Source organism: Flavobacterium azizsancarii (genome assembly GCF_027980145.1).
Classification (GTDB): domain Bacteria; phylum Bacteroidota; class Bacteroidia; order Flavobacteriales; family Flavobacteriaceae; genus Flavobacterium; species Flavobacterium azizsancarii.
On record NZ_JAMZNK010000018.1, the window covers coordinates 1 to 57671 of the forward strand.

Annotated in this window: 42 protein-coding genes and 1 other RNA gene (1 of these 43 running past the window's edge); 32 read left to right on the plus strand and 11 right to left on the minus strand. The window is 33.8% G+C overall.

All coding sequences use genetic code 11. The annotated features are described in order from the left end of the window. Positions 1-197 (plus strand): hypothetical protein (locus NJT12_RS12320; RefSeq protein WP_271336217.1); only part of this gene is annotated, 197 nt, incomplete at its 5' end. An 83-nt stretch (positions 198-280) separates the two neighbouring features. Here the strand turns inward: NJT12_RS12320 and NJT12_RS12325 are convergent. After that, the gene (locus NJT12_RS12325; RefSeq protein WP_271336218.1) at positions 281-1483 is read right to left on the minus strand and encodes an NAD(P)-dependent oxidoreductase; all 1203 of its coding nucleotides are present in this window, start codon (positions 1481-1483) and stop codon (positions 281-283) included. Between the two features lie 240 nt (positions 1484-1723). Between NJT12_RS12325 and NJT12_RS12330 the strand changes: the two genes are divergently transcribed. Continuing rightward, complete coding sequence (locus NJT12_RS12330; protein ID WP_271336282.1) at positions 1724-2926, plus strand: serine hydrolase domain-containing protein; 1203 nt, start codon at positions 1724-1726, stop codon at positions 2924-2926. 67 nt (positions 2927-2993) lie between these two features. Then, positions 2994-3390: a transfer-messenger RNA gene (ssrA, locus tag NJT12_RS12335) on the plus strand. A 142-nt stretch (positions 3391-3532) separates the two neighbouring features. On the opposite strand, the gene NJT12_RS12340 is transcribed toward ssrA, so the two are convergent. The 3 genes from NJT12_RS12340 to NJT12_RS12350 all read right to left on the minus strand — a co-directional run bounded on the left by NJT12_RS12340 (position 3533) and on the right by NJT12_RS12350 (position 12376). Continuing rightward, the gene (locus tag NJT12_RS12340) at positions 3533-4174 is read right to left on the minus strand and encodes a porin family protein (RefSeq protein WP_271336219.1); all 642 of its coding nucleotides are present in this window, start codon (positions 4172-4174) and stop codon (positions 3533-3535) included. A gap of 64 nt (positions 4175-4238) precedes the next feature. Then, the gene (locus tag NJT12_RS12345) at positions 4239-10370 is read right to left on the minus strand and encodes a M4 family metallopeptidase (RefSeq protein WP_271336220.1); all 6132 of its coding nucleotides are present in this window, start codon (positions 10368-10370) and stop codon (positions 4239-4241) included. A 386-nt stretch (positions 10371-10756) separates the two neighbouring features. Next, positions 10757-12376 (minus strand): tetratricopeptide repeat protein, encoded by a 1620-nt coding sequence (locus NJT12_RS12350; protein ID WP_271336221.1) that lies wholly within the window; start codon positions 12374-12376, stop codon positions 10757-10759. Positions 12377-13021: 645 nt separating this feature from the next. Here NJT12_RS12350 and NJT12_RS12355 point away from each other — a divergent pair. Both NJT12_RS12355 and NJT12_RS12360 read left to right on the plus strand, forming a co-directional pair. Further along, a complete protein-coding gene (locus NJT12_RS12355) occupies positions 13022-14386 on the plus strand; it encodes a rhamnogalacturonan acetylesterase (protein ID WP_271336222.1) in 1365 nt (454 codons plus the stop codon). A gap of 21 nt (positions 14387-14407) precedes the next feature. Continuing rightward, the gene (locus NJT12_RS12360; protein ID WP_271336223.1) at positions 14408-17266 is read left to right on the plus strand and encodes a glycoside hydrolase family 2 protein; all 2859 of its coding nucleotides are present in this window, start codon (positions 14408-14410) and stop codon (positions 17264-17266) included. 597 nt (positions 17267-17863) lie between these two features. Here NJT12_RS12360 and NJT12_RS12365 read toward each other — a convergent pair. The 4 genes from NJT12_RS12365 to NJT12_RS12380 form a co-directional block, all read right to left on the minus strand. Next, complete coding sequence (locus tag NJT12_RS12365) at positions 17864-19204, minus strand: glycoside hydrolase family 88/105 protein (RefSeq protein ID WP_271336224.1); 1341 nt, start codon at positions 19202-19204, stop codon at positions 17864-17866. Positions 19205-19254: 50 nt separating this feature from the next. Then, positions 19255-19584, minus strand: coding sequence for an L-rhamnose mutarotase (gene rhaM / locus NJT12_RS12370; RefSeq protein WP_271336225.1), 330 nt, complete (start codon positions 19582-19584; stop codon positions 19255-19257). Between the two features lie 384 nt (positions 19585-19968). Beyond that, positions 19969-21915: a RagB/SusD family nutrient uptake outer membrane protein gene (locus tag NJT12_RS12375; protein ID WP_271336226.1), complete on the minus strand. Its 1947-nt coding sequence runs from the start codon at positions 21913-21915 to the stop codon at positions 19969-19971. Between the two features lie 21 nt (positions 21916-21936). After that, a complete protein-coding gene (locus tag NJT12_RS12380; RefSeq protein ID WP_271336227.1) occupies positions 21937-25074 on the minus strand; it encodes a SusC/RagA family TonB-linked outer membrane protein in 3138 nt (1045 codons plus the stop codon). Positions 25075-25544: 470 nt separating this feature from the next. Between NJT12_RS12380 and NJT12_RS12385 the strand changes: the two genes are divergently transcribed. After that, complete coding sequence (locus NJT12_RS12385) at positions 25545-26531, plus strand: glycoside hydrolase family 43 protein (RefSeq protein WP_271336228.1); 987 nt, start codon at positions 25545-25547, stop codon at positions 26529-26531. A 196-nt stretch (positions 26532-26727) separates the two neighbouring features. Here the strand turns inward: NJT12_RS12385 and NJT12_RS12390 are convergent, their stop codons facing one another. Next, on the minus strand, positions 26728-27735 hold the full coding sequence (locus NJT12_RS12390) for a toxin-antitoxin system YwqK family antitoxin (RefSeq protein ID WP_271336229.1): 1008 nt from the start codon (positions 27733-27735) through the stop codon (positions 26728-26730). Between the two features lie 30 nt (positions 27736-27765). Further along, positions 27766-30840 carry a hypothetical protein gene (locus tag NJT12_RS12395; RefSeq protein ID WP_271336230.1) on the minus strand — a complete coding sequence of 1025 codons (3075 nt, stop codon included), beginning with the start codon at positions 30838-30840 and terminating at the stop codon, positions 27766-27768. Between the two features lie 512 nt (positions 30841-31352). On the opposite strand from NJT12_RS12395, the gene NJT12_RS12400 reads away from it, so the two are divergent. From NJT12_RS12400 to NJT12_RS12445, 10 genes are all read left to right on the plus strand, one after another. Next, positions 31353-34934: a hypothetical protein gene (locus NJT12_RS12400; RefSeq protein ID WP_271336231.1), complete on the plus strand. Its 3582-nt coding sequence runs from the start codon at positions 31353-31355 to the stop codon at positions 34932-34934. Positions 34935-35049: 115 nt separating this feature from the next. Continuing rightward, positions 35050-35406, plus strand: coding sequence for a hypothetical protein (locus NJT12_RS12405; RefSeq protein ID WP_271336232.1), 357 nt, complete (start codon positions 35050-35052; stop codon positions 35404-35406). After that, entirely contained in the window at positions 35399-35590 is a 192-nt protein-coding gene (locus NJT12_RS12410; protein WP_271336233.1) for a hypothetical protein, read from the plus strand. The genes NJT12_RS12405 and NJT12_RS12410 overlap by 8 nt, the downstream gene beginning before the upstream one ends. Before the next feature lie 498 nt (positions 35591-36088). Next, positions 36089-39274: a hypothetical protein gene (locus tag NJT12_RS12415; protein WP_271336234.1), complete on the plus strand. Its 3186-nt coding sequence runs from the start codon at positions 36089-36091 to the stop codon at positions 39272-39274. 469 nt (positions 39275-39743) lie between these two features. Next, positions 39744-39938 (plus strand): hypothetical protein, encoded by a 195-nt coding sequence (locus NJT12_RS12420; protein WP_271336236.1) that lies wholly within the window; start codon positions 39744-39746, stop codon positions 39936-39938. A 27-nt stretch (positions 39939-39965) separates the two neighbouring features. Next, positions 39966-40436, plus strand: a complete 471-nt coding sequence (locus NJT12_RS12425; protein WP_271336237.1) for a hypothetical protein — start codon at positions 39966-39968, stop codon at positions 40434-40436. Between the two features lie 19 nt (positions 40437-40455). Continuing rightward, positions 40456-41013, plus strand: coding sequence for a DUF6046 domain-containing protein (locus NJT12_RS12430; RefSeq protein ID WP_271336238.1), 558 nt, complete (start codon positions 40456-40458; stop codon positions 41011-41013). Next, entirely contained in the window at positions 41006-42307 is a 1302-nt protein-coding gene (locus tag NJT12_RS12435) for a hypothetical protein (RefSeq protein WP_271336239.1), read from the plus strand. The genes NJT12_RS12430 and NJT12_RS12435 overlap by 8 nt, the downstream gene beginning before the upstream one ends. Before the next feature lie 9 nt (positions 42308-42316). After that, complete coding sequence (locus tag NJT12_RS12440; protein ID WP_271336240.1) at positions 42317-43324, plus strand: hypothetical protein; 1008 nt, start codon at positions 42317-42319, stop codon at positions 43322-43324. Between the two features lie 7 nt (positions 43325-43331). After that, on the plus strand, positions 43332-43547 hold the full coding sequence (locus tag NJT12_RS12445; RefSeq protein ID WP_271336241.1) for a hypothetical protein: 216 nt from the start codon (positions 43332-43334) through the stop codon (positions 43545-43547). 118 nt (positions 43548-43665) lie between these two features. On the opposite strand, the gene NJT12_RS12450 is transcribed toward NJT12_RS12445, so the two are convergent. Further along, complete coding sequence (locus NJT12_RS12450; protein ID WP_271336242.1) at positions 43666-44466, minus strand: XRE family transcriptional regulator; 801 nt, start codon at positions 44464-44466, stop codon at positions 43666-43668. A gap of 281 nt (positions 44467-44747) precedes the next feature. Between NJT12_RS12450 and NJT12_RS12455 the strand changes: the two genes are divergently transcribed. From NJT12_RS12455 to NJT12_RS12530, 16 genes are all read left to right on the plus strand, one after another. Then, entirely contained in the window at positions 44748-45323 is a 576-nt protein-coding gene (locus NJT12_RS12455; protein ID WP_271336243.1) for a hypothetical protein, read from the plus strand. A gap of 99 nt (positions 45324-45422) precedes the next feature. Next, complete coding sequence (locus tag NJT12_RS12460; protein WP_271336244.1) at positions 45423-45602, plus strand: hypothetical protein; 180 nt, start codon at positions 45423-45425, stop codon at positions 45600-45602. Between the two features lie 306 nt (positions 45603-45908). After that, positions 45909-47084: a DUF2586 domain-containing protein gene (locus NJT12_RS12465; protein WP_271336245.1), complete on the plus strand. Its 1176-nt coding sequence runs from the start codon at positions 45909-45911 to the stop codon at positions 47082-47084. A 140-nt stretch (positions 47085-47224) separates the two neighbouring features. Continuing rightward, complete coding sequence (locus tag NJT12_RS12470; RefSeq protein WP_035684757.1) at positions 47225-47650, plus strand: hypothetical protein; 426 nt, start codon at positions 47225-47227, stop codon at positions 47648-47650. A gap of 423 nt (positions 47651-48073) precedes the next feature. Next, positions 48074-48418: a hypothetical protein gene (locus NJT12_RS12475; protein ID WP_271336246.1), complete on the plus strand. Its 345-nt coding sequence runs from the start codon at positions 48074-48076 to the stop codon at positions 48416-48418. A 38-nt stretch (positions 48419-48456) separates the two neighbouring features. Further along, positions 48457-50769 (plus strand): hypothetical protein, encoded by a 2313-nt coding sequence (locus NJT12_RS12480; RefSeq protein ID WP_271336247.1) that lies wholly within the window; start codon positions 48457-48459, stop codon positions 50767-50769. A 2-nt stretch (positions 50770-50771) separates the two neighbouring features. Next, complete coding sequence (locus NJT12_RS12485) at positions 50772-51230, plus strand: hypothetical protein (RefSeq protein ID WP_271336248.1); 459 nt, start codon at positions 50772-50774, stop codon at positions 51228-51230. A gap of 385 nt (positions 51231-51615) precedes the next feature. Beyond that, on the plus strand, positions 51616-52098 hold the full coding sequence (locus NJT12_RS12490) for a M15 family metallopeptidase (protein WP_271336249.1): 483 nt from the start codon (positions 51616-51618) through the stop codon (positions 52096-52098). A gap of 4 nt (positions 52099-52102) precedes the next feature. Next, positions 52103-52573 (plus strand): hypothetical protein, encoded by a 471-nt coding sequence (locus NJT12_RS12495; protein WP_271336250.1) that lies wholly within the window; start codon positions 52103-52105, stop codon positions 52571-52573. Positions 52574-52577: 4 nt separating this feature from the next. After that, complete coding sequence (locus tag NJT12_RS12500; protein WP_271336251.1) at positions 52578-52910, plus strand: hypothetical protein; 333 nt, start codon at positions 52578-52580, stop codon at positions 52908-52910. Between the two features lie 225 nt (positions 52911-53135). Further along, positions 53136-53423, plus strand: a complete 288-nt coding sequence (locus tag NJT12_RS12505; protein WP_271336252.1) for a hypothetical protein — start codon at positions 53136-53138, stop codon at positions 53421-53423. Then, positions 53410-53712, plus strand: coding sequence for a hypothetical protein (locus NJT12_RS12510; RefSeq protein ID WP_271336253.1), 303 nt, complete (start codon positions 53410-53412; stop codon positions 53710-53712). The genes NJT12_RS12505 and NJT12_RS12510 overlap by 14 nt, the downstream gene beginning before the upstream one ends. 193 nt (positions 53713-53905) lie before the next feature. Further along, entirely contained in the window at positions 53906-54991 is a 1086-nt protein-coding gene (locus NJT12_RS12515) for a hypothetical protein (RefSeq protein WP_271336254.1), read from the plus strand. Positions 54992-55006: 15 nt separating this feature from the next. Further along, a complete protein-coding gene (locus tag NJT12_RS12520; protein WP_271336255.1) occupies positions 55007-55663 on the plus strand; it encodes a hypothetical protein in 657 nt (218 codons plus the stop codon). Between the two features lie 77 nt (positions 55664-55740). Further along, positions 55741-57366, plus strand: coding sequence for a fibronectin type III domain-containing protein (locus NJT12_RS12525; RefSeq protein ID WP_271336256.1), 1626 nt, complete (start codon positions 55741-55743; stop codon positions 57364-57366). Between the two features lie 105 nt (positions 57367-57471). Continuing rightward, positions 57472-57671, plus strand: the start of a protein-coding gene (locus NJT12_RS12530; RefSeq protein WP_271336257.1) for a phage holin family protein. It continues 268 nt past the right edge of the window; only the first 200 of its 468 coding nucleotides appear in the window; it begins with the start codon at positions 57472-57474; its stop codon lies off the right edge, out of view.

Here is a 57671-nt window from a genome sequence, read left to right on the forward strand (position 1 = left end):
CGCAGTCGCAGTCGCAGTCGCAGTCGCAGTCGCAGTCGCAGTCGCAGTCGCAGTCGCAGTCGCAGTCGCAGTCGCAGTCGCAGTCGCAGTCGCAGTCGCAGTCGCAGTCGCAGTCGCAGTCGCAGTCGCAGTCGCAGTCGCAGTCGCCACTAATAAAAAAGGCAGAAAACTATTTAGTTTTCTGCCTTTTTTATTAACCTTATTAAAACCTACAGCTTTGACAAAATTTACCCGCCCTCAAAAATGAAAACTAAAAACTGAGACCGCGACTGAAACCTCCTTATTTCCCGTCTACATAATCCTGTAAATAGCTAAATCTTTCGGTTAATTTTCCTTTCTCCGTTATTTTTGCACGCTGCAGTATTCCGTCTTTATCTCCATTAAAAAAGGCAGGAATTACGTGTTCCATAAATTGTTCGCCAAAACCTTCGCTGGCGTCTTTTGGAATTTCGCATGGCAAATTATCAACTGCCATAACGACAACAGCTGCAGGATGAAACACCTCTACTTCTCTATCTTCTAAAGGAAAGTATCCATAAATAGGTTCTTCGATTGTAGACGAACGCAAAGTACATGCAATTGGTCCTTTTACATCACAAGATATATCAGCAACAACTTTTAATTTGCAGTCACTCGCATTCAGCATTTCTTTCGTTAAAATCATCGGAGCACCAGCCCCATAAAAATGTCCTGCGAAATAGATATCCGAAACTTTAGTAAACTTTTCAAAATCTGAAACATATTCATCAGGATGCGCAACGAAATCCTGAAAATCCAAAACCTTTCCATCAGTGCGTTTATTATACTCTAAAACATCTAACTGAATGTAAACTGGTTGTGTATAATTTTTAGTTAAGTAATTCTCAACTGTAATTTCTTTTACTTTAATAGCGTCCAAAATTTCTTTTGCTCCGTTCCCCACTTTTCCGGTTCCGGTAAGCACAAATTTTAATGCGGGTAAATTAATACGTTTCAAATGCATGATAAGTGCATCTTTTCCTGAAAGAGTTTCTGCTTTTGGTAATTTAAATAATTCAAATTTTATTCCAAAAGCGCGAATTCCGTTATAAACACCAACCATTCCGGCATACCTTCCAAAACCAATTAAACGGCGATTTTGATCATCAACAATAGTTTCATGATCATATAGATCAATGTTTTTCTCTAAAATTGCTTTTAACAATTTCTGATTATAAGGCTGCTTCTTTATTGTATGAGAAAAAAAGAAATATGCTTTTTCCGGGATTAAATTTTCAACAGGAACTTCTTTTACTCCAAATAAAACATCACAATTAGAAACATCATCCGTAACAGTAATTCCCATACTTTGATATTGAACATCCGTAAAAATCCTAATATCTGAACTTTCTACCTCAACGATAGCTTCATTATAAGTTTGTTTCAGTTTTACGAGTTCGCTTGGCGAAAATACAACACGTCTGTCAGGCGGATTTTTTCTTTCCTTAATAATTCCAAATTTCATTTATAGCAGATTAAAATAATTATTAATATAACTTTTTGAACTCATTTTGTTTCAAATATAACAAATTTAGTTAAAGTTTTGTTGTTAAAAATCAATTTAGAATGTTCGCAAACTGTTAAAAGCTGACTAACAAACAACTAATTAAACAAAATCTTAATTTTTTGTTAAAACTACCTTTTTGGTTACACAAAATTGGCAAAACATAAATATTGAATTCTATATATTTGTTTTTAAAGAATGATGAAAATGAGCTTCCTTAAAAAGACAAATATACCACAAATACTTTTCCTAATTTTAGTTTTAGGGTCATGTGGGAAAGATAAAAACACAACAAATAAAGAAGAGGTTACAATAGAAGACACCTTACCTAAGATGAAGTCTTTAGGTCCTGAAAAACGACTTACGCAAGCTTATATAAATTCAGTAACCGGAAGGATAAATCACTTTTATAATAAAAACTGGCCAAACAATTCTATGAATGGCGGATTTTTGGTAGCCAGAAATGGTCAAATTATTTTTGAAAGATATAATGGTTATGCCAACAAAAATGAAGGCACAACAATTACAGCCGATACTCCGTTGCATATTGCATCAGTAAGTAAAGTTTTAACAGCAACTGCTGTTTTGAAATTGGTAAATGCAGGTAAACTTGATTTGGATCAAAAAGTAAATACGATACTAAAGACTTTCCCGTACCCGGATTGTACAATACGAATGCTGCTTAGCCATCGTAGTGGAATGCGTAATTATGCTTATTTTACAGATCGCGATAAATCAGTTTGGGACAGACATAATCAATTAACGAATAAAGATATTCTTAATATTCTGGCAACTAAAGATATTGGCCTGGAATCAAAAACAGGAACACGTTTTAGTTACTGTAATACGAATTATGCAATGCTTGCTCTTATCATAGAGAAAATAACCGGACTGACTTACAAAGAAGCCATGACTCAAATGGTTTTTAAACCTTTAGGAATGTCCAATACTTTTGTTTTAGATAATGAAAAAGACAGAAAAACAATTGTTCCTTCTTATAAAGGTAATGGTGTAGAAATTGGTTTTGATTATCTGGATTGTGTTTATGGTGATAAAAACATCTACTCTACTCCACGTGATTTACTAAAGTTTGACAGAGCGAGAAATGCTCCGGATTTTCTGAAACCAGAACTTTTAAAACAAGTTTATACGGGTTATAGTAATGAGAGAAAAGGCACAAAAAATTACGGTTTAGGAATTAGAATGATCAATTGGGATTCAGGACAGAATTATTACTTTCATAACGGTTGGTGGCACGGAAATACCTCATCATATATTCCGTTACAAAAAGAAAATGTTACCATAATTGCTTTATCAAATAAAATGACGAGAAACACTTATGCAGTTCGTAAACTGGCTCCAATTTTTGGTGATTATCCGTTTAATTTTAAAGATGAAGAATAATATTATTTTTCTGCAAAATTTATTACAAAACTAACTTCAAATAGTATAAATTTGCAAACTAATTTTTGGGGTCGACTGGTTTTGACAGCAAGTCGAATTGGAAAGTAAGCACGTCGAGCATTGAGACCTTGCTCGTAAATATAAGATCTTACAATTTTACACGGCGAAAATAACTACGCTTTAGCTGCATAATCCGAATTATAGTAAGATTAAGCCACGTCCCTATCAGATAGGGAAGCTGGATTCTCCTTGAAAGCCTTGGTTTGTGGCGGTCAGTCCAGGAGAACCGTAAAAATAAACCTAGATTTCCATGAGCTTCGGGTGGAGATCGAAATTAAGAAGATAAGTGTTGAGTGGTTGTTCCTGACCTAGCTCAACAACGAAAATCCAATCAGGAAATAAACGTGTAGAAAGCTCTTTAGTTGCTTGTTTGGACCCGGGTTCGATTCCCGGCGACTCCACAAAAAAGCCTGTAAACTTATTGTTTACAGGCTTTTTTTTATTTATAATAACATTATTATAAATAAACTCTTAGCAGAAACTGAAATCAAAAAAAACCACTCTTTTTAAGAGTGGCTTTTTAGAAAGGCTTAAATAACACTAACTCTATTTAAAAAAATAGCCAATCGTAATTTGAAAAGTTCTATTCTTCATGTCATTATCAATGAAATAATTGGCATCGCCATCTTTAAAAACATTAGAATATGAGATATTATACCTTACATCTGTATAAAATTTATCTTTAAACTGATATCCCAATCCAAAATTTACAGAAGTATCTATATCGGATGAATACTTTTTTAAATTAAAACTTTCATGATTTTCATATCCCAAAAAATTATCCTGATATTTATTGTCAGCCTTAAGAAGTATTCCTATTTGAGGTCCAGCCTGCACACTTAATCCTTTCATAACATAATATTTCAACATTACCGGAATATTTAAGTAGTTCAGCTTAATAGTGCTTTTGTAACTCGAATTTGTTACATCCTGATCAGAAAAGGACACTTTTCCCCCTTGTTGGCTGTACAATAACTCCGGTTGAAGCGAAAAATTTTTCGCCATCGGAATTTCAACCATAATTCCGGCGGTAAATCCCGTTTTGCCTGATGAATCCAATTCACTTTCGTCAAAAGCAAGGCTGGAAATATTTAAACCTGCTTTTACACCTAATCTAACTTTTTGAGATTGTGCCATCACAGGCAATCCTAAAAAGAGTGTGCATAACATTAGCATATATTTTTTCATATCATTTTTGTTTTAAGAATGGCAGCTCTCAATTTTTGAAAGCGACCATTCTTCTTTTATATTATTATTTTTTAATAATCTTGGCAGTATATTTCTTGCCTTGAACATTACACTCCAAAACATAAACTCCGGGACTTAATCCGCTGACATTTAAGCCGGATGGCATAGTTGCATAAGTTTTACTCGATATTGCTTTACCATCTATTGCGTATATATTGATTTTTGCCTGTCCTTCTCCTTTATCTGCCAGGAAAATATTTACATTATCAACCGCCGGATTTGGGAATACCCTAAAAGGATTTGTTATTTTTCCAACAAGCATACCTTTTGAATCAAATGGTGCAGAAATACTATTACATCCATTATTATTAATTACCTGAAGACTATAATTTCCTTCCCAAATTGTCATTATAGATTTTTCAGTTGCATTTTGTATAGGTCTTTCATTTAGGAACCATTGGTACGAAATAGCATCTGCCGATGCTGTTAATTTTTTATCGCCAATAACCTGAATTTCCGGTATGATATTATTTTCAAGAATTGAAATTGTAGTGTTTAAAATCTTACCAATACCATTTTCATTATAAACAGTTACATAATAATCTCCACTTTCTGTTGTAGTGTAAATTGGTTCTGTTGAATTATCAAACCATTCGTAATATTTATAGTTTCCGGGAGACAAAACAACCTCGGGACCGCAAATTACGCCACTTGCCAATTCAGATTCAAAAGTATCAAATGTTACAGTTATCGTTTCCGTAAGTATGCATCCATTTCTCATCACGATTGTTACTGTATAATCGCCAGCTTTATTAATCGAAATACCATTGGCAGTATCTCCTGTACTCCATTTATATGACAGAACTTCTAATTTATTCACATTAAAATTAGTTTCAGCATTTATATACAAATCTTTACCTGCATATCCATGAATTACTGGACTGTCAAATATTTTAAAATCTGATGATACTTCGTGATATATATAGTTTTTTATCTCATTGTTTTGCGGAATAACATCATTTTCCAATTTTGCAATTACACTAAAAACATGAGAGTCACCGCTTGTATCAAGTTTTGGCTGTTTTTTGAAAGTATACTCTATGCTTTCGCCAACGGGAATTTCTGCTTCAACTAGTTCTGAAATAGCCTCATGAGTGTTGATATATTCTAAATCTAATTGAATTGCATTTGCCTTAATCGCAACTTGTCCTTCATTAGTCAATTTAACTTTTACTCCAGATCCGCCACAAACATCTTTTGGTGACAATATTTGTAGTGATACATCTACAATAGGATCGGTAATTGCTTTTAAATCGTCTACTACCATATAAGAATAGCCTGTTGTCAATGAATGTCTAAATCGCAACATTATCGATTGTCCTTTGTATTTACTTACGTTAATTACTCCTCTTTGCCATTCTTTGTTTATATAACTTCCCTGTTTACTAATTTTCCATATTTCAGTCCATTCCCCTCCTATGGTTTTAATATCTACAGTAAAATCGCTATTGACATTACTTTCAATTGCATAATAAAACTCCATAGCGGTTGCATTTTCAGATAATTTATATACAGGAAAGATTAATTGTCCATATGTAGAACCATTTTCCAGTGAATGGTAAAGCATCGTTGCAGCACTATCTCCCGTATGATCCGTAACTGGAATAAATAAGTATTTATTATCAGGTTTAACAACAGCTTTCCATGGAAAATCTCTGTCACTTTGAGTTGAAACAAATCCTTTTGCTCCAAATAATGAACCCTGAGCTACATTTGAAAAGGTTTCAATACCTAAGTTTGGTGCTTTTGCAATAACCTGAAAAGTTCCTGTCAGGCTTTCTGCCAGTTCTTTTGGTTGTCCGTCTGCAATTAGTTTTACATTAATTTCGTACTTTCCTGCTGCTAATTGTGGAATACCATCAATTTTATAAACAATGGTTTGATATTGCAATAACTGACCTATTCTTTCTAGTGCAATTGGTTCACCCACGGCTGTGCCATTTTGGGTAATTTGATACTCGATCGTAACTTTATTAATGTTATTATAAGATGAATTCTTTGCACTTACAAAAAATTCGTGCGAAGGTGCATCTTCATAAACATTTTCGGCAACACTTATATTAGATAGTTTTAAATAATCTGCTGTCTCCTTAATCCTAATATTATCTACTGCAAAACCATTGGCAAACAAACCATTATCATCATGTTGAAAAGCCACAAGAACACAAGATTTCCCTGCATAAGAACTTAAATTTACATGATATTCTATCCAATTTGTGATATAAGGCATTTTAAACACTGTTTCCCAGGTTTTCCCTTCATCTGTGCTTACTTTTACGTATCCATCTGAAAGTCTTTTTCCATCTCCAAAACCATCAAATGATAAATGTGCTTCTTTATAATTAGTCAAATCAAATACAGGAGAGATCAACATATCATTTGATGAGTCACAATTGCATTTATCATCATTACTTGCCATAAAATGTGTATGTTCTGTAACATACCAGCCTGGAGAACGTAAATCTGTATTTAATCCGTGTTTCCAACCTGCAGCATCTTTATTTTCTGAAGTTCTCCATCCTTTAAATTTACTTACATCTTCAAAATCCATTAAGTATGGAAGTACAGAAACTTTCATGTCTTCATTGTTCCAGTTATCGTAACTAAATGTGAATGAATTATTTTCTGGTTTAATATCCTGAGTCATATCATCAGGAAAAACAGAAACCGTAATTGTATTCTCTCCTATACTTTTTAAATTAATATTTGGAATAGAATATGTTATGGTATCTCTATATTTAGTAAATACTAATGCTACTTTTTCAGTTTTTGAAAAGACTTCATTTTTTGCATTATCAAGAATCTTTACTGTAACATTAACCTGCTCTCCTGTGGTTGAGAAATTATTGATGATCTTAGTCTTTATTGTTACATTATCATTATTAATAGTACACCCCCCAGCATCTAATTCGGCAGTTACAATTCCTAAATCATAAGGCGCATTACTAACGCGAATATTGTCTACAAAGGCTCCTAAAAAATTACTGGTATTGTTATTCTTAACTACTCTGAAACGAATAGCCGCTTTTTTACCCGCAAGTTCATTTAAAAGCATTCCCATTGGTTTTTTCTTTAGATCATTACTGATACCTGTAAACCATGGTCCTGAAACTAAATTATTATAATGTATTGTTTCAGGATAATCAATACCTGTAACTTTTTTCCAGTTTTGTCCTTTATCTTCAGAATATTCGACAATAACCCCATCATAACCTCTAGTAAACATGTAAATCATATCGAACTCTACATATGGAAATGCAATGTTTGTAAAATCGAATATTGGTGATTCTAATGTAAAATCAGCATTTGGAACTATTCTTTCAGTAGTACCCAGATTTATACTCGCCCATAAGTATTTTGATTTAGTATCTCTAAATGAATAAGTAGAAAGCTGCCATATAAATTTTTGATTGGTAATTAATGACTCTGAAAACCAGCCACCAGGTGTACCTTCAAAATCCATTGTGTACGGAAATTGATCTACAACCCCATTGTATACAGCATTTACGGTAGTGTTATTACTTATTACCGGATCCTGACTGTAGGTTACAAAAGATTGATAGGTATGCAGGCCAGCTCCGGATAAATCTATAGTACTATCAAAAGGAATGGTCATTTCTGAACTCATTTTAAAAGTAGTATTCAGCGTAATGTCTTTCCAGACAGTTTGATTTCCGGGAAGCATATTTAGATATCCTATTTTTAACTGAGCCCCAACCGGAATATCCTGACAGCCTAAATTATAGAGCGTAACTGCTAATGGATGATTTGCTGATAATGCTTCGCCCGTATACGCCGGAAGATTCAATTCTACAAGTTTAATATCAAAATCTTGTTGCCCTGGGGAAACAATTAAATCTGAAACAAAAGAAACTCCATCTTTTGCGCCAAACTCTTTAACAGGCTCGAAATCGAGTTTTACTTCTACATAATTTACTGTAGTTAAACTTATTAAATAAGGAAGTGTTTCCTGAATTTTTATAGTCGTTTCTTCCCCTACTCTCAAATCATTAGCAAAACTAATAGTACCATCATTAGTATAAAGAGAAGTAAACTTACCACCCGGAGCTGGCACCATTAATCTCAATTTATAATTTAAAGCTCCTTTTGCTGTAATTACAGTTGATCCTGTATTTTTAATTTTAACCAAAAAAGGTTCATCCCCTTTTAATGGTCCACAAATAACAGAAGGTTTTTCAATCGAAACAATTGATATTTGTTTATCTGCATACGCAAGTCCTACACCAATAGCATACCAGGCATTTGTAACTTGTTTATATTCCTCAGATCCTAATCCGTATAAATCTTCTGTCACCATTAAAGTTGCCTGACGCATATCACTAAAATTTGAAGAAGGAGATAAATATTCCGTAAGGGTTATATAGGCAATTTTTTCAGCTTTGGCCATACCAATAGCCTTAATATCATAACTGTTATTAAGGTCATTTACGCCCTGACCACCTTCACTCAAAAGGTAAAACCAGTAATTTGTAATTCCGCTGTTATAATGTACACCTCCGTTATCATAACTAATATCTGCGGGATTTACCCAATTTTTTCCTCCGTAGGTATCTGGCTGACTTTGAGCTTTTGGGTTAGCCATATTTCGCATACTCCCATGCGGATACAATTCACTGCCCAGCATCCAGATGTCTTCTTTTTTATTTTTTCCAACATAAAATTCTACTGACACCCCAAAGATATCACTGAAAGATTCATTCATAGCACCAGATTCTCCACGATAAATTAGCCCTGCTGAAAATTGCGTTACGGCATGAGTTAGTTCATGTGCTGTAATTCCTAAACCAACATAAGGAGTACCATTACCATCTCCAAATTGTGCCCATCCTCCTGTCCACGAAGCGTTTTCGACATTTGTTCCTAAATGTGCCAGACCAATAATTTCCATTCCTTTATTATCGACACTATTTCGGTTAAATTTTTCCGCAAAATAGTCTATTGTTTTTTGCATGCCCCAATGAATATCAATGGCCACTTCATCATGATCTTTATTATACAATTCATTCCAAATATTATCTTCATCAATAAAATCCGTCACCACCTCATCTGAAGCATTATTTGCGTGATTCATATTCCAGGTATAAATTGGCACATTGTATTTTCCTTGCAGTGCTTCTAATCTGTATCCGTCAGCATATTGTTTGGTATTAAAAACTACTTCTCCGGAATATCTTGATTTACCTCTACCCTGACTTTGTCCCGCATAGCTGGCATCACGGTTTAGATCGATGGTAAGTACAATTTTACCTGTATTTGCATCGACGTAGATTGTCTGACTGGATTGCGGATTCGTGGCAAAAATATCGTATTTCCAGGCGAGGTAATATTCCTTAAGCTCAGAAGAGAAATTAGGTCCAACATATACCAATTCGCCTTTTGGTTTTGTACTGAGACTTTTATTAACCACAGCGCCTAATTTTTTACTTTCCCAAATATATTGGGTAGCAATTACTGTTTTAAGCGCATACTCTAAAGCTGTGGCTGCATTTATTTTATAATTGCTGCTTACTGCTAATTTCTTAGCCGTAGACCCAAATGCATCAATCTTAGTTTTATTTTCTCTAACCTTATAAATGGCGCCTTCAACAGGAACAGAGTTATGCATTTGCTGATAAGTGGCCAACGTTCTGCCATGATTATCAGAAATTGATTTTAACTGCATTTTATCTGATGCAGATAAATCGAAATCACCTTTTTTAACTTCAAATATATTTTTTGCAGTCAAACTCGAAGATTTAGAAAACGATCTTACCTTTGTACTTACGGAATCCTGCGAGCTTGTTTTCTCAATAGTATTCGTTCCTTTTTGTACAAACAATTTTTGACTTTCTTCTATTTGTTTCTTAATAGCTTCACTTTCTTCGGCAGAAAGTTCTTTACCTTTTATAATCTCTTCTTTTTGAATAAAGGGATCATTGGTATCATTAGCTTTTGCAGCATCTGATTCATTATTTTTTTTATAGACTTGTTCTTTTGCTGCGTCAGGAGATTCTACTGCCGTTTTTACACCATCTTTTTTTATGTTTTGATAAGGAGACTGAGCCATTCCTACGGAACAGGCAAAGAGACTTAACAAAACAAACAAATACTTGGTTTTTAAGTAAATTTGATTCATTTCTTTAAATTTAAATTAATACTATAGTTAATCTGGTCAATAATCATTGCGCTTAAAAGGATGCATAACAGACCCATAAAAGCATTTTCGGAAAATCAATTTGGGTTTGATTTTCTGAATTTCTTTTTTGTTGTTTTTTCAGGATTTTAAAAAAGGGGTTTCTCTTTATTTGTTTTTTCGGAAAGTTGCTTTAAACTTTGATGAGATTTTTTTTCATCATCGTAATTTATTTGAACCAGTTAAGTAAATGTAGAAAGGAAGGATCTGTTTTTGAAAAAAAGGACTATTACAAAAACACTCTCCCGCAGAAAAATATCACCCCAAAAACACTCAAAAAAACATAAGCAAAACGAAACCAAACCATTACACTAAAAGATGTATTATTTTTAATCAGGTCGAAACGTATTTAGATAAGTAGAGAGATTTACTTTTTCATTTGTCAGATCAAACTTTTTACGAAGTCTTGTTCGGGCATTTTCGATTGCTTTAAAGGATTGTCCTGTAATTTGACAAATTTCTTTTGTCGTTAAATCCAAATATAAAAGAGCACATAATCTGCGGTCTTTTGGAGTCAGAGAAGGATGATCTGCCTTTAATTTGTCGAAAAAAGATTTATGAACCTGTTCAAAACTTATTTCAAATTCTTTCCAGATATCAGTATTCAAATTCTTTTCGAGACGTTTTAAAACAATATCAATAGCTTGTTGTAATTCTTTGTTAACGGTTTTGAGTTTTATCTTTTTAAGATCTGTCAAAATTTCATTAATACCATCTGTACGATGTATTTCCGACATTGCTTTTCCTACCAGAACCATATTCTTAGCTTTCAGGTCTTGCTTTAATACCTGCATCTTAGTTTTTGATTTCTCTTTTTTTAGTTGATTTCTACTATTCTCGTTTCGGTATCTGATTAGTAAAATAATTAGAATCAGCATGACAACAACTAATATCAATCCAATCAAAAAATACTTAAATAGTTTCTTTTGTTCAAGAAGGCTTTTTATTTGTGTGTGAACTTTGTAATCCTGCTCTAACTTTATTCTTTCAAGATTTACAGCCTTTTCCTCGACATTTATACTATCACCAATTGCATTGTATTTCTGAAAGTAATGAACTGCATTTTTGTAATCTGCTTTACTTATGTATACCTGATAAAGCATTTTATTAAGATTTAAACCTGAAAAAGTATATTCATTGTCGTCACATAATTCTAATGCCTTTTTTGCATTTACAATAACGGCATCATAGTCTTTTTCTTTTAACTTATATTCAGAAAAAGACTCATAGACAAAGGCTTGTATCGAATTGCTAACTGGTTTACTCAATAAAATAAAAGCTTTATCATAATAATAATCAGCTTGTGTATTATCTTTTTTCAAGGCATAAGTACGTGCCAAATTTGTAAAAACGTATACTTTTAAAGCATCATCTTTTAGGGTCTTATTTATTAAATGTGCTTTCTGATAATAATACAGCGATGAGTCCAGATTTTTATCCAGATAAATGGTTCCAATATTGTTTAAAATCTTTACAAGCTTAACAGGATCTTTTTTAGACTTTTGATAGCGATATACATTAAAAAAATATTGCAGTACCTTTTCTTTGTTTTTTCCCTGCGCATAAATAATAGCGAGGTTGTTTTCTAATTTTGCAACTTCCTCAATATTATCGCTGTTTTTATAGATTTCATAGGCTTGCAAATAATATTGCAATGCAATATCCAAAACATCTTTCGAAGCATACATTTTTCCTGCCGTAATATATACATAAGCCAGATTTTGTTCTGGTTCTTTTGTTTTTTTTGCCTCAGCTTCAGCTAATTCTATGTATTTTATAGCGCGATCCCAATCTGAATTTTGTAATTCCAACGCAATTTTTCGGCACATTGCTACTTTTTTCTGATGATCATTAATACCATTTAAACGATCGATCAATTCCTCTGTCGAAGATTGAGAATAAATATTAAAAGAAAGAATAAGAAAGAATGAGAAAAATAATCGTGTCATCATATTGAAATTCTAAATGAGAATTTCAAATTTAAACAAATAAATAAGAATAATAATACAAAATATTAATTATAAAGTCAATATTTTATGATATTTTTTAAATTATTAATTATGATAAAAAAAAGTACTCGTTGAAGAATTCTAAAAAAAAATCTAACGCTTGAAAACTATCAAACGTTAGATTACAAAAAACCACTTTTGTTTTAAACAAACTTATAAAAACTTAAACAACTTATTTTTAAAAGCCTTTTGATATTCAGAAATTTATAATATCATCAGGCAATATAATTTCATTTTAATAATTCGGACAATTTTAATACCGAATCACTCTTTAAATAATTTCAGACTATTTCGAATCATTTATTTTTGTAAAATAATCGAATGTAAGAAAGAAAACTGTCCTGTACTATCCTTTATAATTCTCATTATTTCATCAAAAGACAAAGATTATTGCAACAAAGCAAGTTCAAAAACAAAAATAAACCCCTAAAACACATCATATAAAAACACATTTAACAATTATTAAATCCATAATAAATATTAACCTTAAAAAATAAAAATTACTTTTTTAACATCATAGTACAGGATACTATATCAAGATTGATGCTTTAGATTTGAAAATAAAATCAATTAAATCTCACTAAATTGGTAAAAATCAGAACATTATTATTTTTTGTGTTTATGCCGGCTTTTCTATTTGCTGTACATTCAAGTGAGCATTTAAAGCAGCTAAAAAAAGTATTAAAAGTAAATGCAGCTGATAGCATTAAAAACACAAAATCAGTACAGTTCCAGTTTGGTTCTTTGCAAAAATCTTCCAAAGGAACGATAATCAAAAATGCTTTGATTTATGATTCAAAACTAGGATATGGTTTTGATTTTAATACTTCTTCGAATGTAAAAATTAATTCAACCTCTTTTTCCATAGCTAGACCAACATATTTTTCAGTTCAACTTCCTGAAGGAAATTATCAAATTGAGGTCGTTATAGGAAATGCTGACAAACCCTCGAATGTTACTATAAAAGCAGAATCCCGACGATTAATGATTGATCAGCTTTCTATACAAAAAGGGAAACAGGTGACAAAAACGTTTAATGTTAATATCAGAAATCCTAAAATAAGTGATAATCTCAATGTTATACTCAAAGACAGGGAAAAAGATATTTTTGATTGGGATGACAAACTCACTCTTGAATTTTTAGGAGAAGTTGCTGTTCAAAGTATCAAAATCACTCTAAAAAATAACTTAACAGTTGTTTATCTGGCCGGAGATTCAACGGTTACGGATCAGGATGTAGAACCTTGGGCTTCGTGGGGACAATTTATTACGAACTATTTTGATGATAGTGTTGTTGTTGCCAATTATGCTTATTCAGGTGCAGCGTTGAGTTCGTTTAAAGCGGGTAATCGTTTAAAAAAGATACTTTCGAAAATCAAAAAAGGGGATTATTTGTTTGTGGAATTTGGACATAATGACGAAAAAATAAAAGGTCCAGGAAATGGTCCTTGGGAATCCTATTCGGTTCTATTGACAGAATTTGCGCAATCTGCAAGGGACAAAGGGGCAATTGCTATTTTGGTAACGCCCACACAACGCCGGTTCTTTAATGAAAATGGTACTTTGAAAGAAACACACGGCGAGTTTCCTGACGCGATGAGGACTGTAGCACAAAAAAATAATATTGCTCTTATCGATATTACAAAAATGACAACGGAATTATATGAAGCCTGGGGCGATGAAACTTCGCGAAAAGCTTTTGTGCAATATCCTGCCCACGCTTTTCCGGGACAGGAAAAGGCGCTGGATGACAATACGCATTTTAATAGTTTTGGTGCCAACGAAATTGCACTTTGCGTTCTTAAAGGCATTCGTGAACTTGACATTCCGGTAAAAAAACAAATCAAAGAAGAAATACCAAAATACAATCCAAAGCAACCCAATTTTATTTCGAGCTGGACACTTCCTATGAGTGACCGTTTTGAAATTAGTAAACCAGATGGCAACTAACCATCAAAGAATTCTATCTCTATGATGCTCAAAAACACAATTCAAAATCTAACTATTGCCGCGTTTACCATTTTTATAATACAAAACGGCACGGCGCAGCAAACGGACAAAATCTATCTTTCAGGAAAAGATTTTGAACATCCTGTACAATGGGATTTTTATTGCACAGGCGGAAATAACAGTAAAATCTGGTCTAAAATAAATGTTCCGTCGCAATGGGAACTCGAAGGTTTTGGCGAATATACGTATGGACGCTGGTACAAAGAACTCAATCAGAAAGAACCAAGCAAGGAAGAGGGTTTGTATAAATATGAATTTGAAGTTCCGGCATCTTATAAAGACAAAGACGTTCTGATTGCTTTTGGCGGTGCGATGACGGATACTGAGGTAAAAATAAACGGAAAACTAGCCGGAACAATTCATCAGGGGGGTTTTTATGAGTTTAAATATGATATTTCGTCTTTATTAAAATTTGGTGCTAAAAATATTCTGGAGGTTCATGTCTGGAAACATTCTGCCAATAAATCTGTAAATGCTGCTGAAAGAAGGGCTGACTGGTGGCTTTTTGGTGGTATTTACCGTCCGGTCTGGCTGGAGGTGGCTCCTAAAACCCATATCCGGAATATTGCTGTAAATCCTAAAATGGACGGATCTATTACGGTTGATATGAATTTAAAAAACATTCAAAAGAATACTACTTTAGAAGCTTCTCTAAAAGGTTTGAATGGAGAAAATTTTCAAACTTTTACTTTTCCAATTAAAGCAAAAAGTACCTCAGCAGCTATTGCAGCACAATGGAAAAATATTAAACCGTGGAATCCGGAGACGCCTAATTTATATGAACTGGAATTGGTTTTGAAACAAAACGGAACTGTAATTCATGAATATAATAAAAGAATTGGTTTTAGAACTTTAGAGTTCAAAAAGCAAGATGGAATCTACGTAAATGGTACGAAAATCATAATGAAGGGTATTAATCGCCATTCGTTCTGGCCTGAAGGCGGCAGAAGTACAAGTAAACGTATCAGCGAATTAGATGGTAAATTATTAAAGGATATGAATATGAATGCGGTTCGAGGGCATTATCCTCCGGACGATCACTTTCTGGCAGTTTGTGATTCATTGGGTCTTTTTGTTTTAAATGAATTGGCGGGCTGGCAAAATTCTTATGATACTGAAACGGGAACAAAATTAGTAACAGAAATGGTGACGCGTGATGTTAACCATCCCTCGGTCATTATTTGGGATAATGGTAATGAAGGCGGGTGGAATTATGATGTTGATAAAGTTTTTGAAGCCAATGATCCTCAAAAAAGGATTGTGATTCATCCCTGGGCAGATTTTAATGGCTGGGACACGCATCATTATCCTACTTACTTAACGGGAATGCACCGTTTTAATGCGGGAGAAAATGTGTTTTTCCCAACTGAATTTATGCACGGAACTTATGATAACGGACACGGTGCGGCGCTGGAAGATTTCTGGAATCGCTATAAAGAAAGTCCCTTGTTTGCCGGAGGATTTATGTGGGCAATGCTGGACGAGGCCGTAAAACGCTCTGATTGGACGGGGGATGTGAAATTTGACTCGAAAGGTTCGCTTGCTGCTGATGGAATTCTGGGACCTCATCGGGAGAGGGAAGGAAGTTATTATACGGTAAAAGAGGTTTGGGCGCCCATTCAGTTTCAGCCTAAACAGGTCACTCCTGCTTTTGACGGATCTTTTTTAATTAAAAACGATTATCTCTTTAGCAATTTGAATTCCTGCAAAATGGAATTTAAAGTATTAAAATCTCATAATGATGTGCTTTATACGAATGGAATTCCTAAAGAAATAAGTTCCGGAAAAATTGAAATTCCGAGTATTGATCCGGGAGAAACACGCAAAATTCAGTTTGCAGTTCCTACTAATTTTGCAGAAGGTGATATTTTATCGATCTCTGCTTTTGACCCGTTTAATAAAGAAATTTATACCTGGACATGGCCTATTCATAAAGCTAAATTTTATGCTGAAAAGTTTTTAGCGGTTCAAAACACAAAAGCAAAAGCATCGGGAACAAAAATGGAAAATGAAATTACCCTAAAAGGAAATGATGTTACAGTTACTTTTGATGCTGCAACGGGGGAAATTTCGTCTGTTAAAAATGCGAAAAATGTAATTCCGATTACTAATGGTCCCCGCCCTATTGGAATGAAAGCCAAACTAAAGGATATCCAGCTTTCGCAAGAAGGTGATAAAGCGGTTTGTAACGTCAATTATTCTGGCGGATTATCTTCTATAAAATGGGTTATGGAACCGGATGGAAGATTTAAAATGGAATTAATTGCTTTGAAAAATGCTTCGGGCGGTGAAGGTTTTGACGGTGCTTTTTTTGAAGATAAAATCAACTCGTTTGGTATCACCTTTAGTTTTCCTGAAAAAGAAGTTACAGGTATCAAATGGTTTGGAAGAGGTCCGTACCATGTTTGGAAAAACAGAATCAAAGGGACTACTTATGGTGTTTGGGAAAAAGAGTATAACAATACGATTACAGGCGAAAGTTTCGAAAATTTGATTTATCCTGAATTCAAAGGATATCACGCCAATTTATTGGGAGCAAATCTAAAAGCCGGCGCTTCATCGTTTAAAGTATTCAGCGAATCTGATAATTTATTCCTGAGATTATTTACACCGGATTTACCTAAAAACAGTTTCCCCGGAAGTTATCCGCAGCCTGCATTTCCGGAAGGTGATATCTCTTTTATGTATGAAATTCCGGCTATGAGGGATTTTAAACCTCTGGAACAGCAAGGACCGCAAAGTCAGCCAACGAATATTCGAATCAAAAGCGGAGATGACGGCATTAAAATGAATTTGTGGTTTGATTTTAGAAACAACTAAAAAAGTTTCAAGTTTTTCTTGTTTCAGGTTGAAATGAGAGTTTAACCGCAGAGAACACAAAGATTTTTCGCAGAAAGCACTAAGTTAAAAAAAATATCTCTTTGATGTGAAAGATCACAAAGCTGGATTTTATTTTGGTTGTTGATTTCGAAAAGACGCAAAGTTTTTTTTATATACTTTATCAATTAATCACGCAAAGGCGCAAAGACGCAAAGTTTTTAATGAATAGCCTGCTTTAGCTGGAGAAAAAACAATCTAATGATTTGCTTTAACCAAATTTTAAGTTCAACGTTAAAAAAAAACTTTGCGCCTTCGTGTCTTTGCGTGAAATAAAAATCACTAAAATTGCCGCTAAGATACTAAGGCACAAAGTTTTTAAATAAATAGCCTGCCTTAGCTGGAGAAAATAGTTTAATGATTGGCTGTAGCCAAATTTTAAATTCAACTTAAAAAAAACTTTGTGCCTTTGTGTCTCTGCGTGAAATAAAAATTACTAAAATTGCCACTAAGGTGCTAAGGCACAAAGTTTTTTATATTACCTGTTTTTTCAATTAATCAGGTGAAGTCACAGATTATCTTTGTTTTTATTTAAGCAGATTATTTTTTCCTTTTACTTTTTAATTGTATCGAGCTGTCGTTTATTTCGAATTGACTTTCATTGAGAAGCAAGATTACTTCTGATCCGGCCAATAAAACGGGACCGTAACCGTGAGCTGCGAAAACATTTACGGGACGATGGTAATAAAATGCGGGATCAAATGCCATTCCGGTTCCAACGCAGGTTCCTTCTACCTGGCCTTTTTCATTTACTTTTGAAGCCACAGCATTCCAAGCCAACAGTACAGCGGGAGCATAAGTCATTTTATCGACATAACCGCGATTAATGGCTCTGGCAATTGAATAGGTATAAATAGCTGTTGCCGAGGTTTCTAAATAAGAATCATTTCGATCTAATAACTGGTGCCAAAAACCTGTTCCGTCCTGATACTGCATTAATCCGGCAATATGCTTTTGCAGTTGTGATAAAACCTGAGGATACCCGGGATGATTTTTAGGCAAAACTTCTAATAATTCGACCATTGTCATGACCGCCCAGCCATTTGCCCTTGCCCAATGAAATTGAGGATGAATTTGCATAGACTCGACCCAGCCGTGCATATAAATCCCTTTCTGGTTATTAAACATTCGCTCAGAAAACTGATTGGCTTGTTTTACAGCATCGTCAAAGTATTTTACATTTCCGGTGTAACTTCCCATTTGTGCCAGTGCAGGAACACTCATAAACATATCGTCTAACCAAAGCGTATTATCCTGCGGTCTGTTTCTTGCTAATGTTCCGTCTTTTAGTCGGAACTGTTTATTACTGATAAAGTCGATATAATTGTAGACCAAGGGATCTATATTTGCTTTTAGTCCTTCTTTTTTGGCTTTGATAAATGCAGCACAAAGGGCACCTGCATCATCTAAAGCTTCAGGATGCAGGGTTTTAACCATACCGGCATCTTTGATATTTTTTGCACTATAATTAGCGACGACATCTGCTATTAGCTGTATTCTTTTGTTGGAGTAATCTGCAAAATATTTTTCGCCTGTAGCTTTTGCTGCCAAAAGCATTCCTGCATAGGTTACTCCCCATTCGTAACTGGTCAATCTAAAAGCGCCGGGTTCGAAAATGATATCCTGATTGCTTTTTTTATAATCCGTAATTACGGCTTTAGTGTTTGCATCTACGATCACAGAAGCTGAATTTTTATCTAAAAAATGATAAACCTTGTCTAAAACTACTTTTATATTTTCTTTTTGAGGAATGACATACGGCGTTGGATAATCCGGCTGCAATAAATGAAGTGGTGCAGTGGCATCGGTTTTCTGGGCATTTACCATAGTGCATAATCCTAAGGTAACTAATGTTATGATTTTGGTTGGTTTATAATTCATTGTTAGTTGGTTTTAGTAAAGTGAAATTGAATCTTCAATCATTTTTATTATTACTCTAAATGAAAAACTTCTTTCAATACAATGGCAACTGGCGAATTATCAGGATTTGTTTCCATTATATCTCTCATATAAGCCCACCATTTTTTTACAACAGGATGATTTGGCAGCAATTTTTCATCAAAATCAGCACTTGTTTTTTGTACAGCAAAAAGCGTCAGTGTTTCTTCGTCCAGAAAAATACTGTAATCCTGTACTCCTGTGTCTGAAAGCAAGGTTGCTAATTCTGGCCAGATTTCATCGTGCCTTTTTTTATATTCTGCTTCAAAACCTGGTTTTAGTTTCATTTTGAAAGCATTCCGAAGGATTGTATTATTTTGCATCTTTTACTGTTTTAGATTGGTGTGCTATTTCTTTTTCTACATTACTTTGTACTAAAACAGGCAGCCAGAAAAGCAAACTGTACGATTAACACGAAGTATTGTAGGTTGCTTTTGGTATTCAATTTTGTTTGTTTTTTCAAATTGATTAGGTCGCTTTATTTATTTTATTCAATATTAATGAATCGATTATTTATTTAGTTCCTTTTTTGTAACTATTACAAATCAATATGTTACACTTAAAAAAATCAGTTAATCAAATTTTAAATTTAAAACACTAATTCCTTATTCGCATCCTGTGCTTTCTTATTTATTAAAGAATTCTGGCAATTAAAAAAGAATCCGTCTCAAAACGATTGAGACGGTTTCTAATAAAAAAACATACTGTTAATAGCCTGGATTTTGCATTGCGCCTTTTTCCTCTGGTGTTAATGGTTTCCCACTAGAATAAACACCATCCAGAAACGTTTGCGGAATTGGTCTCAGGAGATGAAAATCCTGAATATTAGCCGCCGCTTCAATATTATAAGCTCTTGCTCTCGCTATTAAAGTTTTGGTTCTGCTCAAATCTTCCCAACGATGAAACTCTCCAACAAGTTCTCTTGTGCGTTCATTTAGAATTAAACACAACATTCGGTCATAATCACTTCCATACCCTAATTTTGCAATTACAGCCATATCTTCTAAAGGCAAAGCTCCAATACTATTAATTGCTAAGCTTGTTGCTGTGGTTGAAACGGCAATATTATTAGATTCATAATAAGAATTTTCAGGAATATATGAAATTGGGATTCCAGCCTGACCTGAAACCGTCCATGCGGCACAACCATCAACATACGCTGCACGATTTTCTCCTGTTTTATATGAAGCACGAGTACGAACTGTGTTAATGTATGGCAGCGCATCAGCAAATGATGCAGATCCTATTTTTGCCAATTTTACTTTTGCTTCAGCAGCCATCAAATAGGTTTCGGCAGAACGTGCCAATATCATGTCACGTGATCCTTTTGTGTTACTCAAATCTATTCTGTTACCATCAAGATGTTTACTTAAAGACGGAAATCTTACATCTGCCATTAAGCCAACTTTGTCTGCTGCGTAAGCTACATATACGCTTGGAATTGTTTTTCCAGTTTTTGAATATACTATTGCATCATTATTTTTAGTTTTGGCAAATCGTGTATCACTTGCCTTGTTGACAATGTACATTATCCCAAGATCTCCATTGACATAATAATTTCCTGACTTATTATTGATAATACTTTTTGTTTGAAAACTTTTCCAAAAACGGGAATCGTTTACCTGATCAAAAACATCATAAACAAAATAAGTGGGTGCCAAACGACTGAAAGGTCTTCCTCCTGCAAGGTTACGTTTCATTTGAGGTAGTTGATCGTAAGTAGATAAAAAATGTATATGCTGTTGATTTCCTCCTGTAGTTAAAGTACTTGCATTAAACTGAGCTGATAAAATTAATTCAGGAAGTTTTTCATTTACACCATCAGCAACTGTATAATTCCATAAATTATCAAAATTTGCAGCCAATGGGTGACGTGAAATTACCTCATCAGACAAGGCAACTACCTGCTGTAAATCAGTCAATTTTGTAGCTGAATTCCAATTGTCATTAATTTCGCTGGCACGAGCTAAATAGGCTTTGGCTAAATAATGTGCTGCAGCATCTTTTGTAATTTTAGCCGGAGCACCTGCATTGCTTAATAAATTATAGGCTTGGGTAAAATCAGCAATTACCTGTGTTAAAATTTCTTGCGGTGTGGCTCTTTTAAATTCTAATTGAACGGTAGAACTGGTTTTTAAATTTAACGGAACACCACCATACTGACTTACCAGTTTTAAATAATTAAAAGCTCTCAAAAAATATCCTTCTCCTAGTGCTGTTTTTTTTATGGCATCGTTGGTAGAAACAATCTCTGTAGCTGCTTCAACTAATTGATTTGCATTTCCGATTCCAATGTACAAATTGTCCCAATTGGTATTTGCTGCCACCGTATTTGCATTCGAAACGGTTACAAAAGCCTTAAAACCCGATGAATAAGAATTCCAAATCCAGTTGGATGGATCTCCTCCCGCATGAAATTCATCTGTCCCTGATTCCGTTGCTGTTAATGGCACTTCACTTGAAAATTCTGCGGCAAAAACCTGATAGTAAGTACCATTGGCCAGGGCCTGAATTCCGGCTTCGGTTTTGTAATATTCTTTACTGTAAGCTGTTGTCAATTCTTCGTCCAGAAAATCTTTACTACATGAGGTACTGTCTAAAGCCAATGCAACAATCAACATCAAACTGATATATCGTTTTTTATAATTTTTCATAATGATTTTTTTTAATTTAATTTAGAATTCTACATTTAAACCTAAGGTCAAACCTCTGTTTGAGGCTGTGGTCTGTGTATCCAAATCAGTCCATTTCACTTTAGTGAAAATCATACCCGGATTCGTTGCCTGACAATAGAGTCTCAGCTTAGTAAGCCCCAGTTTTTGTGCAAATTCTTTATCAAAACGATATCCTAAAGAAATGTTTCTCATTTTCAAAAATGAACCATTACGATATCCTAATACAGGAAAATAAGGATCTCCGGTACCGGCAGAATAGATTGGTTTTTGATATTCGGCATTTATATTATTATCGGTGTAATAATCAATTGCTCTCTGGCTTGCTTTTGCCCCTTCATTTTCTCCTAAAGTATCATATAAATATCCCATACGACCATAAATAAAGAAAGACAATTCTACATTTTTGTAAGTAAAAGTATTGGTTAATCCTACGATATATTTTGGGTCTTTAGAACCTATAATCACACGATCATTGTTGGCATCAATTTTATAATCCCCATTTTGATCTACTGGTCTTGCATTACCAAATGAAAAGATATTAGAACCGGCAGCAGCATTGAATTTAGCCATTTCTGCCGCATCTTCAGGTTTCCAAATTCCGTTTGATGCAAAACCATAAATTACATTTTGAGATTCACCAATAAATAAATTGTTGTTGATGTCATCAAATTTTCCGTTTTGCAACGATACAATTTTGCTTTGTTGATAGGAACCACTAAAACTGGAAGTCCATTCAAAATTTTTAGTCGTTATGTTTACTGTATTTAAGGTAAGCTCTACTCCGCTTCCCTCTGTTTCACCAATATTTTGATAGGTATCTTTAACACCAAGAACGGTAGGAACGCTGCTTTTTAATAATAAATCAGTTGTTTTACTGGTATAATAATCTAAAGCTCCTGAAATTCTATTGTTAAACATTGAGAAATCAATACCATAGTTAAGTTGTGTCGTTTGCTCCCATCCTAAATCTAAATTCCCTAAAGAGGTATTATTTACCACACCTGATCCGTTTGGATAAACGATTCCAATTAGCGGTGGCTGAGTAGCGTAAGCTGGTACCGCAGCGTTTCCTGTGACACCGTAACCTACCCTGACTTTTAACTGGTTGAGCCAGGATACATTTTCAAGAAACTTTTCTTTGTTCACTACCCATGCTAAAGAAGTACTTGGAAAAAATGCCCATCTTTTCTCTGATGCTAATTGAGAAGCGCCATCAAAACGACCTGATGCTGTCAATAAATATTTGTCAACAAAACTGTAATTTACTCTTCCCATGTAGGACAATAAACCTGTATTTGTTAAACCTGACGAATATCCTGCAAGAGTAACATTAGCAGGATTTAGAGCATTCCATTTGTTTGCCGGATTTTTTATATCATTGGCAGACATTGAACTATTTTCGTTGTGATATTCTGTCTGGCTCATCAATAAGGTTGCCCCAAAATTATGTCTTCCGTAAGTTTTATTATAAAAAATCAAGTTATCTAGTGTATATGAGATTGATTTTTCATTGGCTAAAGATGCAAAACTGGTTCCGGAGCGAATTGCTGATTTACCATCTAAATAAACACCATCACGATACGAAGTGATATCGGGACCAAAATTAATACGGTATTTTAAACCTGTCAGTTTAGAAGATATTCCTCCCAAATCAAACTGCGCATATAAACTACCAAAAGCACGCAATGTTACCCGTTGATCCTGAGACAATTTGTACTCATCAACCGGAGTCCTGATTGTAGAATCCCCACCCGGATTATCAATTCTGTTTCCGTTAGCATCATAAGGAACGGCATACGGAAGATTGGTTCTGGATGTTTCATATATTCCACCAGAACTTGTTACTGCAGTTCTTCCTATGTTTGATTGTCCGTATTCATTTACACCATAACTTGTATTAAGACTAACCCCCATCTGAAACCATTTTGTTGGTGTGATATCAACATTGGCAGTTCCGCTGTAGCGCACATAGCTCTGTCCAAATAAAGTTCCGGTATTGTTTAAATATCCAAATGAACCGTAGGCTTTCATTTTTTCAGTACCACCACTCACAGCTATAGTATGCTGTTGGGTAATTCCGGTACGGGTAACAAATTTGCTCCAATCTGTGGTAGCTACTTTAGAACCATCAAAAGTGGCTGATATATTTCCGTTTGCATCTGTCCAGCCTTTTTCAATATTTGCCCAGGCAGAAGGATCTGCTGAAGCCAGGAAAATTAATTTATCATTTTCAATCGTTGGAGCATCTCCTTTTGGAAACGCGCCAGGATTAGAATAATATCTTCCCCAACGGCGGAAATCGATATATTCTGCCGAGTTCATCATTCGGGCATTTTCATGAATGGTTTCTGTTACTATTGAAGTATCATAATTCAAAGTAAACCTTCCGTTTTTACCTTTTTTTGTTGTTATAATAATAACCCCATTGGCACCACGAGAACCGTATATTGCGGTAGCCGAAGCATCTTTTAGTACATCGATTGTTTCGATATCAGTAGGATTTAAAAAATCTATTCCGCCTGAATTGGCATCAACGCTAATTTTTCCTGTCGATGCATCTGTTACTAATCTTGAGTTTAATGGAATACCATCAACTACATAAAGAGGCGCATTTGATGCCGAAATAGAACGCGCTCCACGAATGGTTATACTCCCAACAGTTCCTGGTCGTTCTGTTGACGACACATCTACACCTGCAGCTTTACCCTGCATGGCCTGAACTGCGTTTACTACAGGTCTGGAAGCAATTTCTTCTGCAGTTACACTTACAATGGATCCGGTAAGGTCTTTTTTCTTTTTTGTACCATATCCAACAACGACCACTTCCTCAAGAGAATTATCATCTTCTTTTAAAACAATATTATAAACGCTTGAATTTCCAACGGTAATTTCTTGTTTTTTAAAGCCAATAAAACTATAAACAAGAACATTTCCCGGAGAAGCATTGAGAGAATAACTTCCGTCCAGATCAGTACTAACACCATTCTGACTTCCTTTAATAAGTACATTGACACCCGGAATTGGTAGTCCGGAAGCATCTTTAATAGTACCTTTAACTACTTTGCTCTGCGCATAACCTGATGCATGAAAAAATGCTATCATAGCCAACAAAAACAGAACGCGAAATTTGTTTTTCATAAAAGTTAAAATTTGGTTAATTAATTAGTTAACTCAAATTTATACAGAAGTTAATTCCGTACCGTCCTGTAGTATCCTGTGAAATCATCAGTAAAATTCTAACATACAGAGTTTTACAAATTTTTGTCAGCTGTTTTTTAACCAAAAAATTCTTTAACCAACTGATTTACAACCAATAGATGATTACTCAATCATAAAAATATCATATTAAAAACTTTATTTACTTACTACTAAACTATTAATATTAATTTTCACAAAAAATAACGAATTAAAAACAAAACAACTAAATTCCTTACTGATCTATTTTTGAACCAAACAGGATGCTACAGGATAGCAATCTGATATAATATTTTTACTTTATTAAAATGGTCGGTTTTTTATAGTTGCATTTCAACAAAAGAACCGGGCTTACACCAGATAAAATACGAGTAATACAATTGGGCAATTACGGATTATTGAAATAGAACTTTATGAATAAATTAAATTATTTGAGACTGCTAAAAACCGTATTTCTTATACTATTTTTTTTAATGAGCATTCTTGCTTTTCCACAAAAAAGGGAAATACCAAACGAAACATTGGTTAGTATTTATCCGGATGGCTATCTATTTTCTTATTTTAAAGGAAACGGTGAAGATGGATTGCATTTTGCCTACAGCGAAGATGGCTATAAATGGAATGCTTTAAAAAACGATACTTCTTTTCTAACTCCCGAAGTAGGAAAAGACAAACTTATGAGGGATCCCTGTATTATAAAAGGCGGCGACGGTTTATATCATATGGTCTGGACGGTGAGCTGGACGGATAAAGGAATTGGTTATGCCTCGTCTCAAGATTTGATTCATTGGTCGAAACAGGAATTTATTCCGGTGATGGCTCACGAAGAAAAAGCACGAAATACCTGGGCTCCGGAAATTACCTATGATGATAAATCGAAAACCTATATGATTTATTGGGCGTCGACAATTGACGGAAAATTTCCTGAAACCAAATCAGATGATGAAAAAGGGTATAACCATAGGATTTATTACACCACTACAAAAGATTTTAAAAAATTTGCCAAAACAAAATTACTTTATGAACCTGGTTTTAATGTCATAGACGCTTCGATTGTAAAGCAAGATGAGGGGTATGTTATGTATCTAAAAGATGAAACGCGTAATCCTGTTCAGAAAAATTTAAAGACTGCATTCAGCAAAAAACTAACAGGTCCGTATAGCAAAGCCAGCAAACCCATCACGGGAAATTATTGGGCAGAAGGCCCAACAGCACTCGAAATTGACAACAATTGGATTGTCTATTTTGATAAATACACCATGAAGAAATATGGTGCAGTAAAAGAAACGGCTAATGGCTGGGAAGACATTTCGGAACAAGTTAGTTTTCCTGCCGGAACTCGCCATGGCACGGTGATAAAAGTTAGTGCCGGGGAAATTGCTGATTTGAAGAAGGAGTGAAATTTGTATTTTAAATTACTCTTTAAGATCTCTATTTTTAATAATATCTTTTACGTTCTTGTTTTTTGCTGCGCTATCATTTTTCAAATTACAAGAAGTAATTACCAGACATATAATAGTACTATTTTTGATTTCATTTGGTATAAATTACATGAAATCAAAAGATCCATTTGGAGTACAAATGGATCTTTTTACATTATTTTTTATTAGTTAGCGAAGCTTTGTAGTCACTATAATCTTTTTCATCTTCTTTAATACGTTCTTCTCGTTGAGAAACAACACTCGCTTTATCCTTATGATCACTCCAGGAAAGATATAAACTGTCATAAGCCTTTCCTCTTGAGAGAAATTCCTTAGTTCGTATAAGTTTGCCATCAGTATCGTAATACTTCCATGGCCCTCGCTTTTTTGTTAAATAATATTTTGAACTTGAGTTTTCAGAAATTTTATCAATACTACCTTTTTTTACGTAGATATAAACCCCACTTTCTTTTAATTTTCCGTTATCATAAAAATAATCCCAAGTGCCAACTTTCAAACTATCCTGAAATGCTCCTAATTCTTTCAGTTGACCATTCTTATAATAATATTTCCAAAGCCCTTTTTTCCTGTCTGATGAATACCCTCCTTCTGACTCTAATTCTCCAGTGATATAAAAATGTTTCCAATCATAATTTTTAGCCTTACCTTCAGAATCACTTTCTTCTATCCCAATAGCTCTAATATTTTTTGTGTGAGGATAATAAAAAGTATCTTTATTTTTTAAATAAGCTTCCCTATCCTCTTCTCTTTTCTTCCTTCTTATTCTTACCTCCGATACATCTTCTTCTTTTATGTAACTTCCTGGGCTACTTCCATCAGGAGTATTATTTAGAAAATAACCTCTTATCCAAAAAATTTGATTGCCAAGAGTAATCCCAAATTCTGCTTTACCCATTCCTGATATAATTTCTAAATACTCAGAACTATATTCTTCCCAATTGAGAATATTTATTTTGTTATTTTCCTGAGTCCATTTACCAGAATGACTACGTTTAATCGAACCTTTTTTGTAATAATGAAAAAAAGTACCGTCTTCTTTAAAATCGATATAATGCAGAGCCTTTTCGTCTTCGATGTTATAGTATTTTCCTAAAACTTCTTTCTGGCAGGAGGTTAATCCGCTGATAATTACGAAAAATAATGCAGTGATTTTTAATCTCATTTGGTTTAAATTTCCTGCAATTTACTATTTTTATGGTAATTTAAAAGTGAAATAAATTCTTTGTACTATAGTTGATAATTGTTTCTCTTTCTCTCCATCATTTTTTCTATTTCTATTTCCAACATTCAAATGAATCATTAATGATTCTCTTGATGTTTTATTATAAATATATCCTTCTAATTTTTTATTTTTCACACGTACTAATGCAAAAGCACCACCTATAAATATTTGGGCCAGATTAGAATCTAAATGTTTGTCAAAACTTTCAATATCATAAATTGAAGTTGGACTAAGTTCTAAATCAAGTTTTAAATCTTTACTATCAGGCTTACTTACAAAATCATAATTAGTTTGTCTTAATAATTTTAAAGTTTCCTCCATGATTTCATCAATCATTCGGCCTTTTAAGAGAGCTTGTGCAAATTTATGTTCATAATAATCAAAACTGCGAGTTTCAAGTCCTTTACCTGTTGCAAATTCATAAATTAAAATAGCAACTGTTGCTTCATAACTTTTTTTAAATAATATTTTCTTTTCCTGTTCTCCCAGTTTCTCCACTCCTGGATAGATACGTTTTGCCGTTTTAACTAATGCATTTACCGCTATTTCGTCAGGCAGTTTTTTTACTTCTTCTGTGAGGGTATTTACTATTTTCTCTAATTCTTTTGGTATCTTTACTCTTAATTTTTCACTTATCTCATTAATTTCACTCATATCAGCATATAATTGTTCAATTAAATTAGCATATTCTTTATTGTCAAACCCCGTTATTCTTGTTGCTTTAAATTCTTTTTTAATCTCAGCGTAGAGTTCTTTCAAATCATCATAAATTATTTTCTCGATAGCTAATGCTGAATTTGAAACTTCATTACCAATATTTGTTAACGAATTCTTGATTTCTTTTTTAATATTAGCTAATGAATTTTTAATTTCTTCAACAGTAGCATTTTGTACATCATCTCTAACTTTAGCAACCTCATCTAAGCCAGAGGAAATATTGTCAAAATTTTTATTTATTCGCTCTAATCGCTCTAATAATTTATATTCTTTTAAATATTTTGGTTTTTCTTTTACTGCATTTTTTTGATCAATTATAAAATGATCGCTTGTCCTGATGTTGCTTTGTTTAGGATTTTCAAGTATTTTGTCAATAGTATTAACTTTAAAAGTATCACTCAATCTTAAATAATACAATTCTTTTACCATTACCTGTCCCAGTTTTACCCTATCCTCATATTTTGCAAAATTGAAAATTACTTTACCATCTTTTGTAAAATGATTTTCCATAATATCTTGCATAATATCGGGAGCCATCCAATGGGTAAAATTCTCATTGATCTCTTTAATAATACTATCAAATTCTTTATTTCCACTAGATGATCCTTCTTCTAATGCTTTTTTTAGTAAACTATTATTTAAATCCTTGAAAGAAGAATTTATATAATCCTGAACGAGAGACTGTTCAAATTCTACCAATTTTAAATCTAACTCTTGTTTAGATAAATTTTTAAAGCTTTGTTTATTTCCTAAGGCATCCACAAATTCACCACTTAATTTTCCTTTGCCCTCTAAAAGTAGTTTTACATTATTCATATTATCAGAAAACAAATACTTGTTTCCCTCTTTTAAGAACTCATCTGTGTTATCAGACAAATACCAAAGGTTAATCATTTCAGCGGATCCTAGTGCAATTTCGCCATCTATCGCTTCTTTTATTGAACCTACCGTTACTCTGGCCGCAGCATCAAACCATTCAGATATTATACCTCTCGTCTTTAGATAAGTATCTACGAATTGATAATAAGCGTGACGCTGTCCAATCGTGTTGTAGAAATAATGCTGCTCGTTTATAGTATTATACAATGAAGCTTTCCAGAAAGTAGACCCTTCTTTGGTTGGATTATTGATTCTGTCAAAATCATACCATTGCCCTTCTTTTAAAGCAGGATATTTACCTTTTTTATCTATAACTATTTCGCCTTTACCATATTTAACCTCTATATTATCTAATAAACTTCCTGACCAAACAAAATACATCTGCTCTACTCCAATGTCAGGATACATTTTCTGAGGACTCAAGTTTAGATATATTTTTTTACTGGTTTGAATTGTTATCCTATCTGGTAAATTAGGAAAGACTGACTTTAATAATAAAAATAACTCATCGTGTTCTGAAAATAATTTTTGAATATTTACATCAGGATTTCTTATTTCTTTGATCATTCTTTTGTTATATCCTTTCAAATTTTTATTTTTTACATCATCAGATAATTGCAATAACTTCAAAACCATCAACTCACTTGCATCTCCCCAATTTATGTTATTAATTGTAATCTCATCAATTGTCGCGAGACGCCACTTTTGCAAATCAAAATACATTTTTCCAAAACGATCGTGATCTTTTTTACCAACAAAATTTTTGGCAGTCGCTCCTTCATCAAAAGCTTTAGAAATGTTTTTCCAATACGCTGTTTCGACAGTATTATTTGCTACGATCGCAGCCTCTAATCTCTTTTTTATTTCCGTTTTAACGACTTCTGTTTTTGGCTCGTTGTTATTTGTCTGAAGTGTCTGAGGAACTGTTAACATCTCTTGCGCGGCAACACTTGCATAAGTTTGCGTCGTTATTCCGGTGCTAAAATTGAGCGTATTATTTTCTGACCCTGATGTCGGAGAATTAGTGTTGTCTGAAACGGCAGAACTCTTTGTTGTTCTGTCAGTGGTATCATCAGTAACGCCTCCTCCGATTAGAGCGTTTGAAATGGATGTTGTTGCCGAAGGAATAATACCCGATGAAACACTCAGATTTGACATTGTTTCCCCGGTAACCAAAGGAGTATTGCCAATCGACAGTGCTGTTTCTTTGATTTCAGCAGTGGTATCGGTGGCGCCTCCTTCGGTAGAGGAAATAGAATTGTTGGCAACAGCAGCAGCATTTTGTTTTTTTTGCTCCTGCCATTCCTGTACTATATCTTTTTGCTGGCTCATTTCTTTCGAAACTTTGGCCAGTTCTTTTATGATGGTTTTGGTTAAATCTTCTGAGCTTTTTATATCAGCACTATTTTGTATGGAAAGATTGAAATTATGGATTGCATTTTTACTCATCGCTTGGTGTTTTTCTGGGTGTAAAAATAGTATCAATGTTTGCGATTTTTAAATTTCAAGACACGTGTATTCAGTAGTTTCAGCAAGTTATCGTTTTACTGAAACTACCGAATTCACCAGACTTTTTTTAGTTTATTTTGTATTCTTCTGTCCTACTTTTACACCCTCAAAAAACAAATACTGATGTTGTTTTTATCGAAAAATAACTCGAAAAGACTTTGCTTCTTTTCCAAAAAAAATAATCAGCACACTATATATTAATCACCCTAAAACAGCAGCCATTATGGATTATGTATTATCAACAGGCATGGCAAAAATGCCCAAAATCCCAGACAAGAATAATTCACGACTTTTCTTAATCACACATTTAGAAAAAAGATTTGAGACAGGGAATTTAATCCTACCCTAGATTGACGGGTTAACAAAACCAAAATATCTATTATTCGTCTCCATACTTAAGAAGGTTCAATTTATCAAAATCAAATAATTACATCATTTTAAAAGAAAAAAATATGGCTTTACAAACATTAAATACCATAAAACAATGGTTCAAAACGGGTTTAAAACCAACACAAGCTCAATTCTGGGATACCTGGGATTCGTTCCGACATAAATTTGACAAAATCCCTGTAAAAGAGGTTGAGGGACTAGACGAATTACTCTTATCCAAAGCTGACAAAACTGTTCTAGATCATCACCTTGCTGATAAAAATGCTCACGCACCACAAGTAAATACGGATTGGAATAGTGAGTTCGGTTTTAGTCAATTACTTAACAAACCTGAATTTAAAACGATCAATGGAGAGCCATTGACAGGTGATGGAGATATAATTATTGAAGCAGGCGGATCCCAGGATTTACAAACCACTTTAGCCAATGGTAATGAAACCACAAACGGCATAATGTTTAACGATGACTATTATAATTGGTTAAAAACAAGCATAGATTCGAGATCTATACGTTTAACAGATAGTAATTCAGATATGTTAGTAGCTATTGATTCTGCCGGTGTTGTTACACGAGATGATAGTCAGCATGTTTCACTAAATCCTCAAGGTATATTTTTTAACAGAGACACTGCTGAATCCTATTTACGAATTAATACATCTTCTACAGGCGTTAGCACAGTAAATTTACCTGCAACTGAAGGTGCAGAAATTACATTAACTGCTACAGACGATTTTAAAACAATCAACGGAGAATCTATTATTGGAAAAGGCAATTTAAACATTGAACCTCAAGGTCTAAAATCCGTTTTAGATGCAGATCCTACTGCTTCTTATGGCCAAAGTAAAGCAACCCTAATGGGTGATTACGGTACTTCGAAATATAACGAGATTATCGTTTCTGATGAAACCGAAAAAACAGGTATCTATCAGTTAAAAAATCAATTATCATTTGACCATACTGTATTAGATTCTAATGACATAGGAAATATAACGCTTTCAGAAGGCAATGTTATATTGACCAGATATAAATCTGATAATCAGACTATTGTCGATATATCTGATCCCGTTGCTAATACTCAATTAAGATTTCCGGCAAAATCAGAGGAAGGTAAAACATACACGATAGCTACTACAGAAGATTTTAAAACTATTAATGGAGAATCTATTGTAGGTTCAGGTGATATCCTTATCAGTGGAGGTGACGGAAATATTCCTACCCTGCAAGAAGTATTAGACAAAGACAGAAATGCTACAAATGCAAGTATAAATTTACTATCAGAGGAGGGAGAATCACAAACCACTGTACATGAAGGAGGTCTTAACATATCTGAAAAAACAGAAACAGGTTTCCTGATTACAGATATCAATAAACTGGGAGTTTCAGTAAGTAAAGATGAAGAAACTACTTTCGCAAATATATCAGCTGATGAACTATCTTTAAATAAAAATCTATCCGGAAATCCGGTTAAGCAAGGCATTGTATTAAATGAGGATAGTGCCGGAACGTCTACTATTAAACTGCCTCTGACTTCAGATGGGGATGTAAAAACCTTGGCTACAACAGAAGATTTTAAAACAATTAATGGAGAATCTATTGTAGGAGAAGGAGATATTATTTTGAGTGAGGGGAGTCAAGATTTACAACAAACCATAGACAATGGATCACTCGCCGTATTTAATGATAGTAAGCAATACGTAGCAATGTTTAATGAAGGAGCTCCTACTTCTTTTGGTATAGGATCATCAGATGGTACTTATCATTCAACTTTAATCATAAATCCAGATCTTCCATCTATACAACAATCCTCTAATAATGGAGATATAGCTTATGTGGGGATATCCAAAAACAAAATTATATTATCAGAGAGTCTATCAGCTGGTATTACTAAAATAAAATTTAATCCCCCTACAAGTATTTCAACTTTAAATTTTCCTGCTCCATCTGAAGATGGAGAATACACACTTCCTCTAAGGATTAATGGACAAGTTGCAGATAAGTATGGTGATGTAACGATTCCTACAGGTGGTGGATCACAAACATTAGATCAAGTTTTGGCTGCTGGAGACGAAGCAATTGGAAAAAGTTTTGTTATTAAAGATCAAAACATATCTGTAAATAATAATGTTTTTGTAAGTCCACAGTCTATTCATCTGTTTAGTGAGGATAAAGATTTTTTTATGACTTTAAATAATTTTGGTATAAGTTCATTATATGGAGATCAATCAAAAGGGCTAAGGTTAAAGAAAACAGGTCTTAACTTTTTTGAGTATGCTGATGGAGGAGTAGATTGTACTTTGATTCAAAATACAGAATCAAGCGGTTTGTCGTCAGTAGTAATGCCTTTAATGCTTGATGGAGAAACAAAAACCTTAGCTACTACAGATGATTTCAAAACTATCAATGGACAATCTATTATAGGAGTTGGTAATATCGCTGTAGGAGGAGCCACTCTAGATGCAACTACTGCGGTGAAAGGTATTGTGAAACTTACCGGAGATTTAGGAGGTACAGCAGATAATCCTACAACGCCTACAGCGGTTCACAAAACTGGAGGTTTAGCTGAATCAATAAACGGATCAAAAACATTTACTAACATACTTGGCATATCCAGTAATACTTCGGGAATAGACTTCGCAAGTCCTTCATCCTATACAGGTAGTTCTACGCCATTTTTAAATAATAGGGGTGGATATTTACAGCTTGTGGGGTCTACAGGAGGAACGGGTGGAGGAGGTTTAGGTTTAATGTTAGATACATCATTAATAGGAACTACAGCAAAAAAAGTACAATTCCCTAATAAAAATGGAGTTTTGGCGATGGTTTCCGATTTGCCAGTTGACCCAATTACAGGAATGGGAAACCCGAACTCTATTCCGAAATTTACAGTGGCCGGAGTTTTAGGTAATAGCACTTTTTCTGAGGTAGCCGGGTCAGGTTTTATAAATGGTGACTTTTACATAAATCCTTCTTCTGGTGGTAAATTAACATTTCAAAAATCATCGACACCTTTTGGAGCAATAGGCAATTCCTTAAAAGTTGTATCAGGTGGTGTTTCTGATACTGATTTAAACGCATACGTCTACGGAAATAATCCTTTTGGAATATGGACGAACGGAGTAAAAAGAATGACAGTTGACGGAAATGGAAATGTAAGTATCGGAAATTTTAATCCTACAAATTACTCAGGATATAAGACTTTAACAATAGGAGACAATGATAACGCAAGAAGTGGGTTGTTGAAATTTAAAGGTGGCTATAACTTAGGGGATGGAGCAGAGATTACACAAACGAATGGCGGAGATTTTTTATTTAGCCTTAATAGCAATAATACACCTTTTTCAATTAGGTCAAACGGCAATGCTCAGTTTACAGGAACTATTTCCACAACAGGTATCGTATCTGCTACTATATCTGGAGATGATTTAGATACTATATTCTCTGGGATGCCTGACAATTCTACAAAAACACTTTCCGTAAGTTTTGGCTCATCGACTTTAAATACTCCGTCAGGAACTAACGCTTCGTCTGTAATTATTACAAAATCAGATTCAGGTAGCGGATCAATGCTTCTTACTGACTATCAAACAAATAAAATGTATTCAAGGGCTAGATGGGGTACTTGGTCTACGTGGGTTGAAAAATAATAATAATAATAATAATGATTAAATAAATATAAACAATGAACACATTAAAGCAAGTAGTAGTAAATCTACTAGGAGATTTTACAGCAGACTTTTACATAACATCTTCATCTTTGTCATGTTTGGTATTATTCTTAGTTTAAGAATACAAGCTCCAAAAAGAGATAAATTATCAGATAGTACTCCTATCAAATTCAGCTGGAGATTCTTACTGCAAGATAATTTAAAGAAATGGATAGAATCTTTAGTATTTGTGTTCTTATCTATCAGAATAGGAGCAGATGCTTGGGGTGTAGTACCTACTTATGTAAGTGCAGTAATTATGGGATTAAGTTTTGATTATTCATTAAACCTAATTGCGAAGCGAATAGAGAAAACTCACCGTAAAACTAGAGAAAATATTGAACTTTTAAATTCAGCTCCGACTGAATACTTACAACAAAAAAACAACCTCAAATTAATATCATATGAATAAACCAAAAATTACAGTAATCGTAAGCCTTTTAATTGTTTTGACAGGCTTAGTTGACACTAAATTCGATCTTTTGCAAGATGCAGGATTATCATTGGTAACTATCAACAGAATCAAATTAATCGGTTTAATTTTGTCGGCAGCATTACCAAGCATTACTTCTTTATTTTCGACAGAAGAAAGGTAGAAAACTCCAAGGGAAGGAATAAAAAATGCCGTACAATCAGCAATAACCCTTTGCCTTTATTTTAAACTGAAACATCCAGGATAAGAAGAAAAAATAAACGCTTTGATAATCCTGGATGTTTTCTTAACGACTTAAAATCGTTCTTTTTTTCTACTGAAACTAAAGAAAACGCCGATCTCATTTTTCTTTTTATGCGTTTTTCCATATTACTTTTACACGCTCAAAAGTCGAATAATGACATTAATCTATATACATTAATTCGCAAACTTTCAGGATATTTTTATAAAAACATCCTCCTCTCCTACTCAGAGAAAATAATTCTACCTGAATGAAATATTAATAGCAATAAATAACAAATCAAACACAAAAATCATGAGAGAGATGCCTGAAAATAACCAATAAAACAATCTAAAAAAACAGATTAATCTGTGATTAAAAAAATTAATCCAAGAACTGAATTCATCACAATCTAAAACTACATAATTTAAAAGAAAAAACATGGCTTTACAAACATTAAACACCATAAAACAATGGTTCAGAACGGGTTTAAAACCAACACAAACTCAATTCTGGGATACCTGGGATTCCTTCCGACATAAATTTGAAAAAATTCCTGTAAAAGATATCGACGGAATTGACGAATTGCTTTTATCCAAAGCTGACAAAACCGTTCTAGATAATCACCTCGCCGATAAAAGTGCTCATGCACCACAAGTAAATACAGACTGGAATAGTGAATCGGGTTTTAGTCAATTGCTTAATAAACCTGAATTTAGAACTGTTAATGGGGAAACTATTGTTGGAACCGGGGATATAGCTATCACTACTGAACCTGCAGATTTACAATCCGTTTTAGATAATGGGTCATATGCTAAGTTAGAAAATAAGACTGTACAAATATACAATCATGGAGCAAATCCACTTGATTATAGTCAATCAACCTCACACCCTAACTTTATTCAAATTACCAATATGAAAGATCATAATTCTGGTAGATTTGAAGTTGGTAGAGGTTTTGCTAATATTGTACAATCTACTGCAGATGGTAATACAACAACAGTAGAGTTTGAAAATAATTTTAGCGAGACAGGAAATAAAGTTAACATAAAATTTCCTTCAAAACCCACCGGAGATTATACCTTATCAACAACTTCTGATTTTAAAACAATCAATGGAGAATCTATTATTGGAGAAGGTAATTTAGACATTGAACCTCAAGGTCTAAAATCCGTTTTAGATGCAGATCCTACTGCTTCATATGGAGAAAGTAAAGCAACCTTAATGGGCAATTACGGTACTTCGAAATATAATGAGATTATCGTTTCTGATGAAACCGAAAAAACAGGTATCTATCAATTAAAAAATCAATTATCATTTGATCATACTGTATTAGATTCTAATGACATAGGAAACATAACACTTTCAGAAGGCAATGTTATATTAACAAGGGATAAGTCGAATAATCAAACGGTTGTCGATATATCTGATCCTGTCGCTAATACCCAATTAAGATTTCCTGCAAAATCAGAAGAAGGTAAAACATATACGATAGCTACCACAGATGATTTTAAAACCATTAACGGAGAATCTATTGTAGGTTCAGGTGATATCGTTGTAAGCGGAGGTAACGGCGATATACCTACTCTGCAAGAAGTATTAGACAAAGACAGAAATGCTACAAATGCAAGTATAAATCTCCTATCAGAGGGGGGAGAATCACAAACCACTGTACATGACGGAGGTCTTAATATTTCTGAAAAAACAGAGACCGGCTTTCTTATTACAGATATCAATAAACTGGGAGTTTCAGTAAGTAAAGATGAAGAAACTACTTTCGTAAATGTATTAGCTGATGAACTATCCTTAAATAAAAAATTATCAGGAAATCCTGTTAAACAAGGCATTGTATTAAATGAGAACAGTTCCGGAGCATCTACAATCAAGCTGCCTCTGACTTCAGATAGAGATGTAAAAACCTTAGCTACAAAAGAAGATTTTAAAACAATCAATGGAGAATCTATTGTTGGAGAAGGAGATATTACAATAGAGGGCGGAGCATCTCAGAATCTACAACAAACATTAGCTAATGGAAATACAACTAATTTAAAATCTATTTTTTCTAAAGGCAATTATGTTACGACTGTAGATCCTAGTTTTATTACAATACAACATCCTGAACAAGGATATTTAACCATAAATCCATATAGCATTCATTTACAGAGTCCCACTTCTACTGGATCAGCTTATTTATCGGGTATTAATGGCCTATCAATAGGTAATGAATCTTCTGCTTCATATCTTCAATACAATCCTTTATCCAATCAGAATGGTATTTATCTGTTTCCTTTAAATAAAGGTTTTGATCCACCTAGAACACTGGCTACAACAGAAGATTTTAAAACAATCAATGGAGAATCGATAGTTGGGACTGGTGACATTGCGATAGAAGGCGGAGCCACTTCAGATGCAACTAGTGCAGTAAAAGGGATTGTGAAACTTACCGGAGATTTAGGAGGTACAGCAGATACACCAACAACGCCTACAGCAGTTCACAAAACAGGAGACGAATTAATTTATGGTAGAAAAACATTCATAAGTGATAATCTAAATAAAAGCGCATCGGCTTTCGTAACTAGAGATAATGCTACAGAATCAGCATTGACAGCTAACAGTACGTCTACAACACTTCCGGCTTTTACAGCTCTGGCAACAGCCGATAACGCAGTGGGAATATCTGTTCGTAATTTCGGAACGAACTCTACAGGTATTAGGATAGAAGGCAATCAAAATAACCCATCTGTTAGCCGTCTATTAACGTTGTCAAATAAAAAGGCTTCTAATGGACAGGTTGATATAGCAACGCCTTTAACTATTTTAAGAGATGGCGAAACAGTCGCAACTATAAGTAATTTAGGGGGTTTTACCGGAAATTCATTTACAAAAACAGGAGGTTTAGCAAGTCAGTTTTTAAAAGCTGATGGATCTGTAGATTCAAATGTTTATAATAATGACGCAAATGTAATTCATAAAACGGGTGATGAATCTAAAAGCGGATTTTTAACACTTAATACAGGTTTAAAATTGGATAGTTCTTTTATATCCTGGCTTGGAAGCCCCTCGAAACCAACAGGTTCAGGATCTGCAACTATAACTGCCATAGGAAATGATATAGCTATAGCGTCTGGATCATCTTCACGACAATTTGCGACATTTAAAACTGATCTACTTAGTACGGCGCAAACTTATAGTTTCCCAAATAATAGTGGAGTAATAGCTTTGTTATCAGATATACCTACAAACGCCCCGGCCGGAACTTCAGGAAGTTATACCGCAACAGTCTCAGAAATAACTAATGTATCTATAAACGGGATAGGCAGAATGTCCAATTATATAAAAGTAGGAAATGTAGTTTCTGTTCAGGCTAACGTTAATTTGAACATCACTGCGAGCTCTACATTATCAAGATTTAGAATTTCTCTACCAATAAATATTGCAGGCTCTGCAACTAACTTTTATTGCGGTCAAGGTACCGTATTCACAACTACTGCCGGAACTGCGGCATACCCGTGTCAGGTATATTTAAATGGAGGCACTGAAGCTATTGTACAATTTAACTCCGAAATAGGAACGGGGCCGAGAGATGTATCTTTCAATTTTCAGTACGATATAACAAAGTCCAATTAGACAATACTTTATCTCAAGACACCAACTAAAAAATTAGCTAATATTCAAAAATAAACTCTAATTAATTTTTAAACCCACACCCAAAATCGTCTGAGAATATTTATCTCTAATGATTTTGGGTGTTTTTTGTCTGCGAATATCGGAGTGTAAAACTTATTCGAAAAATGTAGTCATAGAATTATTTTTTCAGAGAATAACAATTCTCCAAAATAGTCTAATTAAAAACCACAATCAATTAAATAACAAAATATTAACACTATTTACATTCTACTGAAACTACTGAAAACAGTCGTTCAATTTTTCGTTTTTCACGCACTTCTGCCCTATTTTTACATACTCTAATAACCTCTATTAGCATCCCCAAACAGACATAATAATACACTTTATTTTCAATTTTTTTTGAGAATGGATACCTCATCTGTAGACAATACCTTCAATAATCATATTAACCATTAAACATTCACCCATCATGGATTATACACCAAGAGACTTAGGAGAAACGCCTAAAACACCAGACATGAGCAATTTCAAAAATCCCTTGGGACAAACCACAGAGGGCAACATTTTTATAGAAAGTTTTAACATCACGCCCTTAAGCGTATCCGAAAAAAATGAAAGTCTCACCGAAGTCCTAAAAAAAGAAAGCAGAGACAGCAATATTTAATATCTAGAAATCTCTAAAATCATAAAAATGCCAGTTCAAACAATTCTACAAAAACTAAAAGAAAAATACGGTACACTATTAAAGCTGACCTCTGATGATCAAGTAAACACTGCTTATTGCAAAAAGCCAACTTTTACTACATTTCTTAATTATCAAAATAAATACAAGGATAATCCGCATGAAGCGATTCTGTTTTTATTTCAGGAATGTGTCCTGGCTGAAGAGAATTATGATGATGAATTCATGCTTTCGGCAGGAAATTCTATTGTCGCCATCATCAAAAACGATAGCGAATTCTCAATCGATGCCACACCACAAAAAGATGAATTCAAAAAGTCAGCTGCACTTATTCGGTATGCGTTTCATGTCGATCCGTATCAATTATCGATGGATGAGTTTTACAAACTGCTTGAAGAAGCTTTGTGGTTACAAAAACACAACGAGAAAAGAATGGAAAATACCTTCATGACTGCCTTTGCCCAAACATTTTCAAATTAAAAATAAAAAATAAATCATTATGAAATTCAATTTTAATGTAAACGAAATTTTAGCCACCAAAGAAACTGAATATAGCGGCATTAACTATAACGAATCAGAATCGAAAAATTTTATTATCGATAAAACCGGAGGCGAATTTAACCTAAGAGTCTTTGCACCATTGGTTTTTGAACCACTGGTAAAAAAAGACCTTAATTTACCCAGTTTGCGAATAGATGCTGTTACGGTTAACCTAAATCGTTCGAAAGTCATCAAAAAAGAAGGAATCGAAGGACGTGATTCAACCATCAAGGAACATATTACAAATGGGGATTTTAGCATTTCGATAGACGGACTAATCGCGAATGAAACTGGAGATGAATATCCAAAAGAAAAGCTTTTCTTATTGAAACAATTCCTCAATGCTCCTTATGCTTTAAGAGTAACGCATGCCATCTTAAACCGATTTGGTATCTATGAATTAGTGATAGACTCCTACTCTATTCCCTCGATTTCTGGAACAAAAAATATTCAAAAATTTACGGCCAGCGCAACATCAGATGAAACTGTAGAACTAATAATCAGAGACAATGCTTAACCTAAATGCCAAAATCAGGGTCTACGAAACGGTAAGACTCATTCCTACTCCTAAATTTTATGAATTTACTTATGTCAAAAATGTAGACATCAGCAGTTCGTACAAATCCCTTACGGATACGGCGACTATTGTAATGCCGCAAAAAGTATATACCGATACTAAAGGATTTGACCAGAACTTATTTGCCAACGCCAGCGGAGAAGAAAAATCAATTTATGATTTTTTTAAACTCGAAAATTTTATCGAAATATTTTTAGGCTATGATGGCGATTACAAACCGGCTTTCAGAGGTTATATCACAGGAGTACAAACTGATATCCATGCTGTCATAACCTGCGAAGATGCGATGTATGCTTTTAAAAAAGTAAAAGCAGTAAAAGACGATGATGTCCAGGATAAGAAGGATATCCTAAACGTAGTCGCAACCAACCCTACAACAAATATTGAAAGCTTTAATCCTAAAACTTTTTTTGAAAAAAGAATCAAAGAACTAAAATTACCTTTTAAAGTAAATGCACTTGACGAAGAATTAGGGAATGTCATGATTAACAGAAACCAAAGTTTAGCCCAGGTTTTTGAGATGCTAAAAGACAAAGGAATCTATACTTATTTTAAAACTGAAAATTTAGCACCTGTACTCACGATTACCAATAATCCGCAACAGCATACTACGGCAGAATTAGCCGGTTTTATTGATCGCAATTTTATCAAAAGTCCTTTAGCCGGAGCACTGGTCAAAAAATTAATCAATCAGGGACTTAGTCTTTTAGGTGCCCAGTTAAACAAAATAGCGCAATCTGTTTCCGGAGGTCTTTTAGGAAAAGCGCGTTTTAGATTTCGTTATAATATTATCGAAGATAAATTGGTCGTGGTTAATGAAACGACAAAAAACACCAGAATGCGGGTTGAGAAATACTTTAAAAATTCGAATACGCCAATTTATATCGAATTAGGTGATCCGAATGGGCAATTAGTCAAAACCCATGTATTGCATAATGACAACGATGATTTGCCTAATGATCCTGCGGCTTTCAAAAAAGCAACAACAGAAGTTGCTGCAGCATTGTACCAATATGCCGCTTCAAGGGCCATGCAATCGAAACCAAGCGGATTTGAAGGCTATTTCCTAACTTTTGGTGAACCATTCGTAAGACCTACAGACAAGGTAATTTTGGAAAACGCCAAGGACAAAGAAAAAAACGGCACTTTTCAGGTCGAAAAAGTAGAACGAAGTTATGGCGAAAACGGCTATAGGCAAAAGATTTATATAGGACGAAGAGTAGAAACAGTATAAAAACACAAAATGGGAAATATAACAGATTTAATAAAAGATGTCGCTGGTAAAAATCAAATTATTGAGACTTTTGCTGCAAAAGTCATCGAAATAAACACAGAAACAGCATCGCTCCATAATCCTGAAGATGCTTATACCGTAAACATCATGCGCGCTGATGGTGCCATACTTAAAAACGTACGATTGAAAGCTTCAATCCTCGATGCAGAACAAGGAATTATTATTATTCCTAAAAAAGACAGTTGGGTTTTGGCTACCATTATAGATGGAGTCGAAACGAGAGCGTTTGTTTCGCAATTTTCTGAAATTGAACGTTCTTTTATTCGATTCAAGAATGATGAAAATCAATATCTGGAAATCAATACTGAAGTAGATAAATTCCAAATGTTATTCAAACAATCCAGCGAAAATAATGCATCATCAACTGCAAAGCCTACTTACAAAAATATTGCTCAAATAGAATTTAGCGGCAAAAAAGATTCAAATATTACCACGTCTTTCTATGATGAAAATGGTAAAGAAATTGCTAAGAACATCTTTAATGGAAATCAGCAGCAAACTATTTTAAGTACTGTTAATGGTGAAGATATTAAAGAGCGTTTAAATTTCTCCCTTTCTTCTGGAGAAAATTCAAAGGCAGCAATACAATTTTTAGATAAAGAAGGTACTGAAAAACAAAAAATAACATTTGACGAATTACAGACCGAAATTAATCTCAATAAAGGAAATACCATCTTTAATTTAAAAGATAAAGAAGCAAAAGTCATCATTAAAGACGGTTTTGAAGCTTTAATTTCAGATACCAAAACTTCATTTATTAAGGGTAAATTAACTTTAGAAATGGATGATAAATTTAAAATTAATGCCGAAGGAAAAAATTTACTCACCGAATTAAACGGGCTGATTGATGAAATAGTTAAAATTACCGTTCCCACACCAGTTGGTCCTTCAGGTCCTCCAATCAATTCTACTCAGCTTACAGGAATAAAAGAAAAATTAGCACAACTATTAAAATAAAATAACAATGGCTTTAAATAAATCAGGTTTAGAAGGATCAATAAAAGCTCTTTTAAAAGAGGAAAAAGAAAAAACAGATAACGCGTCGTCTATCGATAACCTTGCAGCAAAATTAGCAACTGCAATCGAGGCGTTTGTCAAATCAGGAACCGTAACCACCACAGTAACTACAACAGGTTCTGCATCAGCCCAAACCGGAACGGGAACCGGAAGCATTTCTTAAAAGTTCTCGTTTTAAAATGAAAAAGCACCTATTACGTTTCAACGTAAGAGATGCTTTTTTTTATTTTAAAAAATCTCAAAGTCTAATATTTCAAAGTCTCATTTTATTTAGAAAAATATTAGTTTAATTTTTTTCTCAAAGTCTCTTCCATTTCATAAAATTTACTTTCGAGATCGTGAATCTTTTCATAGATATTAATAGGATCGGGCATTTGCTTAGAAGCATACATGCTTGCGTACCAAACTTCCAGAATATCCTCGGCATAAATAGAATACATTGGGTAATTTCCGTCTCTGTTGTCGGATTTCAGGATTAATTTTCCACTTTCCCTGATTCGGTTTAAAACCCTTTTTACTACTACTCCATCATTCTTACTGATAATAACATAAATTCTTCCGTCAAGGATATCATCAAAATTATCGACGTATTTCCCAAAAAGGTAATCGCCGTCATGAATGGTTGTCGACATCGAGTTTCCTTTTATTTCAAAACATCTGTAGGTACCGTTTTTTAACATTGGCATACTGAATGACGGAAGACTTTCCATATATTCCGGATCAGAATAACCGTCTAAATAACCTGCTCTTGCTTTTACTCCGACAAAATTAATATTCTCCTCCCCGTCTTCATTTACCGTTATAATCTTAGGTAGATTCAGCCCCACTTCGCCAGTTGTTTTATTGGCGAAAATTTCATCACTATTTCCAAAAAAATAGTCCGGGTTTACATTACAATGCGTAATGATACTTTGCAGCAAATCAAAACCTGGCTTTGTCCTTTTTCTTTCTCCGTCAGACTGCAATCTTCCAATAGTGATACTATCTATTGTAGTACTGGTTACTCCTATTAACTTCGCAAATGAGTTATTATTTAACTTCAGCTCGTCTATAATACGTTTTATCTTAGTATGTATTTCCATGTTGTTGCATTTGTTTTAATTATGTAATATGTTTTAAATAATAATACACATTCCACTATATGTTGCAAAACTAAAAAATATATCATAAATAATAGCATTCTTTTCTATTTATTTTACGTAACAGCTGAACATAAAGACATTTAAAGCCTTTTTCTTACTGTATTACTCTAATAGTCAATATAAAAAACTAAATCATATTACTGAAATTACTGCATTTTTCATCGTAATATGTTGCACAAACTAAAACATATGTTGTATATTTGTCAAAAATAATCCACCATATGATTCTAAAAGATTTTTATACCGAAAAAAAGAACGCAATCGAAATAGAGTTCACTTCTAATGCACCAATAGTTCAACTTTATAGTGATGCCATTTTTAAAGATGCTATTGAAACACCGGTAGTAATGTTTAAATATGATACCGTAGACTGGGAAACATCTTCTGAAAAAAACTACAAAGCAGATGTATCATTTTGTCTGTATATAATATTACCTGTAGCAACTATTTCTTCTACAAGTTATGCAAATGCGTTTGATATTGCCCAGCGAATAGACAAAGCAGTATTGTCTAAAAGCAACAGTAATGCTGCTATAGATACTAACTCAACGTTTAAGATAAGAGAAAAACAATGTACAAACGAACACACGTACTGGAACAAAAATGATTTTTTTATTTGGGAGATTACCTATAAAACCACCTTGATAGAAAATATCTTAAAAAAGAAATACATCCTTTTTAATAATGGTTTAAGCAATGAAGAACTGGAAGAGTTAGGATATGACTTAGAATCCGGAATCATCGCAATAAATCCTAATCAGGTCGAAGAAAATATCGATTTAAAAACCAATACTTAATCTCAATAAGCAATCAAATAAATTACATGGCATAAAAATACCGCAGCACACGAAGCCAAATCATAAATAAAATCAACCCATCTTTTTAAAACCCAAGACATGAGAAGAAGCAGAACACTATTAGACAAAAGGAGAGAGTATGTGATCAACTATCTAAATAGAAATCAAGCTAAACAAATGAAAGTTGTAGTATCTGAACTTTCGGATACTTTGTTCCTGACGGAGCGTACTATTTACACCATTATCAACGAAGGACTCGCTACAGAGGCGAGAGCTTAAAACACTGAAACTACTGGTTTTGACGATCAAAAAAATTGGAAAAAGCAACCTTGAGCCTTAAATTTGTACTCGATATCAAAAGCAAGTTTATCTCCTGGCCAAGAACAGGATCCAATTGAAAAACCGGTTTTTATACCACGTCCAAAAATACCCTTTCTACTTTTTGGATTCCCGATTACGAATATCATTTTTAACATAATAAATAGCTGATTCATAACAAATTAAACAACTTGTTACGGCCCTTCTTTTGCCTTTTTTCGGGCAAAAAACAAGAACAAATTTTCAACACTTAAAACAATTTATATTATGAGTACATTAAACGATGTAGTGATTACCAAACTATCAGGCGGATTAGGAAGAAGAAGTCCGGAGCAGGACATGGTTTCAGGATTACTTTTTGATGAACCTACCGGGATTTTGCCTGAATTAAAATTAGAATTAGAATCTGACACAGTAAAACGTTTAGCATCATTAGAAGATGCCGAAGCCTTAGGTATTACAGAACAATATGATGTAAGTGGTCAGTCTGTTTCCTATCAAATTCAGCAATTTTTCAGAATGAATCCTTCCGGTGATTTATATATTATGAAAACTGCTGCCACTTCTTATGAGGACATTGTTGCTAAAGCAATGGACATGCAGGAAAAAGCAAACGGAAATATTCGTCAAATGGCCATTATCTATTCCGGAGCAACCACATTTGCACAAACTCAAGCTGCAGTTTTAGCAGCGCAAACTCAAGCTGATCTTGCTTATGCAGATTATATGCCTTTTGAAATTATTTTAGAAGGAAAAGGTTTTACTGTTGATGCAGCTTCTTTAGCCGGATCAGATTCTGAAAACGTATCTGTAGTTGTGGCTATGGATTTGGAAAAAGCAAGTAAATACAAAAATTCAGCAGCAGTTGGATTAGCATTAGGTGCCATTTCTAAAGCAAAAGTATCTGAAAACATTGCCTGGATCGAAAAATTCAATCTAACTGGTGAAGGTTTTGCCAAAGCTGGTTTTGTAGGCGGAAAAGAAATTAAGGATCTTGGCACTTTAAGAGAATTAAACGAAAAAAGATTCATTTTTACAAAAACGCACACTGGTTTACCTGGTCTTTATTTTAACGACAGCCACACCTGTACTCTTGGAACTTTAGACTTTGCTTATGTCGAAAACAACCGTACAATCAATAAAGCTACTCGTTTATTACGTACCGCTTTATTGCCAAAATTGGCTTCTCCGGTTTTAGTAGATATTGATGGTAAACTGCCTCAATCTGTTTCAAAAAGCTTTGAAGGTTTATGCAGATCTGCTTTAGAAGGAATGGTAGGCAATCAGGAAGTTTCTGATTTTGATGTTTATGTTGATCCAAAACAAAACATTTTAGCCACTTCAGAATTAAAAGTAAAAGCTGAAATTACTCCAATTGGAACTGCCCGTAAAATTATGGTTGATTTAGGATTCAAAAATCCATTCGGAATCGATAAAGCATAATTTATACGATTTCTTATCATTTACTAACAATAAAAATTCACCATTACTATCACGATAATTGAGTTACTCTAAAAAACAATTAATCAAAAATGATAGCTCCCGAGCGTTATCGGGATTGTAAAAAACAAATCAAGATACATATGAATAAATTACCCTTAATTAACGGACAACAACACAGCTGGTCATCTATTGAAGTAAGTATTGCAGGTAATATCGTTACCGGAATTACAGCTGTAAACTATAGCGACTCAGTTTCTAAAGAAAACCATTACGGAGCCGGAGATATGCCGGTACACAGAGGTAGAGGAAAATACGAGGCAAAAGCTTCAATTACTTTATACAATTACGAAGTAGAAGCTATTTTAGCCGCTTTACCAAAAGGACAAAGATTGCAGGACATCAATCCGTTCAGCATCATTGTAAGTTACCTGGACGACAGTAACGAAGTAATCACACACACTGTTAGAAACTGCGAATTCAACTCAAACAGCAGAGGAATTAGTCAGGGAGATACTAAAATTGCGGTATCTTTTGACTTGATCTGTTCTCATGTTGAATGGAATTAATCATCCCGATAAATTCCTAACATTATAATACCCTTCCCTGTCTTTAAAACCGACTAAAAAGAGAAAACCAATATCAATTGCGGTATGCAAAAAAGGAGTTCAAAGAACATGATTTTTGCCAGCAAACTTATTCTATAAGCTCTTTATTAGTCCGCTTTAAGCAGGGCATCTTCTTCAAGAGGCTGCCTCGAGATTATTCAACCCCAAAACAATAACTCAGGCAGTCTCTTTTTTTTTAAAATCTGCATCTCTTAATAATTCAATTTCTATTAAAAATAAAACGTCAATCAGCAATTATAGCTGAATATGACATTTATGCATGTGTCCGCTAATTCTTTGTTATTGCAATAGAATAAACGCAAAAGACACCACTCAATCCGATACCAATTTACCCTATCATAAAAACAATAAAAGAATTTTAAAATGGAAACAGAAAACTCAAAAAACATCGACGTTCTTGACGGAAACATCACTCAGGCGCAACTCAACCAATGGAAATACAAACATAAAAAAGTAGTAAAACTGACCATTGCAGATGACGACAAAACGACTTTGTTTGCCTATTTTAAAAAACCGGATATGAGCATTCGTTCTGCCGTATTGCAAGCTTCTAAAATGGACGAGTTTAAAGCTCTCGAAGTATTATTCAAAAACTGTTATTTGGGCGGCGATGCCAAAATAGAACAAGAAGACGATTTACGTCTCAATATTACCACAGCATTCTCAGATCATATCCAGCCGAAACCTGTTAAAGTAGAAATACTGTAACAAACACCTTTTTTGCCCTTTCCTAAAAAACTATCCCAATGATTATTAAAAACCATACAATAGAACTAAAAGATACCAGTGCTTCTGAAATGGCCAAGTTTAGGCAAATTATGCTGGGTATTTGGCGTCAGCAGATTGAGGATGATAAAAATACTGACGAGATGATTAAGTATGCTAGCACTTCTAACATAAATAACAGCACTAATTTGGTTTCGTTATCAAAAATTATAGAAAGCATTAAAAATAAAATTGGAGAAGTTCATGAGCACATGTTTTTTCATGATTTAGTTGATATTCCAAACAGTATTCCTGATGGTTTCGAAGAGTTCACTTATGATGATAGTCAGGGAAATGTAAAACAAGCTGGAATTCTTTTAAAATCGAATCAGTTTAAGGGGATAAATTTGATAGCAAATACTTTTCAGGCATTTATTGAAATCGGAAGTGAACAAACCGATTTTATACTAACTATTTTCAATAATGATTTAACTCAAACCGCATTCAAATTTACCGTTCATGATTTTGATCTTTTTATGGCCCTTTTTAAGTCTTTAGGAATTAAATATAGCGATACTGGTAACAAAGCTGTCATTGATTTATATATTAAAAAAATAAAAGACGCTAAAAATGATCCTAACCAACTAGACGTCATCTATCAATCATATCCTAAAATTTTATTTGGAAAAATGGACGATTCGGATTTATACAAACATCTGGATCTTATTTTAAATGATATGTATTTACTTGGAGGGTCGGTTGGTACAAATGAAGACAAAGCTGTTTTACAAATTCTTTACGCAATAAAAGACAGGCAAAGTTTGTATATAATTCTTAGAGACTCAGACTTGTTATGCAATATATACAGAAAGCTACAAGGTGATGAACTCCAAGATCTACTTCGATTTGTAACTCATTTAGTTGCTGAATTTGACAATTCAAAACCAACAGATACTGTGTATTTTGACAACAGTTATTATTTATTTAGAGATACGCATATAAAAACTGCTTGGTCAGGAAATAACATTTTGATCGATAATTGTAAAAAAACGGATAAGACTGAAACAATTGGAAAAGCTAGAGCTTCGATAAGTGCAAAAGATCTTGATAGAATAAACCCTCCAGGAGTCTACGAAGTACCCGTTTTTGAGCATTATATTGAATGGAAACCATTTAATCCATTAGCAAAATTAAACTTTGGTACAAAACTGGGAGATTTGGGCGATCAAATAGGCGACGAAAATACGTTTGTTATTGCCTTAAAGCTTCATAATATGGCTACTAAACAATCAAACTGGGATTTGTTTAATATTGCCACAGATTTATTGAGTTTATTATCTGCGGTTGGTGCATTGCGTATTGTTTTGGCAAAAGGAGCACCTATGACAGCGAGAGCACTTGCAGGAATTGTTTTAGCAAAAGACGCTACTCATTATGCTATGTTAAGTAATGGTACTTTAGAAAAATGGCATAAAAATGGTTATGGTTGGCTAGCCAATCTCTGGATCGCTTTTAGTGTAACAGCAGATCTTGCTTCTTTTGGATTACCTAATTTATCAAAAATGGCAAAGGAAGGAAATGCAGCGGCTGAATTGGCAGAAACAGCAAAAGATGCGAAAGAAACAAGAAAGGTTATTGAGGAAGCAAACAAAATTGTTGAAGTTCAAACAGGAAAAGATGTTTCAAAGATGACTGAGAAACAGTTTGAAAAATTTGTAAAACAAACAATGATCGATAATCGTAAAATAATTACTTTAGCGGATATAAATCAGTTAGGAATTGCAAATAAAATTCAACTAGTTGACGAATCAGGCGAAAACGTAGCTTATATTACTCGAAATATGCGATATGGCGCTAAAAAAGGAATTACTTACGAGTTTAACGCTCTAAGAGAAGCTGGAACGATTAAAAAAGGTAGTAAAACTGACCTAAAGTGCGAAATGAAATTACTAGATAGCGAATCTGCAAAAAAATATGATTTGACTGTAAAACAAAATGAAGAAATTTTATATCTTGATTTTAATATTCCACCAAAAATTAATGAGCAATATAGCGGTTTAGGACAAATAATTTTTGATGACGCACATACTTTTATGAAAAACAGCAAAAAAGTACCTGAAATAAGCGGTATGTTTGGTGTTTGGATTAAATATCCCGCATATTATGCACATTACGGTGGAGAATCTATTAATCTTAAAAAGTTTTTGAAAGCCATAGATAGTGGAATGGATGAAAAGAAAGCTGCTTTTGAAACTATTACTGGAGGATGGGCGAAAGATAACGGATATACCAAGGTTGAATTTCAAAAAGAATGGTCAAGAGAAGAGGTCATTGTTAAATTTTTAAAAGAATAAAAATGGGAAATCATTTATACGAAAACGGAGATTGGATATTTATTAGTAATTCAACTATTAAAGAAAAAACTAATAGGGATTTCTATCCTGTTGATTTAGAATCTAAAAACAGAAAATGGGGAAGTAATGAAAACCTAGATTTAAAATACTCTATTATTTTAGATGTATTAAAAGAAGTAATTCCAGAAAAAGCTAGCAAAAAGGGAATAATGGATGTCGAATTATCAATGGAAGAAGTTTCAGGAATAAAGACAGTCTTTGAACGTGAAATAAATCACTTATTATCTATCAGAAAACTTGCAAAAGATGGATATAATATTTTAGTCTTCGATAAAGAAATTAAAGTTGACACAAGGAATCAAGCTCCAACAGATGGTCGCTTAGTAGCTTTTAATGACATCTATTTAATTGCGAAAGAATGTCTGGATGAAAACAAACCTATGTTTTTAAGTATTGATTAAATTCAATTGCAAAAATATAATTTATTACAAACCCGTTTTTCAATTCAAGAAAAACGGTTTTTTTTTGTCATCTATTTGTTTCAAGTGACAAAACAAAGCTACAAAAAGCAAAACATCTTCTACTGAAACTACTGACTTACAACTCCATATTATTTTTCAAACACGCTATTTCGGCGTATTTTTACAGTGTTATTAAAACGTGTTTCACCTCTTAAATGTGATCACAAAAAAGGAACTTTTCAAGCTTTATTTACAAGTTTTTCTTAACCGTAAATAAATCCTTAAACACAAATAATCTTATTGCAGCATAAAAATCCTGATTGTCGTTAAACTATCAGGAAAGGCTTTTTATTCTCAAAATTTGAAATCTTTAATACACACAAATATGGATCAAACAACAAAAAAACACATCGATTTACTGCATCCTTCTGTCAGGGAAGAAGTGACTAAAATCATCGAAGAATGCGATCTGGCATTAATCGGACGCGCAAAAGTACATATTACGCAAAGTCTCAGAACTTTTCAGGAACAGGAAGACCTTTATGCTTTTGGCAGAACGAAACCCGGAAAAAAAGTAACTAATGCAAAAGGCGGACAATCTATTCACAATTATGGCTTTGCGATAGACATTTGTCTGATTATAGATGGTAAAACAGCTTCCTGGGATACGGCAAAAGACTGGGATGGTGACCAAATTTCGGACTGGCAGGAATGTGTCGAAATTTTCAAGAAACACAATTGGAACTGGGGCGGAGACTGGAAAACCTTTAAAGATCTTCCGCACTTTGATAAAAAAGGATACAGCGACTGGAAAGTGCTCAGTAAACTAAAACGTGACAGAAAAAACTATGTAATCTTATACAAATAATCAGATGAAACATTTAAAATTAAGACACCTCACTTTTCTAATTGCCGTTTCTTTTGTAATTACTTCCTGTACCTCAACCAAAACAGCCCTTTTCGATCATTATTCTTATCAAAAAACAACAGAGATAAAGGTAGAAACTTCGAAATTAATGAGTCAGGCAAGTACGCCTTACACTTCAAATAAAGAAGCAATTGAAGTTTTATTTCTGAACATTGAAAAATTGACCGAATATGAAAAAAGTAAACCCAATAACGAAATCACTTTTGCGATGTGGAAAATCCTAAACGACAAAGAAAAAAATCTTTTGGCAGGTTTCTTCCAACGGTGGAAAACGAAAGAAGTTTTATCTCCAACCTTTATAGAGGAATCCAAAAAACAGGTTTTAGAGGCTGTGGATTTGCTGATTCAATACGAAATTAAAAAAGACAAAGAATCAAAAGATGCCCTTTGGGATTTAATCAACAGCAATACTTAAAACTATGAACAATGATCTATTAATAGAAGAACTAAAAGACAAACTGAAAGTTATTATAACCAAAAGTTATAAAGAGAATAAAACCGAATTAGAAAAGGATTTAAACGCATTTTTAGAAACCTCCAAAGAAAAACTGGAACGCTGGATGTTTCTTTTTTCTATAGGGGATTTAACCGAAGAAGAATTAGAATGGCTTCTAAAAAGCCAATTGGATTTGGTGACATTGCAAGCACTTCAAACTACCGGAATTTCAAAAATAAAACTCAATACGCTTAAAAATAATATTATAAAAATGATTTTTAAAGTGATTACAGAAATGATTATCCCAATCGCATGAAAACATTATTTTTAATTCAAAAAAAAGAATAATAAATTTCTAAAAATCAGACAATTAAACACAAACAACAACTTACTGAAACTACTGATTAGGAACCTCAAAAATCTTGGTTAAAGGCAAATCGCGGTGTATTTTTACAGTATCAAATAAAATAGCATCTTTTTGATATGGCGCGCAGATTCAAAAAGAAGTATTCATTAATAAAACAACAAATAATAACGGTATATGAAAGATTTTATCATAGATGAAGACTTGTTAATTACAGATGGAGATTTCGCCCTGAAACAGGCAGATCAGCAAAACATAGAACATCTATTGTTAAGCCAGAAAGGAAGTTATAAAGAGTTTCCGATTCTGGGAGTAGGAATCAAAAAATACATCAACAGTCCGGATGCAACCTCCAGGCTAAGACTAGAAAACGAAATAGACAAACAATTATCGTATGACAACTTTTTTGTAAAAACATTAGATGTCAACGATTTACAAAACATTAAAATCGATGGAAACTATTAAACCACAGGAAAACCAAAACATTTTTGACATCTCTTTGCAGGAATACGGAAGTATAGAGAAAGTATTCGACCTTTTAGAAGACAATAATCAATTTAACCTTACTGATGATATTTCTGTTTATGAAGATTTAAAAATTGGCAGGGAAGCTTTTAAAAAGGATATTGTCGAATATTACAATGCCCGAAATTTAAAACCTGCCACTTCTATTACAGACGAGGAACAGTATTTACTGGATAATTTCTCCGGAATTGACTATATGATTATCGAAGATGATTTTATCATTTATTAATTCATAACTTCAATGTTGATTGCTGGAAACGTTGGCTATCAATAGGCAGATTTTCGGATACATTTAAACCTCTGCTTTTAGAAATCTCTAAAGAAAACTACACTTCTGTAGTATTTACAAAAAAAACATAAAAAATTATCTATAAGCATATTACACATGTCTTACAGGCTAAACTATATCTAAAAATTAAAATATGGCACGTACAATTGCTGAAATACAGAACGAAATTCTGGATGAGAAAAAGAAACAATCCTCTTTAAACGGCTTAACAGACTCAAAAGCTGCGATTTGGAAACTCTGGATCAACATCGTCGCTACCGCGATCTGGATACACGAAAAAATAGTCGAAAAAAACGCCCTGATTTCAAGGCCTCACACCTTAAACTGGTATCGCGAACAGGCTTTGAATTTTCATTACGGGATGCCTTTAGATCCGGATTCGAACAACAGAATATCGCTGATTTGGAAAGAAGGTGCTTATCAATTTGACACCGCAGAACTCACCGACACCGAAATTGAGGCTGCTAAAATAATCAAACATTGTGCGGTAAGCGAAATTGACTTGGAAACGGTATTAAAACCCAAGGAAGAAATAGGAGATATAAAAGAAATTTTTTCGGATTATTTCCATAATAAAGTTGGTGTTGTTTTTATAAAAGTCGCCACTGTAAAAGACGATAAAATTTCTAGAATTGATGTTCCTAACGAACTTTATGCTTTTAAGGAATATATCGCTAAAATAAAAGATGCAGGAAATCAGGTATATATTACTTCTGACCAGGGAGATAATCTAAAAATGACTTTGAATGTTTACATAGATCCTCTAACTATTTATATTCATCCCAAAGACATTGGATACTATCAGTTAAAAAGTATCAGCAGGGATTTAACTGAAGAAGAAAAAAACAAATTAAAGCAATACGAAGAAGCGTTCCTAGAAAACCCACTAGATCCGGCAAACGGTTCCTTAATCTTAAACAATACAATATTTCCGATAACTGATGCTGTCAATGATCATTTGAAAAATATTGAGTTTAATGGCGCTTTTGTCAAAACCTATCTGGTTGACGCTATTCAGAAAGCATCAGGAGTTAAGATTCCGATATTGAAAAAGGTTGAAACCACCTGGGCAAAAAATCCTAATGACCAACAAAATCCGGAATATAAAGATGCTACCAATATCGAATATTTTATTCCGAATTCAGGTTATTTTGATATGGATACGCTTCAGGTTGAGCTCAACTACATTCCCTACACATTCTTCAGAGATAAACAATAGTCTAATATATATACAATGAATAAATACACCGTTTTAAAATGGGAAAAGCTGTTATTGTGGCTCATCCCTCCTATTCTTAGAAAAAAAACTCATATTGACTGGCTCGATGTTTTGCTGACACCCCTTCATACCATTTATGAAGAAACACTCTATAAAATGCAGCATACCGGACAGATTATTTATCTGGAAAAAGTACTGAACGAGACTTATAACCCAACTAAAAACTACAATCCTAATTTAAGTACAGAACAAAAACGATTAGAAGAGTTGATTTATATCGACGAATCCGTAAAACCTACTATACAATACGTACATCTGCACAAAGAGTATCACGAACCCGCTACTCGTTTACCAAATGGTACTTTAACAGAAGGCGCTTTGATGATTCCGCAATTGAAAGTTTTTACGCATAATGAATATAAAAACAGGAACAATAAACCTCCTTATCTCGCACATCGTGAAGACTATACAACAATATCATATGCCAATTTCAGAGTATTTATTCCGGAAAGTTTAATAACCAACAAAACGATAGTGATTGAGCCAAATGAAAATCAATCAGCACCAACTGAAGCTATTAAAGTAGCCAATGTAGAATACAGCAATCTGCTTAACTTCTATAAACTGGCCGGTAAAAGTTATGAAAGCTACTCCTATTCACTGAAAAATTAAAAATAAAAGCTGAGATATAAAAAACTCAGCATTGAAACAGCAGTATAAAAACAACAGCCTTTTAAATTAATAAAAAAATGAAACAAATAAATTTTAGTCATCCAGGAGGATTTCCTCTGGAGCAAGAAACTTTAGAAAGACTTCAAACCGCTTACAGAGCTGAATTATTCGGAGCTTTGAAAGCACATTTAAGTATTGAAATTGATAAAAACTATATCATAGCTCCGGCAACTAATGCTACAAAAGGCTGGGCCATTATCCAGCAAGACGAAAATAATTTAAAAAATCCTCCGGCAGTTTTACCAGAAACAACAGCGGTTTTATACCCTATTCAAAAAGGAGCTCCAACCGGATTTTTAAAAACCACCAGAAAAGGTACCAATTTAGTGTACGGAACCGGAGTATCTCAAACTGCTTATTTTGATTATGAAGCGGAGTACATTAGCCCCGAAGAGTATGCAAATCGCCCGGACACTTCTCATAATGACAATCTGTTAACCGTTTATTATTATGATTTAAGACCTTTTAAAATTGTTAAGGATCTCAAAACGATTGAACTGATTATTCAGACAATTGAGGAAAACATCAATTCAATTAAGACTAATATTTCTGCAATAGAAACTAACATTGACGCAGTTGAGGCCGACATTAAAAATTATTTACCCCTTAATGGCTCAAAGGCTATGAAAGGCGATCTGGATTTAGACATTTATAAATTATCAAAATTAGACACTAACGAAGCCGCTGTAGCCAATGTAAGAGCGATTGACTTTAGATTAGGTTCAGCAAGTAAAAGAGGATTAAGACATCCTGCAGATCCGTTAGGAAGAGCTTTGGTAGATAATAGTACCGCATCTAGTACAGGTCTTACTCTAAATTATGGTTCAGATTGGGAAAATACCAATATTGGAGGAAAAGTATATTTAGAGAATGTAAAATCATCAGATTCTATAGGTTCCTTACTAGTATTAGACAAAGCCAATCAGATTATTAAAAGCGATACACTAATTGAGTCGCTAATTGATCGCATCATAAAATTAGAAAAAAAACCTGCAACGGCTGTACCTTTGGGTGTGATTGCTCTTTGGGGAAAAGCTGCACCATTTCCGGAGGGTTGGGAAGAATATGTGCCCTTAAGAGGAAGAATGCCTGTTGGTCTGGATATCTCACAATTCGAGTTTAGTATTATGGAAGCCATGGGAGGAGCTAAAAGCAAACAACTTGCTATTGAGGAAATTCCTGCCCATACCCATACCTATGAAAAAGCAATTACAGGGCGTGGTTATCAAACTAGATCTGATGATAATCCGTTAGGAACAACCACTTCAGAAACTTCTGGCAGTGCTGGTGGAGGACAAGCTTTTTCTATATTAAACCCTTACAGAATAGTTCAGTTTATCGAATATACAGGACGCCCGGTTGATACAACAGCTCCAGTAAACGCTCCAAATTTAAGAGTTGCAGACGTTGGAAGAACATTTGTAGCCTTACAATGGTCTCCATCATTTGATGAAAGAGGCATTGCTAATTACTTGATATACAAAGATAATATTTTGGCTGCCACAGTAGCTGATGTAACTTCTTATGCTATTGGTGGTTTATCAAGGTCCAGAACGTATAATTTTTATGTTGTTGCTATGGATGCAGCAGGAAACAAAGGTCCAGTCAGTAATACTGTATCAGCAAAAACTAATTTGCTGTAATAGCCAAAAGGACCAATATAAAATAACTATAATACTCTTTTGGGGCTTAAAAACCCCAAAAGATTACTTATAAAGACCTCGAATTTATAAAAACACAATCCTACCATGCAAAAAATTTCAGAATATTCAAACGAAATTAAATTATTGCTTTATGGAATTTTTATTTACTTAGAAATGGATGTCGGAATTGTCAAAGTATTATTTTACCTCATGGTTATGGATACTTTTTTAGGTATTATCAAAACCATTGTATTGAACAACGCCTTTAGCTTCAAAAAACTAGCCCTGGGATTTGTTTCCAAGTT

Excerpts from the sequence above, each read along its gene's own strand:
- NJT12_RS12410 (WP_271336233.1), top strand. The coding sequence starts at position 35,399 with ATGAATAAACCAAAAATTACAGTAATCGTAAGCCTTTTAATTGTTTTG.
- NJT12_RS12340 (WP_271336219.1), bottom strand. The coding sequence starts at position 4,174 with ATGAAAAAATATATGCTAATGTTATGCACACTCTTTTTAGGATTGCCT.
- NJT12_RS12500 (WP_271336251.1), top strand. The coding sequence starts at position 52,578 with ATGAACAATGATCTATTAATAGAAGAACTAAAAGACAAACTGAAAGTT.
- NJT12_RS12505 (WP_271336252.1), top strand. The coding sequence starts at position 53,136 with ATGAAAGATTTTATCATAGATGAAGACTTGTTAATTACAGATGGAGAT.
- NJT12_RS12525 (WP_271336256.1), top strand. The coding sequence starts at position 55,741 with ATGAAACAAATAAATTTTAGTCATCCAGGAGGATTTCCTCTGGAGCAA.
- NJT12_RS12430 (WP_271336238.1), top strand. The coding sequence starts at position 40,456 with ATGAAATTCAATTTTAATGTAAACGAAATTTTAGCCACCAAAGAAACT.
- NJT12_RS12470 (WP_035684757.1), top strand. The coding sequence starts at position 47,225 with ATGAATAAATTACCCTTAATTAACGGACAACAACACAGCTGGTCATCT.
- NJT12_RS12520 (WP_271336255.1), top strand. The coding sequence starts at position 55,007 with ATGAATAAATACACCGTTTTAAAATGGGAAAAGCTGTTATTGTGGCTC.
- NJT12_RS12385 (WP_271336228.1), top strand. The coding sequence starts at position 25,545 with ATGAATAAATTAAATTATTTGAGACTGCTAAAAACCGTATTTCTTATA.
- NJT12_RS12390 (WP_271336229.1), bottom strand. The coding sequence starts at position 27,735 with ATGAGATTAAAAATCACTGCATTATTTTTCGTAATTATCAGCGGATTA.
- NJT12_RS12480 (WP_271336247.1), top strand. The coding sequence starts at position 48,457 with ATGATTATTAAAAACCATACAATAGAACTAAAAGATACCAGTGCTTCT.
- NJT12_RS12395 (WP_271336230.1), bottom strand. The coding sequence starts at position 30,840 with ATGAGTAAAAATGCAATCCATAATTTCAATCTTTCCATACAAAATAGT.
- NJT12_RS12375 (WP_271336226.1), bottom strand. The coding sequence starts at position 21,915 with ATGAAAAATTATAAAAAACGATATATCAGTTTGATGTTGATTGTTGCA.
- NJT12_RS12455 (WP_271336243.1), top strand. The coding sequence starts at position 44,748 with ATGATTCTAAAAGATTTTTATACCGAAAAAAAGAACGCAATCGAAATA.
- NJT12_RS12490 (WP_271336249.1), top strand. The coding sequence starts at position 51,616 with ATGGATCAAACAACAAAAAAACACATCGATTTACTGCATCCTTCTGTC.
- NJT12_RS12485 (WP_271336248.1), top strand. The coding sequence starts at position 50,772 with ATGGGAAATCATTTATACGAAAACGGAGATTGGATATTTATTAGTAAT.
- NJT12_RS12495 (WP_271336250.1), top strand. The coding sequence starts at position 52,103 with ATGAAACATTTAAAATTAAGACACCTCACTTTTCTAATTGCCGTTTCT.
- NJT12_RS12425 (WP_271336237.1), top strand. The coding sequence starts at position 39,966 with ATGCCAGTTCAAACAATTCTACAAAAACTAAAAGAAAAATACGGTACA.
- NJT12_RS12415 (WP_271336234.1), top strand. The coding sequence starts at position 36,089 with ATGGCTTTACAAACATTAAACACCATAAAACAATGGTTCAGAACGGGT.
- NJT12_RS12475 (WP_271336246.1), top strand. The coding sequence starts at position 48,074 with ATGGAAACAGAAAACTCAAAAAACATCGACGTTCTTGACGGAAACATC.
- NJT12_RS12330 (WP_271336282.1), top strand. The coding sequence starts at position 1,724 with ATGAAAATGAGCTTCCTTAAAAAGACAAATATACCACAAATACTTTTC.
- NJT12_RS12460 (WP_271336244.1), top strand. The coding sequence starts at position 45,423 with ATGAGAAGAAGCAGAACACTATTAGACAAAAGGAGAGAGTATGTGATC.
- NJT12_RS12420 (WP_271336236.1), top strand. The coding sequence starts at position 39,744 with ATGGATTATACACCAAGAGACTTAGGAGAAACGCCTAAAACACCAGAC.
- NJT12_RS12465 (WP_271336245.1), top strand. The coding sequence starts at position 45,909 with ATGAGTACATTAAACGATGTAGTGATTACCAAACTATCAGGCGGATTA.
- NJT12_RS12380 (WP_271336227.1), bottom strand. The coding sequence starts at position 25,074 with ATGAAAAACAAATTTCGCGTTCTGTTTTTGTTGGCTATGATAGCATTT.
- NJT12_RS12405 (WP_271336232.1), top strand. The coding sequence starts at position 35,050 with ATGTTTGGTATTATTCTTAGTTTAAGAATACAAGCTCCAAAAAGAGAT.
- NJT12_RS12445 (WP_271336241.1), top strand. The coding sequence starts at position 43,332 with ATGGCTTTAAATAAATCAGGTTTAGAAGGATCAATAAAAGCTCTTTTA.
- NJT12_RS12345 (WP_271336220.1), bottom strand. The coding sequence starts at position 10,370 with ATGAATCAAATTTACTTAAAAACCAAGTATTTGTTTGTTTTGTTAAGT.
- NJT12_RS12365 (WP_271336224.1), bottom strand. The coding sequence starts at position 19,204 with ATGAATTATAAACCAACCAAAATCATAACATTAGTTACCTTAGGATTA.
- rhaM (WP_271336225.1), bottom strand. The coding sequence starts at position 19,584 with ATGCAAAATAATACAATCCTTCGGAATGCTTTCAAAATGAAACTAAAA.
- NJT12_RS12350 (WP_271336221.1), bottom strand. The coding sequence starts at position 12,376 with ATGACACGATTATTTTTCTCATTCTTTCTTATTCTTTCTTTTAATATT.
- NJT12_RS12435 (WP_271336239.1), top strand. The coding sequence starts at position 41,006 with ATGCTTAACCTAAATGCCAAAATCAGGGTCTACGAAACGGTAAGACTC.
- NJT12_RS12450 (WP_271336242.1), bottom strand. The coding sequence starts at position 44,466 with ATGGAAATACATACTAAGATAAAACGTATTATAGACGAGCTGAAGTTA.
- NJT12_RS12400 (WP_271336231.1), top strand. The coding sequence starts at position 31,353 with ATGGCTTTACAAACATTAAATACCATAAAACAATGGTTCAAAACGGGT.
- NJT12_RS12510 (WP_271336253.1), top strand. The coding sequence starts at position 53,410 with ATGGAAACTATTAAACCACAGGAAAACCAAAACATTTTTGACATCTCT.
- NJT12_RS12440 (WP_271336240.1), top strand. The coding sequence starts at position 42,317 with ATGGGAAATATAACAGATTTAATAAAAGATGTCGCTGGTAAAAATCAA.
- NJT12_RS12360 (WP_271336223.1), top strand. The coding sequence starts at position 14,408 with ATGATGCTCAAAAACACAATTCAAAATCTAACTATTGCCGCGTTTACC.
- NJT12_RS12515 (WP_271336254.1), top strand. The coding sequence starts at position 53,906 with ATGGCACGTACAATTGCTGAAATACAGAACGAAATTCTGGATGAGAAA.
- NJT12_RS12325 (WP_271336218.1), bottom strand. The coding sequence starts at position 1,483 with ATGAAATTTGGAATTATTAAGGAAAGAAAAAATCCGCCTGACAGACGT.